The 56,684-nt window shown below is 68.2% G+C and carries 50 protein-coding genes and 1 riboswitch (2 of these 51 running past the window's edge); of the genes, 24 read left to right on the forward strand and 26 right to left on the reverse strand.

Annotated elements, in window-relative coordinates:
- A protein-coding gene (locus tag U742_RS0100515; protein ID WP_029348967.1) for an efflux RND transporter permease subunit crosses the window boundary here: on the forward strand, window positions 1-498 show its 3' end. The gene continues 2,670 nt to the left of window position 1, outside the view; the window shows 498 of its 3,168 coding nt (coding positions 2,671-3,168); the start codon falls outside the window, past its left edge; the stop codon is at window positions 496-498.
- An 18-nt stretch (window positions 499-516) separates the two neighbouring features.
- Here U742_RS0100515 and U742_RS0100520 read toward each other — a convergent pair whose 3' ends face one another.
- Entirely contained in the window at window positions 517-1,137 is a 621-nt protein-coding gene (locus U742_RS0100520; RefSeq protein WP_029348969.1) for a helix-turn-helix domain-containing protein, read from the reverse strand.
- A 351-nt stretch (window positions 1,138-1,488) separates the two neighbouring features.
- Here U742_RS0100520 and U742_RS0100525 point away from each other — a divergent pair, with 351 nt between their 5' ends.
- Window positions 1,489-2,481, forward strand: coding sequence for a threonine ammonia-lyase (locus tag U742_RS0100525; protein ID WP_029348971.1), 993 nt, complete (start codon window positions 1,489-1,491; stop codon window positions 2,479-2,481).
- 5 nt (window positions 2,482-2,486) lie between these two features.
- Here the strand turns inward: U742_RS0100525 and U742_RS0100530 are convergent, their stop codons facing one another.
- The 3 genes from U742_RS0100530 to U742_RS0100540 all read right to left on the reverse strand — a co-directional run bounded on the left by U742_RS0100530 (window position 2,487) and on the right by U742_RS0100540 (window position 5,084).
- Entirely contained in the window at window positions 2,487-3,542 is a 1,056-nt protein-coding gene (locus tag U742_RS0100530) for a glycosyltransferase family 4 protein (protein WP_029348974.1), read from the reverse strand.
- On the reverse strand, window positions 3,542-4,351 hold the full coding sequence (locus U742_RS0100535; protein ID WP_197028133.1) for a UDP-2,3-diacylglucosamine diphosphatase: 810 nt from the start codon (window positions 4,349-4,351) through the stop codon (window positions 3,542-3,544). The genes U742_RS0100530 and U742_RS0100535 overlap by 1 nt, the downstream gene beginning before the upstream one ends.
- 142 nt (window positions 4,352-4,493) lie before the next feature.
- Window positions 4,494-5,084 carry a LysE family translocator gene (locus U742_RS0100540; protein ID WP_029348976.1) on the reverse strand — a complete coding sequence of 197 codons (591 nt, stop codon included), beginning with the start codon at window positions 5,082-5,084 and terminating at the stop codon, window positions 4,494-4,496.
- Between the two features lie 160 nt (window positions 5,085-5,244).
- Here U742_RS0100540 and U742_RS0100545 point away from each other — a divergent pair, with 160 nt between their 5' ends.
- Entirely contained in the window at window positions 5,245-6,093 is an 849-nt protein-coding gene (locus U742_RS0100545; RefSeq protein WP_029348977.1) for a fumarylacetoacetate hydrolase family protein, read from the forward strand.
- 9 nt (window positions 6,094-6,102) lie between these two features.
- Here U742_RS0100545 and U742_RS0100550 read toward each other — a convergent pair whose 3' ends face one another.
- Entirely contained in the window at window positions 6,103-6,915 is an 813-nt protein-coding gene (locus tag U742_RS0100550) for a universal stress protein (RefSeq protein ID WP_029348978.1), read from the reverse strand.
- Between the two features lie 249 nt (window positions 6,916-7,164).
- Between U742_RS0100550 and U742_RS0100555 the strand changes: the two genes are divergently transcribed.
- The 3 genes from U742_RS0100555 to U742_RS0100565 all read left to right on the forward strand — a co-directional run bounded on the left by U742_RS0100555 (window position 7,165) and on the right by U742_RS0100565 (window position 9,335).
- Window positions 7,165-7,611 (forward strand): c-type cytochrome, encoded by a 447-nt coding sequence (locus U742_RS0100555; RefSeq protein ID WP_029348980.1) that lies wholly within the window; start codon window positions 7,165-7,167, stop codon window positions 7,609-7,611.
- Window positions 7,586-8,344: a cytochrome b/b6 domain-containing protein gene (locus U742_RS0100560; RefSeq protein WP_081852744.1), complete on the forward strand. Its 759-nt coding sequence runs from the start codon at window positions 7,586-7,588 to the stop codon at window positions 8,342-8,344. Before U742_RS0100555 ends, U742_RS0100560 begins: the two co-directional genes overlap by 26 nt.
- Before the next feature lie 64 nt (window positions 8,345-8,408).
- Entirely contained in the window at window positions 8,409-9,335 is a 927-nt protein-coding gene (locus U742_RS0100565; RefSeq protein WP_029348984.1) for a DMT family transporter, read from the forward strand.
- 2 nt (window positions 9,336-9,337) lie between these two features.
- On the opposite strand, the gene U742_RS0100570 is transcribed toward U742_RS0100565, so the two are convergent.
- The 3 genes from U742_RS0100570 to U742_RS0100580 all read right to left on the reverse strand — a co-directional run bounded on the left by U742_RS0100570 (window position 9,338) and on the right by U742_RS0100580 (window position 12,212).
- Window positions 9,338-10,489, reverse strand: coding sequence for an MFS transporter (locus U742_RS0100570; protein WP_038360101.1), 1,152 nt, complete (start codon window positions 10,487-10,489; stop codon window positions 9,338-9,340).
- Window positions 10,490-10,534: 45 nt separating this feature from the next.
- Window positions 10,535-11,815, reverse strand: coding sequence for an HdeD family acid-resistance protein (locus tag U742_RS0100575; protein ID WP_029348988.1), 1,281 nt, complete (start codon window positions 11,813-11,815; stop codon window positions 10,535-10,537).
- A 160-nt stretch (window positions 11,816-11,975) separates the two neighbouring features.
- A complete protein-coding gene (locus tag U742_RS0100580; RefSeq protein ID WP_029348990.1) occupies window positions 11,976-12,212 on the reverse strand; it encodes an Lrp/AsnC ligand binding domain-containing protein in 237 nt (78 codons plus the stop codon).
- A 146-nt stretch (window positions 12,213-12,358) separates the two neighbouring features.
- A riboswitch (TPP riboswitch) is annotated at window positions 12,359-12,475 on the forward strand.
- Window positions 12,476-12,532: 57 nt separating this feature from the next.
- On the opposite strand from U742_RS0100580, the gene thiD reads away from it, so the two are divergent.
- Window positions 12,533-13,348, forward strand: coding sequence for a bifunctional hydroxymethylpyrimidine kinase/phosphomethylpyrimidine kinase (thiD, locus tag U742_RS0100585; protein WP_029348992.1), 816 nt, complete (start codon window positions 12,533-12,535; stop codon window positions 13,346-13,348).
- On the opposite strand, the gene dgcA is transcribed toward thiD, so the two are convergent.
- Window positions 13,345-14,322: an N-acetyl-D-Glu racemase DgcA gene (gene dgcA / locus U742_RS0100590; RefSeq protein ID WP_029348993.1), complete on the reverse strand. Its 978-nt coding sequence runs from the start codon at window positions 14,320-14,322 to the stop codon at window positions 13,345-13,347. The two genes, thiD and dgcA, sit on opposite strands and share 4 nt — an antisense overlap.
- Before the next feature lie 284 nt (window positions 14,323-14,606).
- Here dgcA and U742_RS0100595 point away from each other — a divergent pair, with 284 nt between their 5' ends.
- The 4 genes from U742_RS0100595 (at window position 14,607) to U742_RS0100610 (ending at window position 18,540) form a co-directional block, all read left to right on the forward strand.
- A complete protein-coding gene (locus U742_RS0100595) occupies window positions 14,607-15,755 on the forward strand; it encodes an MlaE family ABC transporter permease (RefSeq protein WP_029348995.1) in 1,149 nt (382 codons plus the stop codon).
- 7 nt (window positions 15,756-15,762) lie between these two features.
- Complete coding sequence (locus U742_RS0100600; protein WP_029348997.1) at window positions 15,763-16,581, forward strand: ABC transporter ATP-binding protein; 819 nt, start codon at window positions 15,763-15,765, stop codon at window positions 16,579-16,581.
- Window positions 16,582-16,584: 3 nt separating this feature from the next.
- Window positions 16,585-17,877: an MlaD family protein gene (locus U742_RS0100605; protein WP_029348998.1), complete on the forward strand. Its 1,293-nt coding sequence runs from the start codon at window positions 16,585-16,587 to the stop codon at window positions 17,875-17,877.
- 93 nt (window positions 17,878-17,970) lie between these two features.
- Window positions 17,971-18,540 (forward strand): ABC-type transport auxiliary lipoprotein family protein, encoded by a 570-nt coding sequence (locus U742_RS0100610; RefSeq protein WP_248310221.1) that lies wholly within the window; start codon window positions 17,971-17,973, stop codon window positions 18,538-18,540.
- A gap of 109 nt (window positions 18,541-18,649) precedes the next feature.
- On the opposite strand, the gene U742_RS0100615 is transcribed toward U742_RS0100610, so the two are convergent.
- On the reverse strand, window positions 18,650-23,491 hold the full coding sequence (locus tag U742_RS0100615; RefSeq protein ID WP_029349002.1) for an apolipoprotein A-IV repeat region-like domain-containing protein: 4,842 nt from the start codon (window positions 23,489-23,491) through the stop codon (window positions 18,650-18,652).
- 266 nt (window positions 23,492-23,757) lie between these two features.
- Here U742_RS0100615 and U742_RS0100620 point away from each other — a divergent pair, with 266 nt between their 5' ends.
- The 4 genes from U742_RS0100620 (at window position 23,758) to U742_RS0100635 (ending at window position 26,000) form a co-directional block, all read left to right on the forward strand.
- Window positions 23,758-24,003, forward strand: coding sequence for a hypothetical protein (locus tag U742_RS0100620; RefSeq protein ID WP_029349003.1), 246 nt, complete (start codon window positions 23,758-23,760; stop codon window positions 24,001-24,003).
- Window positions 24,000-24,368 carry an Hpt domain-containing protein gene (locus U742_RS21800; protein ID WP_038360106.1) on the forward strand — a complete coding sequence of 123 codons (369 nt, stop codon included), beginning with the start codon at window positions 24,000-24,002 and terminating at the stop codon, window positions 24,366-24,368. Before U742_RS0100620 ends, U742_RS21800 begins: the two co-directional genes overlap by 4 nt.
- Window positions 24,369-24,449: 81 nt before the next feature.
- On the forward strand, window positions 24,450-24,770 hold the full coding sequence (locus U742_RS0100630; protein WP_029349009.1) for a 2Fe-2S iron-sulfur cluster-binding protein: 321 nt from the start codon (window positions 24,450-24,452) through the stop codon (window positions 24,768-24,770).
- A gap of 48 nt (window positions 24,771-24,818) precedes the next feature.
- Window positions 24,819-26,000: a vWA domain-containing protein gene (locus U742_RS0100635; RefSeq protein WP_029349010.1), complete on the forward strand. Its 1,182-nt coding sequence runs from the start codon at window positions 24,819-24,821 to the stop codon at window positions 25,998-26,000.
- 109 nt (window positions 26,001-26,109) lie between these two features.
- On the opposite strand, the gene U742_RS0100640 is transcribed toward U742_RS0100635, so the two are convergent.
- From U742_RS0100640 to U742_RS0100650, 3 genes are read right to left on the reverse strand one after another with little or no spacing between them, the layout of a single operon-like run.
- Window positions 26,110-27,138, reverse strand: a complete 1,029-nt coding sequence (locus U742_RS0100640; protein WP_029349011.1) for a YcjF family protein — start codon at window positions 27,136-27,138, stop codon at window positions 26,110-26,112.
- Window positions 27,139-27,140: 2 nt separating this feature from the next.
- Window positions 27,141-28,613 carry a YcjX family GTP-binding protein gene (locus U742_RS0100645; protein ID WP_029349012.1) on the reverse strand — a complete coding sequence of 491 codons (1,473 nt, stop codon included), beginning with the start codon at window positions 28,611-28,613 and terminating at the stop codon, window positions 27,141-27,143.
- A 6-nt stretch (window positions 28,614-28,619) separates the two neighbouring features.
- Window positions 28,620-29,135 carry a SixA phosphatase family protein gene (locus U742_RS0100650; protein WP_029349013.1) on the reverse strand — a complete coding sequence of 172 codons (516 nt, stop codon included), beginning with the start codon at window positions 29,133-29,135 and terminating at the stop codon, window positions 28,620-28,622.
- 164 nt (window positions 29,136-29,299) lie between these two features.
- On the opposite strand from U742_RS0100650, the gene U742_RS0100655 reads away from it, so the two are divergent.
- A complete protein-coding gene (locus U742_RS0100655) occupies window positions 29,300-30,658 on the forward strand; it encodes an NAD(P)/FAD-dependent oxidoreductase (RefSeq protein WP_197028134.1) in 1,359 nt (452 codons plus the stop codon).
- A 149-nt stretch (window positions 30,659-30,807) separates the two neighbouring features.
- A complete protein-coding gene (locus tag U742_RS0100660) occupies window positions 30,808-31,587 on the forward strand; it encodes a MipA/OmpV family protein (RefSeq protein WP_248310222.1) in 780 nt (259 codons plus the stop codon).
- Window positions 31,588-31,736: 149 nt separating this feature from the next.
- On the opposite strand, the gene U742_RS0100665 is transcribed toward U742_RS0100660, so the two are convergent.
- The gene (locus U742_RS0100665; RefSeq protein ID WP_029349018.1) at window positions 31,737-32,582 is read right to left on the reverse strand and encodes an AAA family ATPase; all 846 of its coding nucleotides are present in this window, start codon (window positions 32,580-32,582) and stop codon (window positions 31,737-31,739) included.
- 236 nt (window positions 32,583-32,818) lie between these two features.
- Here U742_RS0100665 and dksA point away from each other — a divergent pair, with 236 nt between their 5' ends.
- On the forward strand, window positions 32,819-33,235 hold the full coding sequence (dksA, locus tag U742_RS0100670; protein ID WP_029349020.1) for an RNA polymerase-binding protein DksA: 417 nt from the start codon (window positions 32,819-32,821) through the stop codon (window positions 33,233-33,235).
- A 72-nt stretch (window positions 33,236-33,307) separates the two neighbouring features.
- Here the strand turns inward: dksA and U742_RS0100675 are convergent, their stop codons facing one another.
- On the reverse strand, window positions 33,308-34,255 hold the full coding sequence (locus U742_RS0100675) for a flagellar biosynthetic protein FliO (RefSeq protein WP_029349022.1): 948 nt from the start codon (window positions 34,253-34,255) through the stop codon (window positions 33,308-33,310).
- Window positions 34,256-34,519: 264 nt separating this feature from the next.
- On the opposite strand from U742_RS0100675, the gene U742_RS0100680 reads away from it, so the two are divergent.
- The 3 genes from U742_RS0100680 to U742_RS0100690 all read left to right on the forward strand — a co-directional run bounded on the left by U742_RS0100680 (window position 34,520) and on the right by U742_RS0100690 (window position 40,640).
- Window positions 34,520-37,033: a cell cycle histidine kinase CckA gene (locus tag U742_RS0100680; protein WP_029349024.1), complete on the forward strand. Its 2,514-nt coding sequence runs from the start codon at window positions 34,520-34,522 to the stop codon at window positions 37,031-37,033.
- Between the two features lie 311 nt (window positions 37,034-37,344).
- Window positions 37,345-38,985: a glucose-6-phosphate isomerase gene (gene pgi, locus U742_RS0100685; RefSeq protein ID WP_038360111.1), complete on the forward strand. Its 1,641-nt coding sequence runs from the start codon at window positions 37,345-37,347 to the stop codon at window positions 38,983-38,985.
- A 26-nt stretch (window positions 38,986-39,011) separates the two neighbouring features.
- Window positions 39,012-40,640 (forward strand): alpha-D-glucose phosphate-specific phosphoglucomutase, encoded by a 1,629-nt coding sequence (locus U742_RS0100690; RefSeq protein ID WP_029349028.1) that lies wholly within the window; start codon window positions 39,012-39,014, stop codon window positions 40,638-40,640.
- Between the two features lie 73 nt (window positions 40,641-40,713).
- On the opposite strand, the gene U742_RS0100695 is transcribed toward U742_RS0100690, so the two are convergent.
- The 7 genes from U742_RS0100695 to U742_RS0100725 form a co-directional block, all read right to left on the reverse strand.
- Window positions 40,714-41,199, reverse strand: a complete 486-nt coding sequence (locus U742_RS0100695; RefSeq protein ID WP_038360114.1) for a MarR family winged helix-turn-helix transcriptional regulator — start codon at window positions 41,197-41,199, stop codon at window positions 40,714-40,716.
- Window positions 41,200-41,691: 492 nt separating this feature from the next.
- Window positions 41,692-42,195, reverse strand: a complete 504-nt coding sequence (gene dps, locus U742_RS0100700) for a DNA starvation/stationary phase protection protein Dps (RefSeq protein WP_029349032.1) — start codon at window positions 42,193-42,195, stop codon at window positions 41,692-41,694.
- 100 nt (window positions 42,196-42,295) lie between these two features.
- Window positions 42,296-43,546 (reverse strand): RNA polymerase sigma factor, encoded by a 1,251-nt coding sequence (locus tag U742_RS0100705; RefSeq protein ID WP_029349034.1) that lies wholly within the window; start codon window positions 43,544-43,546, stop codon window positions 42,296-42,298.
- Window positions 43,543-43,923, reverse strand: coding sequence for a YciI family protein (locus tag U742_RS0100710; RefSeq protein WP_029349036.1), 381 nt, complete (start codon window positions 43,921-43,923; stop codon window positions 43,543-43,545). The genes U742_RS0100705 and U742_RS0100710 overlap by 4 nt, the downstream gene beginning before the upstream one ends.
- 22 nt (window positions 43,924-43,945) lie before the next feature.
- Window positions 43,946-44,257, reverse strand: a complete 312-nt coding sequence (locus tag U742_RS0100715) for a ubiquitin family protein (RefSeq protein WP_038360121.1) — start codon at window positions 44,255-44,257, stop codon at window positions 43,946-43,948.
- Between the two features lie 12 nt (window positions 44,258-44,269).
- Window positions 44,270-45,352, reverse strand: a complete 1,083-nt coding sequence (locus U742_RS0100720) for a WD40/YVTN/BNR-like repeat-containing protein (RefSeq protein WP_029349040.1) — start codon at window positions 45,350-45,352, stop codon at window positions 44,270-44,272.
- Window positions 45,353-45,374: 22 nt separating this feature from the next.
- On the reverse strand, window positions 45,375-45,791 hold the full coding sequence (locus U742_RS0100725; protein ID WP_029349042.1) for a VOC family protein: 417 nt from the start codon (window positions 45,789-45,791) through the stop codon (window positions 45,375-45,377).
- Window positions 45,792-46,009: 218 nt separating this feature from the next.
- Between U742_RS0100725 and U742_RS0100735 the strand changes: the two genes are divergently transcribed.
- Together U742_RS0100735 and U742_RS21805 are read left to right on the forward strand one after the other, a co-directional pair.
- Complete coding sequence (locus U742_RS0100735; RefSeq protein ID WP_029349045.1) at window positions 46,010-46,672, forward strand: acetyltransferase; 663 nt, start codon at window positions 46,010-46,012, stop codon at window positions 46,670-46,672.
- A gap of 135 nt (window positions 46,673-46,807) precedes the next feature.
- A complete protein-coding gene (locus U742_RS21805; RefSeq protein ID WP_051660744.1) occupies window positions 46,808-47,857 on the forward strand; it encodes a class I SAM-dependent methyltransferase in 1,050 nt (349 codons plus the stop codon).
- Here the strand turns inward: U742_RS21805 and U742_RS0100745 are convergent.
- From U742_RS0100745 to U742_RS0100760, 4 genes are read right to left on the reverse strand one after another with little or no spacing between them, the layout of a single operon-like run.
- Entirely contained in the window at window positions 47,832-49,439 is a 1,608-nt protein-coding gene (locus U742_RS0100745; protein ID WP_029349049.1) for a glycosyltransferase family 39 protein, read from the reverse strand. The two genes, U742_RS21805 and U742_RS0100745, sit on opposite strands and share 26 nt — an antisense overlap.
- A gap of 29 nt (window positions 49,440-49,468) precedes the next feature.
- Window positions 49,469-51,043, reverse strand: coding sequence for a glycosyltransferase family 39 protein (locus U742_RS21810; RefSeq protein ID WP_038360124.1), 1,575 nt, complete (start codon window positions 51,041-51,043; stop codon window positions 49,469-49,471).
- Window positions 51,044-51,058: 15 nt separating this feature from the next.
- Window positions 51,059-52,450, reverse strand: coding sequence for a hypothetical protein (locus tag U742_RS0100755; protein ID WP_156034090.1), 1,392 nt, complete (start codon window positions 52,448-52,450; stop codon window positions 51,059-51,061).
- A 33-nt stretch (window positions 52,451-52,483) separates the two neighbouring features.
- Window positions 52,484-56,221 (reverse strand): glycoside hydrolase family 99-like domain-containing protein, encoded by a 3,738-nt coding sequence (locus tag U742_RS0100760; protein WP_051660745.1) that lies wholly within the window; start codon window positions 56,219-56,221, stop codon window positions 52,484-52,486.
- 286 nt (window positions 56,222-56,507) lie between these two features.
- Here U742_RS0100760 and U742_RS0100765 point away from each other — a divergent pair, with 286 nt between their 5' ends.
- On the forward strand, window positions 56,508-56,684 hold the start of the coding sequence (locus U742_RS0100765; protein WP_029349055.1) for a DegT/DnrJ/EryC1/StrS family aminotransferase. The gene runs 948 nt beyond the window's last position; the window shows 177 of its 1,125 coding nt (coding positions 1-177); it begins with the start codon at window positions 56,508-56,510; the stop codon falls past the right edge of the window.

Here is a 56,684-nt window from a genome sequence, read left to right on the forward strand (position 1 = left end):
TTCCTGGTGCTGGCGGCACAGTATGAAAGCCTGACGCTGCCTCTTGCGGTCATCCTCATCGTGCCGATGTGTCTGATCGCGGCGATCGCGGGCATCCTGCTGCGCGGGATGGACAACAACATCCTGAGCCAAGTGGGCTTCATCGTGCTGATCGGCCTCGCGGCGAAGAACGCGATCCTGATCGTGGAGTTCGCCAAGCAGTTGGAGGATCGGGGCGAGGACCGCTTCACCGCGGCCACCCATGCGGCGCAGCTTCGCCTTCGGCCGATCATCATGACGTCGCTCGCCTTCATCCTCGGCGTGGTGCCGCTGGTACGGGCGACGGGCGCGGGCGCCGAGCTGCGTCAGGCCCTCGGCACGGCGGTGTTCTCGGGCATGATCGGCGTGACCTTCTTCGGCCTCCTGTTCACGCCGACCTTCTACGTGGTCTGCCGCTGGCTGGCTTCGCTGGGCGGCCGGCGCAAGGCGAAGATGGCGGATGCGCACCCCGCCGCGTGACGCGCGGCGGGAGAGTGTTCAGTCGAGCACCGCGGCCTTGAGCAGGCACACCATCGTGGCGTGGGCGGGTTCGGTGCCGATGTTGCGGATGACGTGCCGGCGGTCGCAGCGATAGCGCAGCGTCTCGCCGGCGCGGGCCACCTCGATCACGTCGGCGCATTCGACCTGAAGCTCGCCGGAGAGCACCGACAGGCATTCGATCGAGCCGCGCTGGTGGCCGTCGGAAACCAGCTCGCCGCCGGGCTCGGCGACGAAGTCGAACCATTGCAGCCATTCGACCGTCTTGATCCAGCCGGTGATGGTGAGGCGGCACTTGCCGTCCTCGGAGACGAGGATGGGCGTGTCGGCGCGGGTCAGGTGCTCGACGAAGGGCTCTTCGTCGGTGGCCGCGAGAAAGCGCTCGATCGACACATCCAGCGCCTGGGAAAGCCGCCAGACCGTCGCCAGGGTTGGGTTGGTCTCGTTGCGCTCGATCTGGCTGATGATCGACTTCGCCACGCCCGACTGCTCGGCGAGCTCGGAGAGGGACAGGTTGTAGGTCTTGCGCAGCCGCTGGATGGTGCGGCCGAGCTGGCCGGTGATGGCCTGCGCGCCGGCTTCCATGCCGCCACGATCAAGGCTGCGCGTGCGGCCGGACATGCCTGCTCCCCCGTTCAATGCTCCGGTTCATTTAGAGCATGTTCCGCGAGAATTGGAGACTTTTGCATGGAGAGCATGCTCCAACATATTGAAAGAGGGCACTTTCTGTTCGCTCGGGCGGTTGCGTTCGAACGGAGGAGCTCACCGCCGTCCGGCCTCGCCGGGGCGAGCGGCGGATCGAAGCGAATGCATGGCTCCCCCGATCCTGAGCGTGCTTGACGATGTGGCGGGGAGCATGGTGCCTTGGGTGCGAAGCGCTTCCGTCGGATCGATGTCTCGCCCGACCGGGAAAAGCTCTGGATCGACGCACGCGGCGGGCGGACCGGCGGTGCGGATGAAGGGAATTCACGCATGCAGAACGACCTGCCGACCTTCGCCGATGTCGCTTCCGCCGCCGAGCGCCTGCGCCCCGTCGCGGTGCGCACGCCGCTGATCGCCTGCCCGAAGCTCGACGAGCTGACCGGCGGGCGCATCTTCGTGAAGCCCGAGCCGCTGCAGCGCACCGGCTCCTTCAAGTTCCGCGGGGCCTATAACCGCATCTCGCGGCTCGGTTCGGAGCAGCGCGCGGGCGGCGTGGTGGCCTGCTCATCCGGCAACCACGCGCAGGGCGTGGCGGCGGCCGCGACGCTGCTCGGCATGCCCTCGGTCATCGTGATGCCGAAGGATGCTCCGGCGCTGAAGAAGAAGCGCACCATGGCGTTCGGCGGCGAGGTGGTCGAATATGACCGCGAGACCGAGGACCGCGACGCCATCGCCAATGCGATCGCGCGCGAGCGCGGAGCGGTGTTCGTGCCGCCCTATGACGATTTCTACATCATCGCCGGGCAGGGCACGGTCGGCCTCGAGATCGCCGAGGACCTCGCCGCGCTCGGGATCGCGCCGGATGTGGTTGTCGCCAATGCCTCGGGCGGCGGGCTCATCTCAGGCATCGCGCTCGCCATCAAGGAGCACTTCCCGCGCACCCGCGTCCTGACCGCAGAGCCGGCCGGCTTCGACGACCATGCGCGCTCCTTCCGCGCCGGTCACCGCGAGCGCAATGCGCAGCTCTCCGGTTCGATCTGCGACGCGCTTCTCGCCGCGACGCCGGGCCGGCTCACCTTCGAGATCTCCTCGCGCCTTGTCGGGGAGGGAGTGTCGGCGAGCGACGAGGAGGTGGCGCGCGCCATCGCCTTCGCCTTCGAGGAGCTGAAGATCGTGGTGGAGCCGGGCGGCGCGGTGGCGCTGGCGGCGGTGCTGGCCGGGCGGCTCGACCTTGCGGGCAAGACCGCGGCGATCGTGCTCTCGGGCGGCAATGTCGACCCGGCGACCTTCACCGCCTGCCTGGAGGTAGCGGGGCGGGCGTAATCCCTCTAGGCTGAAAGCCGCAGCGGGCGGCCCTGCGCCTTCTCGATATTGCCGAGGAACTGTTCGGTGCAGGCGCGCCACGAGTGGCGCAGTGCGAAGCGGCGGGCGGCGTCACGGTCGATGTCGAGCGCGGCCAGCGCGGCGGCGCGCAGGTCGTTGTCGAGCACGCCGACCCGGTCCGGCCCGATCAGCGCGTGGCCGATAACATCGCGCGGCCCGGCGACCGGAAAGGCGGCAACCGGCAGGCCGCTGGCGAGCGCCTCCAGCATCACGATTCCGAAGGTGTCGGTGAGGCTCGGGAAGACGAAGACGTCGGCGGCGGCATAGGTGCGGGCGAGCCGCTCGCCCTCCTGCTTGCCGAGGAAGCGGGTAGCGGGATGGCGCGCTTTGAGCTCCGCGCGGGCCGGACCGTCGCCGATCACCAGCTTGGTACCGGGCAGGTCGAGGTCGAGGAAGGCCGCGATGTTCTTCTCCACGGCCACGCGGCCGACGAAGAGGAACAGCGGACGGGGCAGGGCGGCGAGCGCTGCGTCGTCGATCTCCTCCGTCGTGCGTGGTCGGAACAGCTCGGCGTCGACCCCGCGCGACCAGCGCATCATGTTGCGGAAGCCGCGCGCGCGGAGCTCGCCCTCCAGCGTCTCGGTCGAGACCATCATGCCGGCGCCGGCATTGTGGAATCGGCGCAGCCAGGCATAGGAGAGGCGCTGCGGCACCGGCGCGCGGGCCGCGAGATATTCCGGGAAACGCGTGTGATAGCTGGTGGTGAAGCTGCGGCCCATGGCGAGGCAGGCGCGGCGCGTGGTCAGGCCGACCGGCCCCTCGGTCGCGATGTGGACGTAGTCGGGAGCGATCGCCTTCAGCCGGCGCGTCACCATGGAGGGCGTCGCCAGGGCAAGCCGGATTTCCGGATAGGTCGGCATCGGCACGGTGCGGAAGGCGGCGGGAGTGAGGAACTCGATATGCGCGCCGAGCGTCTCCGCTTCGCGCGCAGTATGTTCCAGCGAGCGCACCACGCCGTTGATCTGCGGGTGCCAGGCGTCGGTCGCGACGAGGATGCGCATCAGGCGGCCGCCCTCGGAGGCGCGAGCAGGGCCGGCGAGCTGTAGGCGGCGGCCCTTGTGGCGCGCGCCCAGTCGATCAGCTCGAAGCGGCCGTCCTGGTGCTCGACGATGGCGGTGCAGCTCTCCACCCAGTCCCCGCAATTGAGGTAGTCGACACCGAAGCGGTCATGCATCACGGCGTGGTGGATATGGCCGCAGATCACGCCGTCCACCTTGTGGCGGCGCGCCTCGTTGGCCACCGCCTCCTCGAAGCGGCCGATGAAGTTTACCGCGTTCTTCACCTTGAGCTTCGCCCACTGGCTGAGCGACCAGTAGGGGAAGCCGAGCTTGCGGCGGACCCAGTTCAGATAGGTGTTGATGCCGAGCGCGGCGGTGTAGGCGCCATCACCGAGGAAGGCGAGCCATTTGGCGTGGCGCACCACGACGTCGAAGATGTCGCCATGGATGACCAGGTAGCGCTTGCCGTCGGCCGCCTCGTGGATCGCCGTCTCGACCACCTCGATGCCGCCGAAATGGTTGCCGTAGTAGTCGCGCAGGAATTCGTCGTGATTGCCGGGCAGATAGACGATGCGGGTGCCCTTGCGGCCCTTGCGCAGCAGCTTCTGCACGACGTCGTTATGCGTCTGTGGCCAGTACCAGCCGGCGCGCAGGCGCCAGCCGTCGACGATGTCGCCGACGAGGTAGAGCGTTTCAGCGTCGTGGTGCTTCAGGAAGTTGAGCAGGAGGTCCGCCTGGCAGCCCTTGGTGCCAAGGTGGATGTCGGACAGGAAGAGGCTGCGGAAGCGCCGCGCGTCGGCTGCGTCGTTCATCTCGGATGATCCGCCGGGATGGCTGTCCACAGGATCCCCGTCGACCATTTCAGACTGCGCTAGGGAGATCACAGTTTGATTCATGACCCGGACATAAGCCTGAGTCGCATCACGCTTTTATGACGACGCTTCACACTTAAGTTCAGATGAAAAGCAGTCCCACGCTCGCCGCCACCAGCGCCGCCATGACGAGATTCACGATGCGCCGCTGGCGCGGGCGGGACAGCAGGCGGGCCATCGCCACGCCGAAGCCGGCCCAGAGCGACAGCGCTGGGAAGGTCGTCGCGCCCATCACCAGGGCGATCAGCATCACTTCGGCGAAGAGGTTGCCGCCGATGGTGGTGAAGGCCGGCACCACGCCGAGCGCCAGCGTCCAGGCCTTGGGGTTCACCCATTGGAAGAGCGCTGCCTCCAGCAGCGTCAGGGGACGGGCGATCGCGCTCGCTTCGGGGTCGGAGGCGGTGGCGATTTTCCAGGCAAGATAAAGGAGATAGGCCGATCCGACGAACTTCAGAATCAAATGGAGCTGGGGGAAGGTGGCGAACAGGCCGCCGAGCCCGAAGCCGATGGCGACGATCATCAGCGGAAAGCCCAGCGCCACGCCCCATATCTGCGGCAGCGTGCGGCGGAAGCCGAAGGCGGCACCCGACGCGGTCGAGATCAGGTTGTTGGGGCCGGGTGTGAAGGCGCCGGCGATCGCGAAAAGCACGAGCGACACGAGGGAGTGAGTCACGGCGTCCTCCCGCCTTATGTCAGTATTGCTGACATATTAATTGGGTGCAGATGTAGCGCCGATAGCCGAAGGCGGCAACCCGAATCCACGGGAAGCGGGTTGCGGGGCGCCGGTCGCCGACCGAATATCCCGCCGGCGATTCAGCCCAAGGGGAGTGGACATGAAGCTGGTGCGTTTCGGCGCGGCTGGCCGGGAGAAACCCGGCATTCTCGACGCCAATGGCGTGGTGCGGGACCTGACCGGGCTGGTGTCCGACATCGGCGGCGACGTGCTCTCGCCGGCCGGTCTCTCGCGTCTGCGGGAGATACAGCCGGCTTCGCTGCCGGCCGCGCCGGCCGGATCGCGGCTGGGCGCCTGCGTTGCGCGCGCCGGGCATTTCGTGGCGGTCGGGCTCAACTATGCCGATCACGCGGAAGAGACGGGCATGGCGATCCCGACCGAGCCCGTGCTGTTCTCCAAGGCGCCGAACTGCATCGTCGGGCCGAATGACGACATCATCCAGCCGAAGGGGTCGACCAAGCTCGACTGGGAGGTGGAACTCGGCATCGTGATCGGTACGCGCGCCCGCTATGTCGAGCTCGCTGACGCGCCGGCGCACATCGCCGGCTATTGCCTCGCCAATGACGTTTCGGAACGCGCCTTCCAGATCGAGCGCGGCGGCCAGTGGATCAAGGGCAAGAGCTGCGAGACCTTCGGTCCACTCGGACCGTGGCTGGTGACGCCAGACGAGATCGCCGACGTCGGCGATCTCTCCATGTGGTGCAATGTGAACGGCGAGCGACGCCAGCGCGGCTCGACCCGCACCATGATCTTCAAGCCGGACTTCCTCGTCTCCTACATCAGCCAGTTCATGGTGCTGGATGTGGGCGACGTGATCATCACCGGCACGCCGCCGGGCGTCGGGCTCGGCATGAAGCCGCCGGTCTTCCTCAAGCCTGGCGACGTGGTCTCGCTTGGCATAGACGGGCTCGGCGAACAGCGCCAGAAGGTGGTGCCGTTCGCCGGCTGACGCCCGTTTTCAGTGCGCGAAGAACAGCGGGGCGGGCGCGCTGTCGAGCATGGAGCGGGTGACGCCGCCGAGCACGAACTCGGCGAGACGCGGCCGGCTGTAGGCGCCGAGGACGAGCAGATCCGGCTTGAACTCGGCCGCCTCGGCGCGGATCGCCTTCTCGGCATAGCCAGCCTCGATGTGCTTGTGCTCGGCCTTCACTCCATGCGAGGCGAGGTGCGTCGCGAGGGCGCCGCCCCCGGCGCTGTCGACGCCCGGCTCGTCGACGGTCAGCACCTCCACCTTGTCGGCCAGCGCGAGCAGGGGCAGGGCGAAGCGCACGGCATGGCCGGCCTCGCGCGAGGGCTTCCAGGCGATCAGTACGCGGCCGATCGAGGCGGGAACCGGCTTGCCGGTCGGCACGACGATGACCGGGCCGTCCGAAAGGAGCGGCAGATGCTCCGGCATGGTCGAGGCGAGGTCGTCGTCCATGGTGCCGCCGACAGTCTCGCTCACGACGGCGACATCGGCGAAATAGGCCGCTTCCTTGAGCGCCTCGGTGACCTCGCCTTCGACGGTGCGCCACTCGGCGCTGATCCTGGCCTCGGCGACTGCCGTCTCGAAGCTGCGGCGTAGCTCGGCCTCCTTGGCGCGGGCCTCCTGCTTCAGCTCGTTAATATAGATGGACAGCGCCCGGCCGACCCGCGGCACGCCCGTCGGATAGAGGGTGTAGAGGCCGACAAGCGTCGCGCCGGTCTGGCGGGCGAGCCGCACGGCGAAGGCGAGGCGATCAGCGAAGCCGCTGTCGGGGGCGGCGTGCAGGAGGATGGTCCGGACGGCCATGTCGTCTCTCGTGTTTTGAAAAGGGCGTTTCCTACCCCGGGGACGGGATGACGCTACGGTATTCGTACCCCGTGCAAATCTGCAATATCCCCGATCTTCGAGCTTGCGTTGCGTCAGGGCAACGGTGCCGTGGTGACTGTCAGGCCCCCATCACGAGCGCGAGAGGCGTAATTGCTCCGCTTGTTGGAAGCTTACTAATGTTGCGGCGCATCAGGGGTTCGCAACGGGCCCCGTCATCTGGAGAGCTCCATGGCGCGCCGTCTTGCCCTCGCCGTCCTCGCCGCTTCGATCCTGACCACGGCCGTGACCGGCACCGTGGTGGTCGCGCAGTCCGACGTGATCAAGACCCGCCAGGGCCTGCTCAAGGAGTTCGGCCGCGTGACGAAGCCGATCGGCGGGATGCTGAAGGGCGAGCCCTTCGATCTCGCCACGGTGCAGACTGCGCTCGACACCTATGTGAAGAACGCCAAGGAGCTGCCGAACCTGTTCCCCGAAGGCTCCGGCACGGGCGACACCGGCGCCCTGCCGGCTATCTGGGCAGCGGGCAGCGACTTCAAGGCGCGCTTTGCCAAGTTCGAGACCGACGCCGTGGCCGCGCGCGCCGCGATCACCGACGAGGCGAGCTTCAAGGCGACCATGCCCGGCCTGATCCGCCAGTGCGGCGGCTGCCATGACAGCTACCGCAAGAAGAGCTGAGGCGGCGCAGGACGCTCTTCCCGGCGCGGCTGGAGGGGGCGTCGGCCGCGAGGGCGGCAGCGTGCTCGCCTGGGACCTGCCGACCCGGCTCGCCAAATGGGCGCTGGCGGTCCTGGTCGGGCTTGCCTTCGCCAGTAAATATTACGGCGACCTCGAGCTGGTCTGGCACATGTGGAACGGGTTGGCCATTCTCGTGGTCGTCGTGTTCCGCGTGCTGTGGGGTTTCGTCGGCGGCTCGACCGCACGCTTCACGCGTTTCCTCGCCGATCCCCTCCGGGCGATCGGCTATCTGGTCGCGCTGCTGCGCGGGCGGGCGCCGCGCTTCCTCGGGCACAATCCGCTCGGCGGCTGGATGGTGGTGGCGCTGCTGGCGGCGGTGGCGGCGCAGGCCGTCACCGGGCTGTTCACCACCGACGACATCATCGTCGACGGTCCGCTGGTCCGGGTGGCGAGCGAGGAGACGGTGGCGAGCGCCTCGGGCCTGCACCAGCGCATCTATTGGGTGATGCTGGCGCTGGTCGCCGTGCATATCGTCGTGAATATCGGCTACTCGCTGGTCGGCAAGGACAATCTCATCCGTGCCATGCTCACCGGGCGCAAGCCGCGCGCGGTCTATGCGGATCAGCCGGCAGCCACCGCCGGCTCCATAGTCAAGGCGCTCGCCTGCCTCGCCGTCTCCCTTCTCGTGGTGTTCGGCGGCATCGCGCTGGCCGGCGGCGATCCGTTCCCCTGAATGCCGGTCTGCCCCGCCCAAACTCATCTTGCGAGGGGCCGGGACTCATGCTCCATGCGCGGCCATGAACGCGCTCAAGGGGATCGCGCTGCAGATCGGCGCGACCTTCCTCTTCACCATCATGTCCGCGCTGGTGCGCATCGTCTCGGAACGGGTTCCGACCGGCGAGGTGGTGTTCGCGCGCTCCTTCTTCGCGCTGTTCCCGCTGCTCGCGCTGCTCGCCGTCCGTAACGAGATCAGCTCGGCGGTGCGCACCGCCCATCCGTTCGGGCACATAGCGCGCGGCACCATCGGTGTCGGCGCCATGGCCCTCGGCTTTTTCGCGCTGGCCCGCATTCCGCTGGCCGATGCCACCGCCATCGGCTTCGCCGCCCCACTCATCACCGTGGTGCTCGCGGCGCTGTTCCTGAAGGAGAATGTCCAGCTCTATCGCTGGAGCGCGGTGCTGGCCGGGCTCGGCGGCGTCGTGGTGATGCTGTCGCCGCATCTCGGTGCCGGTTTCGACACGCTGGACAGCGCGCTCGGCGCGGGTGCGGCGCTGGCGGCGGCCTTCTGCGTCGCCGGAGCGATGATCCAGGTGCGGCGGCTGACCGCCACCGAGACCACGGCCGCCATCGTCTTCTATTTCCAGGCGCTCGCCGCCGTCGCCGGCCTCGCCACCGCGGCGTGGGGCTGGACGCTGCCGAGCCTTGCCGATGCGGGACTCCTCGTCTCGATCGGCTTCATCGGCGGCGTCGGGCAGATCCTGCTCACCGAAAGCTATCGCTACGCGCCGGTCTCAGTGGTGGCGCCCTTCGCCTATTCGGCGATGCTGTGGTCGCTGCTGCTCGGCTTCGTGCTGTTCGACGAAATGCCGCCGCCTGCCGTCCTGATCGGCGCGGCGATCGTCATCGGCGCCGGCCTGTTCGTGATCTGGCGCGAGCGGCGCCTCGGCCTCGACCGCGCGGCGGCGGACTCCGCTTCGACGCCGCCGGCGGGACCAACGGCCTGACGTCAGGCGACGTCGCTCGCGGGCTTGAGGAGGATGGCCGCCAGCGCGAAGGCGGCGCAGGCGAGCGCGACGAAGACGACGAGGCCATGCGTCGTCGCCTGCATGCCGACCCCCGCCAGGACCGGGCCGAGCAGCGCGCCGATGCCCCAGAACACTCCCATCCCGGCATAGATGCCGATGATCTCGCTGCCGGCGAAGCGGCTGCCGATGATGGTCAGCATGATCGTGTAGATGCCGACGAACAGGCCGCCCCAGACGAACAGCAGGGGATAGATCGTCCAGCGCACGTCCAGCGCCCACGGCCAGACCAACGCGCCGAACGCGGAGAGCACGGCGAGAAGGATGATGAGCTTGCGGCGGTCCATGGTGTCGCCCAGCCAACCGATCGGGAGCTGCAGGACGATGGCGCCGAACATCATACAGGTCATGAGCTGGGTCGCCTGCGCCTCCTCCCACCCGACCGACATGGCGTAGAGGGTGAGGAAGGTGAGGCCGGCGGTCTCGACCGCGGCATTGAGCGCGGTCGCCGCCATGGCTATCGGGGCCAGGCGCATGTAGCGCAGCGGGTTGCCGTGATCCGGGCGCTCGATCGCCGGCACCGCGATGGACGGCGACAGCACGAGGACCGCCGCGCCCGCGGCGAGGCCTGCGCCGATCGCGTAGGGCAGGAAGCCGTCCGAGCCGGCGAAGGAGAGGATCAGCGGCCCGAGCGCGAAGCCGACCGACAGCGCGGCGGTGTAGGCGCCCATGGTGCGGGCGCGGCTCGCTTCCGAGCTCAGCGCGTTGAGCCAGGTCTCGGAGAGCACGAACAGCACCTCGGAGGCGGCGCCGAGCAGGATGCGCAGCGGGAACCACAGCCAGACGAAGGGCAGAGCGGGGAACAGGCAGAGGAGGAACGCCGCGCTCAGCAGCGAGCCGATGATGGTGCGCCGCAGGCCCAGCCACGCGGTCAACGGCGGCAGCAGCACCGCCATGCACAGGACGCCGATGGCATGCATGGCCGCATTCGCGCCGATGAGTCCTTCGCTCAGCCCGCGTTCCGCGAGATCGAGCGCGATCAGCGCGGCGCTGAGGCTGTAGGTCAGCCCGAAGATCGCCGCGGTGGCGATGACCGCGATGCGCGCGGGCAGGCTGTTCTGCGAGAGGGGCTGCATCGGGAGTTCGGCCTCTTCAATGGTCGCGAAAGCGCCAGTGGCGCCTCAGAGCGGATGCGGCTGGGCTTTCGCGCCGGCCATGCCGAGGCGGTGCGGGAGCTCGACGATGGCGGAAAGGGCGCGCGCATAGTCGAGCACCAGCCCCGGCGTCCAGGCCATGGCGGCCGCGCGCCGGCGCATGACGCCGGCCGCCCAGAGCTCGGGAAGGAAGAGCAGCCGGACCACGAACCACGGCGAGCGCCCCTGCTCGGCGAACACGCCCTCGACCGCGGCGTCGAGCGCCTTCGCCACCGCGCTCGAGCAGTTCCGGTTGGTCAGGTTGTAGGTGGTGTCCCGGCCGTAGACCGACCAGAACTCCCGCAGCGCGCCGACGTCGAGATCGTCGAGCCGGACCTGCCGGGTCGAGGGGCACCATTCCTCGCTTTCCACCGCATAGCTCGGCTGGAAGCGGCCGGGAACGTTGTTCTCGTCCGTGGCCCGCAGGGTGCGCGTGAACTGCGACTGATCGCGGTCGATCTCGACGGCGGGATAGTGGCTTATGTAGATGTCCGGCACGACTTCGAGGGCGGCGTGCCCGGTCGAGACGACGCCTTTCTCGTCGAGCGCGGCCACATAGCGCGCGATGCCCCGGCTGAGCGGAACGAGCGCGCCGGTCGGCGTCCACACATGCACGGTGAGGGCTCCCGCCACGCGCGGAGACGTCATGGGCAGGGCCGCCGCGCGCCTCCTTTCGATCGTCCAGCCGTCGCTGAGTGCGCGCGCGATGCGCGTGCCCGGCGGCAATCGCCGGATGCGGAAGGCCAGCAGCAGGAGGCTTGCCCCCGTCACGAACATCAGCGTCCCGACATCAATGCCGACCTGTCCGCGCCATTGGGTCGGCCACGGAACGAGCGACCAGACGCCGAACAGGAATTCGAAGCCGGCAAGGACGAGAGTGCGGCGCCATTTCGAGAAGCGGACGACCCAGGCGCTGGCGGCGCGCCAGCAGGCATCGACGATGATGACGGCGCCGACCAGCAGGCCGATGAGGATCTCGGTCCGCCAGGGGGCGAGGATCAGCAGCGATATGACGATGAGCACCAGGGCCTTGCCGAGCCGCAGCGTCCGGGCGGTGCCGGAGCCGGCGATTCCCGCGAACAGCGAGACGGCGGCATCGAGCATCAGGGGCAGCGCGAAATAGGCCGGCCAGATCCGGAACTCGTCAAACAGCGCGTTGACGAAGAAGAACACGCCAGCCGCCAGCCAAGTCAGACCGATTCCGCCGAGGAACCACCATTTGCGCCGGAGAAGAGGCGCGCCCAGCAAAAGCAAAAGAAGCTCGATCATGAATCCTGCCGACCGGTCTTGCTCAACAACAGGTAGAAAAACAGAAGGCTCGCCCCTCGGTCGGTGACGGCCGACAGGAAATGCCACGCGAAGAATGACGTAATCGTATCGAGCTGCGCCGGTGGCGGGCAAGGTGTGCCCGGGTGGAGCGGCGGGCGGGTCAGAACGCCTTGAAGGTGATGATGGTGCGGGTGTCCTGGATGCCCGGCACGGTCTGCACCTTCTCGTTCACGAAATGGCCGATGTCCGTGCCCTCGTTCACGTAGAACTTGACGAGAAGGTCGAACTCGCCGGCCGTCGAATAGATCTCGGACGCGATCTCCGCGTCGGCGATGGCGTTGGCGACCTCATAGGAGCGGCCGAGCTGGCATTTGATCTGCACGAAGAAGGGAATCATAGGAAGGGTTGTCCGGTTGGGCGCGGCGCTGGCGCCCGCCAAAGGGAGCAGATGGCTGTTCGGCTGGCAACCCCGCCTCATCAGGGGCCGGCCTTCGCGATGATGACGTTCTTGCAACACCCCGTCCGTTCGCCTATTTCCGCATCACGATCACGTTGGGGTGCCCCAGAGACCATGTTGGTTCGACGGGGCTGAGAGGCGCGATGCCAACCCACGAACCTGATCCGGGTCATGCCGGCGGAGGGAACGGATCGCGCGTGCCGATCAGGCGAGAGGCCCGGCACAAGCGCGGCGGTCTTCACCGGCAGGGGAGAGCGCCGATGACGAAGACGCCCATAGCGGTGACCATAGCAGGCTCGGATTCCGGCGGCGGGGCCGGCATCCAGGCCGATCTCAAGACGTTCTCCGCGCTTGGCGTCTATGGCGCCAGCGTCGTCACCGCTCTCACCGCACAGAACACGCGCGGCGTCACCGGCATCCACGACGTGCCGCCCGACTTCATCGCGGCGCAGATGGATGCGGTGTTCTCCGACCTCGAGGTCGACGCGGTGAAGATCGGCATGCTGTCGCGCCCGGAGGTGATCGAGACGGTCGCGTTCGGTCTGGACCGGCACCGGATTTCGACCGTGGTGCTCGATCCGGTCATGGTCGCCGCCTCCGGCGACCGCCTGCTGGTACCCGAGGCGGTGGAGACGCTGCGCGCCATGCTGCTGCGCCGCGCCCTCCTCATCACGCCGAACATTCCCGAGGCGGCGGCGCTGCTCGACGTGGCGCCGGCTTCCTCGCCCGCCGAGATGCGCGCGCAGGCGGAGCGGCTGATGGCGTTCGGGCCACAGGCGGTGCTGATCAAGGGCGGGCATGGCGAGGGACCGGACAGCGTCGACGTGCTGCTCGACGCGGAGGGCGTGGTCGAACTCGCCGCCCCGCGCGTCGCCACCCGCAACACGCACGGAACCGGCTGTACGCTCTCCTCCGCCATCGCGGCGGGCCTTGCGCGGGGCATGGAACTGCGCGCTGCGGTGCGTGCCGCCAAGGACTATCTGACAGCGGCGATCGGCGCCTCGGACGAGCTGACAATCGGGCAGGGGCACGGCCCGGTGCACCATTTCCACGCGCTCTGGCCGCGCAGCATCTAACCCCAGAGTGTGGGCTCTGGCGGAAACACGGTGCTGCCCTCATATCGCAGGGCAGGCTCGCGGTCGCGCGCCAGCAGCAGCGGGCCATCGAGGTCGACGATGCGCGCCAACGGCGTGAGCAGCAGCGCCGGCGCCATGGCGAGCGAGGTCGCGACCATACAGCCGACCATGATGCTCAGGCCCGCCGCCTCTGCCGCCCGCGCCAGCGCGATGGCCTCGGTCAGCCCGCCGGTCTTGTCGAGCTTGATGTTGATGGCATCGTAGCGTCCCGCGAGATGGGCAAGGCTGTCGAGCCCGTGCACGCTCTCGTCGGCGCAGATCGGCACCGGGCGGGCAAGGTCGGCGAGCGCGTCGTCGGCGCCGGCCGGCAGCGGCTGCTCGATGAGTGTGACGCCGGCCTCTGCGCACGCGGCGAAGTTGGCGGCGAGGTCGGCGGCGCTCCAGCCCTCATTGGCGTCGACGATGAGCTCGGCGTCCGGCGCGGCCGAGCGGATCGCCGCGAGCCTTTCCGGATCGCCGGCGGCGCCGAGCTTGAGCTTGAGAAGCGGACGGTGCGCTGCCCGCGCGGCTTCCGCCATCGTCTCCGGGGGGCCGAGGCTGATCGTGTAGGCGGTGGTGACGGGGCGGGGCTCCGGCAGCCCGGCGCGCGCGAAGGCGGGCCGGCCGTCGCGCTTCGCCTCGAAATCCCAGAAGGCGCAGTCGAGCGCGTTGCGCGCGGCGCCGGGCGGCAGCCGCGCCTGCAGGCCGGCGCGGTCGAGCCCGTTCGCAATGTCGGGAGCAAGAGCCTCGATCGCCGCCGCCACGCCCTCGACGCTCTCGCCATAGCGCGCATAGGGAACGCATTCCCCGCGCCCCGCCACGGAGCCCTCGGCGATGCGTGCCGTCACCACCACCGCCTCGGTCTTGGAGCCGCGCGCAATGGTGAAGGCCCCGGCTATGGGAAAGCGCTCGATGGCGACGGTGAGTGAAGGCATGAAGCGACCGCTTGGTGGCGCGCCGTGAATCGGCGCATAGCTGTGAGCATAGTCGATGGCGCGGACTTTCCCGCCCCCGGTCACCGGGAAGCCACAGCTACGCAGCTATCGTCGGATTTGGCTACCCCAATACCTGTAGATGCGTCGATCGCCTCGACAGCACGGAAAGCGTGCGGCTATGAACCATAAGGATTATTTGCTCGTATTTCGTCGCGTGAGTCGCTGGATAGGCCAATACCGCCTCTGCCGATTTCGATGCTTTGAAACCACAATGGGAGCCGCGTTTGGGCGCCGCTGAAGCACCGCTGCTCGCCACCGCTCGCCATGGCCGCGAGCTGGTGTTCGTCGGCAACGGCCTTTGGACGGCACCGCAGAGCCGTGCGCTCGAAGGTGCCGTGGAGGCGAGCCTTACGGAAGCCGGTGCGGCGCCCTCGGAAGCCGCCCGCATCGATCTGTCCGGCGTGCGCAGCCTCGACACGGTCGGCGCGGTGCTGCTCGACCGGCTGGTCCGCTCGTTGCACGAGAAGGGACTGCGCCCCGGCATCATAGGGCTCGAGCGGCGCTTTCAGCCGCTGATCGAGGAGGTCGAGCGCGGCTGCCACGAGGTGCCGCCAGCCAAGCCGAATCGCAACCCGATCAGCGCCGGCCTCTATGTGATCGGCCGGGCGGTCGCGACTTCCGGCGACGACGGGATGCAGCTCCTGCAGTTCATCGGCGTCGTCGTGTCCGCGGCGCTTCGCGTGCTGCTGCGCCCGCTGAACTTCCGCTGGACGTCGATGGTCTACCACCTCGAGCGTGTCGGGCTCAGGGCGGTGCCGATCATCGCGCTGATCACCTTCCTGATCGGCTGCATCATCGCCCAGCAGGGCATCTTCCATTTCCGCAAGTTCGGCGCGACCACCTATGTCATCGACATGGTCGGCATCCTCACGCTGCGCGAGCTCGGCGTGCTGATCGTCTCGATCATGGTCGCCGGCCGCTCGGGCAGCGCGTTCACCGCCGAGCTCGGCGCGATGAAGATGCGCGAGGAGGTCGACGCGCTGCGCGTCATGGGCGTCGACCCGACCGAGATCCTCGTGCTGCCGCGCCTCGTCGCGCTGATCATCGCGGTGCCGCTGCTCACCTTCATCGGCAACATGTGCGCGCTGTTCGGCGGCGGCCTCGTCGCCTGGCTCTATGGCAGCATCTCGCCGGACATCTTCCTCAGCCGGCTGCGCGATGCCATCGCGCTGAACACCTTCGAGGTCGGCATGATCAAGGCGCCGTTCATGGCAGCGCTGATCGGCTTGGTCGCCTGCATGGAGGGCATGCGGGTCGGCGGCAGCGCCGAATCGCTCGGCGCGCAGACCACCGCCTCGGTGGTGAAGGCCATCTTCCTGGTGATCGTGGCCGACGGCCTGTTCGCCATGTTCTTCGCCGCGATCGACATGTGAGGGCGGCGTGAATCCGGGAGCCAACGGAGCGAGCCGAAAGGGCGAGGCGGGTGAGCCGATCATCCGCGTGCGCGACCTCGTGGTCGGCTTCGGCGACCGCATCATCCTCAAGGGGCTCTCGCTCGACGTGATGGCCGGCGAGATTCTCGGCTTCGTCGGCACTTCGGGCGGCGGCAAGTCGGTGCTCACCCGCACGATCCTCGGGCTCGTCCCGAAGCGGTCCGGCTCGGTCGAGGTTTTCGGCCAGAATCTCGACGAGCTCGACTATGCCGGCCGGCGCGCCCTCGAGCGGCGCTGGGGCGTGCTGTTCCAACAGGGCGCGCTGTTCTCCTCGCTCTCGGTGAAGCAGAACATCCAGTTCCCGATGCGGGAATATCTCGACATGTCGCCGCGGCTGATGGACGAACTCGCCATCGCCAAGATCGAGATGGTCGGCCTTCAGCCCGACGTCGCCGAGAAGCTGCCTTCCGAGCTTTCCGGCGGCATGATCAAGCGCGCGGCGCTTGCCCGCTCGCTGGCGCTCGACCCGGAAATCCTCTTCCTGGACGAACCGACCTCCGGTCTCGATCCCATCGGCGCCGGCGATTTCGATGAGCTGATCTCGACGCTGCAGCATACTTTGGGGCTCACCGTATTCATGGTAACCCACGATCTCGACAGCCTACACACGGTCTGTGACCGCGTGGCGGCGCTCTATGACGGCAAGATCGCGGCGGTCGGAACCATCGAGGCCATGGTGGCGTCCGACCATCCGTGGATTTCGGCCTATTTCCGCGGCAAGCGGGCACGGGCCGCCGGCATCGCGGCAAACCAGGGACAGCGTTGAGGCATGGAAACGCGCGCCAACTACGCCATCATCGGCCTGTTCACCCTGCTGGTCATCGCCGCGGGTTTCGTGTTCGTGTGGTGGTTCACCGGCTCGGCCAATCGCGGGCCGCGCGTCGCCTATGACGTCGTCTTCGACGGTGCGGTGAGCGGGCTGCAGCGCGGCTCTCAGGTGACCTTCAACGGCATCCCGGTCGGCGAGGTCTCGGACCTGAAGCTCGACACCACCGACCCGCGCAAGGTGGTGGCGACCATCGGCGTGCCGCCGGGCACGCCTGTGAAGTCCGACACGCGCGCCGCGCTGAACGTGCAGATTCTCACCGGCCTCGCTTCGGTCGGCCTCGTCGGCGGCTCGCTCGACGCCGCGCCGCTGCCACCGGCACCGCCCGGTCAGAACCCGCGCATCCGCGCCGACGTCTCCGGCGTGCAGGACCTGATGCAGACGGCGAGCCAGGTGATGGGGCGGGTCGACGACATCGCCCGGCGCGTCGACGAGTTGCTGCGCGCCAACGAGACCAAGATCTCCTCGGTGATCGACAACGTCGACAAGTTCTCGCAGGCGCTCGGCAACAATGCCGACAACATCAACAGCTTCCTGGCCGATGTCGGCGGCGCCGCCAAGCGCATCGACCAGCTCGCGCAGTCGCTGGACAAGATCGCGACCTCGATCGATCCGGCGAAGGTCGGCAACACGGTCGACAACATCCAGAAATTCACCGGCGAGCTCGCCAATTCGAGCGACAAGATCAAGTCGTTCATCGACGACGCCAGCGCCATCGCCTCGACGTTCCGCGGCTTCTCCGCCCAGCTCGAGACCACCTTCAACCGTCTCGACCAGATCACCCAGGCGGTCGACCCCAACAAGGTCGGCAATGCGGTGAACAACATCGAGACCTTCTCGCAGACGCTGGCCAATCGCTCGGGCGACACTGATTCGCTGCTGAAGAACGCCTCCCAACTCTCCGCCAAGCTGAACGGCATGGCGGGAAAGCTCGACAAGATCCTCGACAATGTGGAGTCCATGACCACCAGCGAGGAGGGCAAGGGTATGTTCGCGCAGGTGTCGGCAGCCGCCGAGGAAGTGCGCAAGCTGGCCGCCAACCTCGATGTGCGGACGGCCGAATTGTCGCGCAATCTCAACCAGTTCGCCGGTCCGGGGCTGCGCCAGTACGAGGCGCTGGCGGCGGATGGTCGGCGCACTCTGGGGGAAATCGAGCGCGTGTTCCGCAATCTCGAGCGCAACCCGCGGCAGTTCATCTTTGGCGGGTCTTCGGTTCCTAGCTACAGTGGACGGTGAGATGGGGCAGGGCTGGCAAGCAGACAAAAGCAGGGGACCTGACGCGTGAACGGGTATGAGCGTTTGCTCCGGCCGGCGAGGAACGCTGCCGCCGTGGTTCTCGCCGTGTCGCTGGGGGGGTGCGCGGCGCTGCTCGGAGGCGGCAGCAAGGCCGTCCCGACCTTCGATCTTTCGGCGCCGAGCGGCTTCACCGCCTCGCGCGCCGGGCGCGGCCAACTGGTGGTCGGCGGGCCGACGGCGCTCGCGGTGTTCGACACGGAGCGGATCGTCGTCGAGCCGGCGCCGGGACAGGTCGCCTATCTCTCCGACGCGCAATGGAGTGACCGTCTGCCGGCGTTGTTCCAGGCGCGGCTGCTCGAATCCTTCGAGAACGGAAACCGGGCGCGCTCGGTTGCCCGTGCCGGCGCGGGCGTCACCGCCGACTATTCGCTGATGACCGACATCCGTACCTTCGGCCTGCAGACCTATCAGGGCACCGAGGCGGTGGTCGAGGTGTCGGCCAAGGTCGTCGACGACCGCTCGGGGCGCATCCTCGCCGCCGAGGTCTTCCGCGCACGCGCCCCGGCTTCCGGGACCTCTGGCGCGGAGGCGACGCGGGCGCTGGACGAGGCCTCCGATCAGGTCTTCATCGCCATCGTGAAATGGGCCTCGGCGCGGTTCTGACGCGCCGAGCGTGAGGGCAGCGGGAGCTTCCCGGCCGCCTTTTCCGCAGACGGAAACGAAAAGGGGCCCCGCGAGGGGCCCTTCGTCGTTCTGGCGAGCCTTCTTCCGGTCAGTCGAACCGGCCGGCGGCGTGGGCGAGCAGCGTATAGACCTTGCCAGTGTCGGAGGTGACATAGGTCTTGGCCAGCGCCTGTCCGCGCTCGTCGCGGGAGACCTGCTCCAGAAGCCGCTCGAACTCGTTGATGTAACGGTCGACCGTCTCGCGGAACTCGGGATCGCGCCGGTATTTGCGCCGGATTTCCTCGAAGGTCTGCTGGCCCTGCATCGTGTAGAGCCGGCGCGTGAACACGTTGCGCTCGCCGCGCTTGTAGCGCTCCCACAGCTCGACCGCGGTCTCGTGGTCGATCATCCGCGCGATGTCCACCGAGAGCGAGTCGAGCGACTCGATGGTGTGCTGCACCGGACGCTCCTGCCCGCCGCCATTGCCACCGCGCTGGGCAGGGCGGGCGGGCGGCGCCTCGCCATTGTCGGAGGCACGGGCGAGCAGGTCGGAGAGCCAACCGCCGCCGCGCGCTTCGCCTTCCTGGCCGCCGCGCGGGGCAGGGCCCTGGAAGTCGCGCTCCGGCAGGCTGTCGCGGGGCGGCCGCGCGGGCGGCATGTCGGCCGAGGCCGGACGGTAGGACGGCTCGGGACGGCCATAGCCGCCGCCGGAGCGCGAGGTTTCCGCCTGCGAGGACGCGGCGCGGCCGCGCGGGGCGGATTCGACGAGGTCGTAGGTGCGGCCGTGGCGCGCCACGATCTCGTTGAGCTCCGCGAGGGCCTTGATCTGCTCCGCCACCGCGCGGCGCATGGTTGCGGCGCTCGCCTCTGTCTCGGAGGGCAGCTCCAGCACGCCGCGCTTGAGCTCCTGGCGCGTGGTGGAGAGCACCTGCTGAATCTCGGCGGCCGACGCCTTCATGTCGCGGGTGACTTCGGTGAAGCCCTTGCTGGCCTGTTCCATCAGCGCACCGACATCGCCGATCGCCTTCTGGTAGGTCGCATGCAGGGCGGCCGCAGTGCGCTCGCGCTCGGCCTCCGCGGTCGAGCGGATGCGCTCCTGCTGCTCGGCGAGAGCCTGCGTGGAGTGCTCCGTCGATTCGGCGACGAGGTGGGCGATGTCCTGCGCGCGCTGCTCGGCGTTCTGCAGCGTGTCCTGCAGCAGCGTCGTGAAGCTGCCGAGCCGGGTGTCCAGCTCGCCGGCCTTCTCGCTCAGCGCATTCGACAAGCTCATGACGTTGTCGCGGCGCTCGCTGAGCGTCGAGTCGATGCGCTCGTGCGTCGCGCTGAGCGCATCCGCCACGCCGGCGATGACCGAGGCCTGCTCGGTGAAGCGCTGGGTGAGCGAGGCGACGTCCTGCAGCACATTGGTCGAGACGCCTTGCAGCTCCGCGATCTGGCTCTCCATCCGCTCGGTCGACAGATGCGTCGCGTCCTCGACATTGGCGATGGTGCTGCGGAAGCGGTCCAGCCGCTCCGACATGGCGCCTTCGATGGTGGCGAGGTTGGCGGTGGCGTCGGTGAGCACCGATTGCAGCCGCTCGTTCATCTCGCCGAGATGCGCCAGCACGCCGGCGATCTCGCTCTTCAGCGCCTCGTTGGTGGTGGACAGCTCGGCGATGGTGGCGCGGCCGCTGGTCGACAGCGCGGCGACGACGCTGGCGCTCGAGCCTTCGAGCGCGCCGAGCAGTTCCTCGCCGACGCGGCCGATCTCGCCGGTCGCCTGCGCCGCCGTGTGGTTGATGGCGGAGACGAGGCCCCCGGTGCGGCGCTCCAGGTTGAAGAGCAGGTCGTCGCTGGCGCGGGCGAGCTCGCTCGCGGCATCGGTCGCGGTCTTCTGGAACACGTCGGCGACGCCGCTGGTGCGTTCCTGGATGGCGTTGAGCAGATTGTCGCTCATCTGCACGAAATGCTCGGCGCGTCCGCTGGTGGCGATCTCGAAGGACTCGATGACGCCGTTCGAGCGGGTCTCAAGCGTGTGCAGCAGCTCGTCGCTGGCGCGCATGATGTCGTCGAGCGTCGCCGAACGCGTCTGGTCGAGCGCCTGCAACAGGCTGGCGCGGTGCGTGTCGATGGCGGAGAGCATGTCGCCGCCGGCGCGGGTGATCTCCGAGGCGATCCCGACGCTGCGGTCGTTGAGCGCGGCGAGGAAGCCGTTGCTGCCCTGATCGACGAGTTTGGCCAGATCGGCCGTGCGTGCGTCGAAGGTGGCGGCGACTTCGCCGGCGGTCGTGGTCAGCGAGCGGTTCACGTTCTCGGTAAGCGCCGTCAGGCTGCGCTCGATCGCGCCGACCTCGCTCTTGAGCTGGCCGCTGAGCGAGCCGATGCGCTGTGTGAGGGCGTCGGCGACGCCGGCGCCGCGGACCTCGATGGAGGTCGCAACGCCTTCGAGGCGGCCGATCACCATCTCCTCGAAGCGGCCGACGCGCGCGTCGAGCGTGCCGGCAATCTCGAGGGCGCGGTTGCCGAGGGTGCGGTCGGCGTGTTCGATGCGCTCGCTCATCGCCTCGGTGACCGCCTTGGCGCGCTCGGAGAAGAAGCCGTCGAGCTGGCTCAGCGAGCGATCCATGGTGTCGGTCGCCTGCTTGGTGCCGTCGGTCAGGGCGCGGGCGAGTTCCAGCGTGCGATTGGCAAGCGTCTCGTTGAGGCTCTGCACGCGGCGATCGAGCGCCCCCTCGACATTGCCGAGGCGGGTGTCGAGCGTGGCGGTGATGTCATTGTGCTTGTTCGAGACACGCTCGTCGAAATTGCCGAGGCTGAGCTCGATGCTCGTCGTCACCGCCTCGACCCGATCGGAGATCTGCTTGGCGAGATCGGCGCCGTGCGTCTTCACCGTGGTGTCGAAGCTGCGCAGGCTCTCGGTGATCTGCTGGCCGAGCGCGACGGCGTCGACACTGAGGCGCTCGGCGAGCTCGAAGCCGCGCACCGAGATGGTCTCCTCGAACGCCTTCAGGCGGGCGCCGAGCATTTCCTTCACGGCTTCGCCCTTGGCGCCGATGGTGGTGGCGAGGGTCTCGGCGGTCTCGCGGAACTGATCGGTGACGCGGGTGCCGCGGGTGCCGATCATCTGGGCCACCTCGGCGCCGACCTGGGTGATCTGGTCGCTCATGTGGTCGCCCTTGGCGGCGAGATCGAGCGCCCAGCGGTCGGCGGCCTCGGCCAGGGCGTCGTTGATGCCCTCGCCGGCGCCGGCGAGCTGCTCGGTGACGCGCTGGCCGGTCTCCGCCAGGAGGCGCTCCAGCTCGACGCCTCGCACGGCGACGGTGTCGTAGATGCGGTTGCCGGTGTCGGCGATGCGGTCGGCGAGGTCGCCGCCGCGCACCGAGATGGTCTCGGCGACCCGGTTGCCGGTCTCCTCGAGCTTGCGCACCACGTCGCCGCCGCGCATCGAGAGGTCTAGCGCCAGCGCGTCGCCGGTCCCCTTCAGGGTCTGGTTCATCTCCGTCGCGCGGATCGCGATCTCGTCCGACAGGCGTGTGCCGGTCTCGACCAGCGCCTGGGTGATCTCGTCGGAGCGGGCGGTCAGCGTCTCGGTCAGGGTCAGGGTGGTGGCAGTGAGCTTGGCACCCATCTCGTCGGTGCGGCTGGTCACCACCTCGGAGAGCTCGTCAGCCGTGCGCAGGAGGCGCGTGCTGATCTCGTTGGTGCGGCTCGACAGCGTCTCGGCGAGCTGCTCGGTGACGCCGGAGAGCTGGCTGCTGATGCCCTCGGTCTGGCGGGTCAGGGTCGAGATCAGGTGCTCGCTGGCGCCGGTCAGGTTGCTGTTCACCTCGGTGCCGGTCATCTGCAGGCGATCGATGAGATCACCGCCCTTGTCGGTCAGCGCATCGATGATGGTGTCGCCGACGCGGCCGAGCGCGAGGGTGATGTGCTCGCCCTTCTCGGACAGCGTGTGGGTGACGCGCTCGGTGGCGTCCATGACCGTCGAGCTGATGCGCTCGCTGGCCCCTTCGACTTCCTGCGAGAAGTTGGCATGCGCGCCGACCAGCGCCTCGCGGATGCTGTCCGCATGGGTCAGGATGACGCCACGCTCGGACTGCAGGGCCTCGATGAGCGAGCGCATGCGGATCTCGTTCTCCTCATAGGCCCGCTCGAGCACGGAAACCTCGCTGCGCACGATGGCCTCGAGCTCGCTGGCGCGGGCAAAGGTGCGCTCGACGCCCTCGCCCATGGCAGCGACCTCGCGGCGAACCGCCTGGCCGATCGAGACCACAGCCTCGGTGGAGACGGTTTCCGGCTCGGCGAGGCGGATCGCGACCTGCGCCATGGAACGGGCGACGATCCGCATCTCCTGCGTGCGGGTCACCATGGCGGCGAGGACGAAGAAGAAGATCGGCGGCACGATGAGGCCGGCGGCGACGATCAGCAGGGCCGGGGACGCGATCAGCTCGTTCATCGGCAGGCCGCGCATCTGGAACTGGGTGGCGGCGATGAAGCCGCCGACCAGCAGCCAGGCGAGCGTGCCACCTGCGGCGATCAGATAGGGGGTGCGGGACGGACGGCGCTGCAGGGCGGCGAGCAATTGGCCGATTGTCTGGCGGTCGTCATTGGCGGCGCGGCGGCTCGGCGCGGCGGATGCGTTCGGGCGCTGGGGGGCGTGCGGCTGCGGGCCCTGCTCGGGGGCACGGGCGATCGGACCGAGCTGCGGGCCGACGCTGACCGGTTCCTCGCCGTGCAAGGGGGCGTTGCGGTCGGCCGACGGCACCGGGGCGGCGAAATCGCCCTCGTCGTCGCCGGCGGGCGAGCGGACCTCGATCCGTGGTGCCCGCGGTTCCTGGGCCGGAGGGAGATCGAAGCTGTCGCCCTGCGCGTCGTCCTTGGGCGCTGCGCCCAGGTCGAGCTTGAGCGCCTCCTGGATCGCCGACAGTGCGGCCTCGGTGGGATCCTGCTGAACTTTCTTCGGATTCGTCGCCATTCGCCGTAGCCTCCGGTCCGTACGCTACTCCGACCGGCTCACGCCGTCGGGCCGGGGTTGCCGCAGTTCATGTTAACCAAGAAACCGCCCAACTCATGTCGAAACGCCACCTGTTGGGATGGCGTCCACAACGGAAGACGCTATTCTCCGCGCGCACTTGTGAAGAATATCGGGTCCGCCGCATTTCTTATCCTAAGCCCATGCGGTTTCAAAATGGAACCGGCGTTTCGTAAACGTCTGCCGATATCGTTAACGAGCTGTTCACCATGTCTCGAAAGGGCACAGTTTCGCCGACGCCGGCCCAGAAGCGGTGGCTCGCGCGGGGCCTGACGCAGGCCGGCGGCAAGCTGCCGCTGTTCGACGAGGAGGGGCGCGAGGTTCCGAAGCGCACCATTGAGGCCTGTCTTGCGGCCGGCTGGGCCGAGCCATGGGCCCGTAATCCGATCAAGCCGGACTGGCTGGTGTGCCGCCTGACGCAGAGCGGGCGGGAGGCGATCGGGGGCCGCGAATGACCGACGGCATAGACGAACCAGCGATCGACGCGGGTCATCTCGACGAGGCGACCGACGGCGACGTCGCGCTGCAGCGTGAGGTGCTGGAGCTGTTCGCGAAACGGGCCGAGCGGCTGGAGATCGCCCTGGGCACTGCCACGGAGCGGGGCGCACGGCGCGTGGCGGCGCACGAATTGCGGGGAGCCTCGCTCGCCATCGGCGCCCGGCAGGTCGCCACCGCGGCGCAGAAGCTGGAAGAGGCTTGCCTCGCCGGTTCCGATCCGACGACCACGGCGATGTTCGTCGAGGCCCTGCTCGACGCCAGCCGGACGGCGCGCGCCGAGGCTGTCCGGATGATCGCCGCACGGCAAGGCGAGGCAACGTAGCCTCCTCGCTGGCATTCGCCGTCGAGCGCCGCTATCTAGGCTCCACCTTCAAACCTTTCTCAAAACCGGATTCGGAGCGCCATGCCTCGCATCACCTATATCGACTTCGCTGGCACCTCGCGGACGGTGGAGGCGCAGATCGGCTCAACGGTGATGGAGACGGCGATCCGCAACAATGTGCCCGGCATCGACGCCGAATGCGGCGGCGCCTGCGCCTGTGCCACCTGCCACGTCTATGTCGACGAGGCATGGCGGGCGAAGACCGGCGAACCCTCCTCCATGGAGGAGGACATGCTCGATTTCGCGTCCGACCTGAAGCCGAATTCGCGTCTATCCTGCCAGATCAAGGTGACCGCCGAGCTCGACGGGCTCGTCGTGCGCACGCCCGAGCATCAGGGCTGATCCCCGGCCATCGTGCTATCCTGCCTCGCGAGCGATGCGCGAGGCGCCATGTTCATCCAGTTCTTCGAGTCGCTGAAGGCCGCCGGGGTGCCCGTCACCCCGCGCGAATACCTCGTGCTAATGGAGGCGCTGGACCGTGACCTCGCCGGGCGTGACGTCGAGCAGTTCTATTTCCTCGCCCGCACCACTCTGGTGAAGGACGAGCGCCATCTCGACCGCTTCGACCGGGTGTTCGGTCAGGTCTTCCAAGGGCTCGATCCCGGCGGCGGCGCGGCGGCATCCGATACGGTCGCGATCCCGGGAGAATGGCTGCGCCGGATGACCGAGCGCTTCCTCACCGAAGAGGAACGACGGCAGATCGAGGCGCTGGGCTGGGACGCGCTGATGGAGACGCTGCAAAAGCGGCTCGCCGAACAGGAGGGTCGGCATGAGGGTGGCTCGAAATGGATCGGCACCGGCGGCACCTCGCCCTTCGGCGCCTATGGCTACAACCCGGAAGGCGTGCGCATCGGGCAGGAGAGCAACCGCAACAACCGCGCCGTGAAGGTCTGGGACAAGCGCGAGTTCCGCGATCTCGACGACCGCATCGAGCTCGGCACGCGCAACATCAAGGTGGCCCTCCGGCGGTTGCGCCAGTTCGCCCGCATCGGTGCCGCCGAGGAACTCGATCTCGACGGGACGGTACGTGCCACCGCCACCAGCGGCTTCCTTAACGTGAAGCTGCGCCCCGAGCGGCGCAACGCGGTGAAGGTGCTGCTGTTCCTCGATGTCGGGGGCTCGATGGACTGGCATATCCGGCAATGCGAGGAGTTATTCTCCGCCGCCCGCACCGAGTTCAAGCACCTCGAGCATTTCTATTTCCACAACTGCCTCTATGAGCGGGTGTGGAACGACAACCGGCGGCGCTGGCAGGAATGGACGCCGACCTGGGACGTGCTGCACAAATTCCCGCACGACTGGAAGGTGATCTTCGTCGGCGACGCGGCGATGAGCCCCTATGAGATCGCCATACCCGGCGGTTCGGTCGAGCACATGAACGAGGAGCCGGGACAGGTTTGGCTGCAGCGCGTCACCACGGTCTATCCGCACGCCGTGTGGCTGAACCCGCTGCCGCGTGGCGAATGGGGTGAAACCCCGTCCGTCGAGATGGTGCGGAGGCTGTTCGGCGGGCGCATGTTCCCGCTGACGCTGGAGGGGCTCGACGCGGCGATGCGCGAGCTGCTGCGTTAGAGCATGTTCCGCGAAAGTTGAGGGACTTTCGCGATGAGAACATGCTCCAACTTATTGAAAGAGAGCACTTTCCTGTCGATCAGGTGATTCCACCTGATCGGAAAGGGCTCTACCCCTCGGCCTCTTTCTTGTCGCCGCGCGTGACGAGGCCGGAGGCGACGTCGCCGATCGCCGGAGCCGGCAGCGCCGCGAAGGGCAGGGGGCGCGTCACTTCGATGGCGGCAAGGCCGAGCCGGGCCGTGAGCAGGCCGTTCACCACGCCCTCGCCGAGCTTGGCGGAGAGCTTCGCCGCAATGCCCTGCCCGACGAGCTGCTGAATGATGGTGTCGCCCGCCGCCATGCCGCCGGTGACCGCCAGATGCGCGACCACCTGCCGGAACAGGCGGAACATGCCGAGCGCGCCGGGCCGTCCGCCATAGAGAAGCGCGAGACGCCGCACGAGGCCGACGGCGGTGACCAGCACGAAGATCAGGTCGACCGCCGCCCGGGGGCTTACCGCCGTCACCACCGAGACGCGTTTCGCCGCCGTGGAGACGAGCCGTGTCGCCTCGGCGTCCAGCGGCGCCATGAGGTGCCGCTCGGCGAGACGTACGAGATCGGCGCCGTCGATGATGGCGTCGAGATGCGAGGAAAGGTCGGCGCGGGCGCGCGCAAGGCGCGGCATGGTGCCGGAGATGGTCAGGAGTTCACGCACCACTCGCTCGGCGCCGGCACGGTCGTCCTTGGCGATGGCGAGAGCGGCGTCCTCGCGCAGCTTGTTCAGCGTGTTGAGGCGCATGAGGCCGAACAGCTCGCGGCCGAGGATGGCCAGCGCCGCGACGGCGAAGGCGGCGGCGAAGCCGAGCGCGGTCCAGCCGAGCCAGTCGGCGCGCGCGAACAGGTCCTCGACCAGCTTCGATACCGAGAGACCGATGCCGAGGCTGACGAGACCACCGAGCCCGGTCCAGAACAGCGCCCCCCAGCGCGAGGTTTTGGGAGGCGGGGCGGGCAGGACGATCGCGTCCGGCCCCTCGGCCGCCTGCGGCGTCGGGATGACGACCACGGCGCCGCGCGGCGCGCTCACACCCTCCTCGGCCAGAACGACGTCCGGGTCATCGAGCCGGAAAGCCTGCGGGCGGCGCTGGTTTCGTTCGCTCATGGTCACCTCAGCCGGTCGCCGAGCAGGAACTGCAAGGCGCGGTCCAGCCGGATATGGGGCATGGCGAGCGGAATGCCATCGGCGTTGCGCTCCACCACCGGCGGGCGGAATCGCAGGAAGCGGAAGTCGCCGCCGTCGGCATTGGAGAGGCCCTTGAAGCCCTGTGCAGGGTCGAACAGCGCGGCCGGGTCCTCGGGCAAGTCGCCGGGGAAGACGGCGGCCTCGGCGAGGCCGTCGAAGTCGTCGGCGCCGTGCTGTCCGGCCTCCGGCACCCCGACGATGGCGGGGAGCACGGTGCGCCCGCGCTTGACGTTCGCCTCGCGGGTCGCGCGTACCGCCGCGAGCGCCACCACGTCGATCTCCGCACCGCTCGAGGAGACGCGGCCAAGCGCCCGTTCGACCAGGCGCCTCAGGATGACCTCCAGCCGGTCATGGCTGCTGTGGTGCAGGTGGTCGGCCTTGGTCGCGGCGAAAAGCACGCGGTCGATGCGATGGCGGAAAAGCGAGCCGAGCCACGTGTTTCGCCCGGTGCGGAAGGCGGCGAGGATGGCGTCCAGCGCGGCCTCGAGGTCCGCGAGCGCTTCCGGGCCGGCGTTCAGTGCGGTGAGAAGGTCGATCAGGACGATCTGTCTATCCAGACGCGCGAAATGATCGCGGAAGAAGGGCCGCACGACGCGCTCGCGATAGGCGTCGTAGCGCCGCTCCATCATGGCGTGCAGCGAGCCGGGCGAGGCTTCCTCGCCCTCCGAGAGATCGAGCGGGGCGAAGGTGAGGGCGGGTGAGCCCTCAAGGTCGCCCGGCATCAGGAAGCGGCCGGGCGGCAGCAGGCTCATCGACACCTGCTCGGCGCGGCAGGCGGCGAGATAGTCGGTGAACAACGCGGCCAGCCGGCGCGCCTCGGCCTCGTCGGCCGGGGCGGCGGCGTCGATCCCGGCGAGCGCGGCGAGGAAGGGCTCGGCCAGCGCCCGGCGGGCGGGGGCGCGGGCGAGGCGCAGGCTGTTGGCGGAGAACTCCGCGTAACTCTGCTCCAGCAGCGGCAGGTCGAGCAGCCACTCGCCGGGATAGTCGACGATGTCGAGCGTCAATGTGCGCTTGCCGCCGCGCGCCGGCGCATAGTCGATGACGAGGCGCAGCTCGCTGATGCGCCGCGTCGATTCCGGCCAGCGACGCTCCTCGATCAGCGTCTTCAGATGGCCCTCGTAGTCGAAGCGCGGCACCGCGTCGTCCGGCTGCGGCTCCAGCGCGGCGCGGGCGATGCGGCCTTCGTGCATCGCCTCGAAGACGGGCAGGCGCCCGCCGCGCATCAGCGCATGGACGAGAGCGGTGGTGAACACCGTCTTGCCGGAGCGCGACAGGCCGGTGATGCCGAGCCGCAATGTCGGGCCGGCGAGGTCCTCGGCCCGGTCGAGCAAGGTGAGGGCGGCAAGGCGCGCCTCCTCGACGAGGCTCTCATACCGTTCGTACCAGGAGGCCATGAACGCTCAGTCCTCCTCGCCGCCGAGCTGCTTCGGCGTGACGAAGCGTTCCAGCGTCCCGCTCTCGGGGGCGACGTCGGCCCATCGGGCCGCGGGCAGATCGATGACGGCGAGGCCGGCGGTCGGATATTTCACCGGCAGCCGCACGGCTTCTTCGGGTAGCAGGAGCTCCCTCGCGAACTCCTCCATGCCCGGATTGTGGCCGACCAGCATGAGCGAGCCGCCGTCCTCGCCGCGATGGCGGACGACGTCCAGCAACTCGCCTGGGGTGGCCTCGTAGATGCCTTCCTCGAAGCCGTGCCAGGGCTGACGGCGCCAGTCGTGGCTGGCGAGTTCCCAGGTCTCCGCCGTACGCCGGGCCGGCGAGACCAGGACGCGATCGGGAATCAGCCCCTCGTCGGCGATGTAGCCGCCCATCAGCGGCGCCGCCTTTAGGCCGCGTCTCGCGAGCGGGCGCTCGCGATCCGCCACGCCGGCGGGCCAGGCGGACTTGGCATGGCGGAGAAGGAGAAGGCGGAGCATTCCGGGACGACCTGCGGCGAACGATGGCACGTTAACATGGGAAGGCACGGTGCGAAGACAATCGCGTGTCTGCTCGCCGCTCACCTTGGGGCTTGGAGTTGCTGCGCTTTTCGCCGATGCTCGCGACGGGCGCAATGCCCGAGCCGATAGCGGACCCGCCGCCGATGACCGACCCGACCCGGACCTTCTATGCCGCGCAGCTCCCCGCCCGCGAGCCGCGCCGCAAACTGGCGCACGATATCGACTGCGACGTCTGCGTGATCGGCGGCGGTCTCGCCGGATTGTGGGTGGCGCGGGCGCTGGCGCGGCGCGGGCGCGAGGTGATCGTGCTGGAGCGTGGGCGGGTCGGCGGCGGCGCCTCCGGCCGCAATGCCGGCTTTGTCGGGCCGGGCTATGCTGAGCCGCTAGAAGGGCTGATCCGCCGGGTCGGCATCGGCCATGCCCGCGAATTGTGGGCGCTCTCCCGCGAGGGCGTCGAGATCGTGCATCGTGCCGTGCACGGGGGAGCGCTGCCGCACGTCAATCCGGTCGCCGGCCGGCTCCTCGTCCATCGCGTCGACGAGGAGCGGCTCGCCCAGCGGCAGGTCGAGCTGCTGCGCCGCCAGTTCGCTACGCCGGTCGAGCTGTGGGACACACGGCGGGTGCGCGACGTGCTGCATTCGCCGGAGTTCCATCAGGCGCTCTATTTTCCCGATGCCTTCCACCTCGATCCGCTGGCGCTGGTCCATGGCCTCGCCGACGAGCTGGAACGGCACGGCGTGCGTATCTTCGAGGATACCGAGGCGCTGAGCGCCGACCTCGCCGGCCTGCGCAAGAGCATGGCGGCCAGCGGCGGACGGGTGCGCGCGCACCACGTCGTTCTGGCCTCCGGCGTGCCGAGCGGGCGGGTATGGCCAGCGGTGGGGCGCGCGGTGATCCCGGTTTCGACCTTCGTCGGCGTGACCGAGCCGCTCGGCGAGAAGCTGGGGGCGGCGGTGCAGTTTCCCGGCTCGATCGCCGATTTCCGGCGCGCCGGGCACTATTTCCGCCGGATCGGCGACCGGCTCATGTGGGGCAGCGGCATCTCGACCCGCGTGGGCACGCCGGCGGGGCTGGAGCGGCGCCTCGCTCGCGAGATCGGCGCGACCTTCCCGGATCTCGCCGGCGCCAGGATCGAATATGCCTGGTCCGGCACCATGGCCTATGCCGCGCACCGCATGCCGCAGATCGGCCTGCTCCGTCCCGGCGTGTGGATCGCGGCGGCGTTCGGCGGGCATGGGCTGAACACCACCGCGCTCGCCGGCGAATTGGTGGCGAGCGGCCTCGTCGAGGGCGACCGGCGCTGGGAGCTGTTCGCCCCGTTCGGTCTCGTCAGCTTCGGCGGGCCGATCGGCCGGATCGGCGTCCAGGCGAGCTATTGGCATATGCAGATGAAGGATCGCATCCGCGAGACGCGTGCCCGCGAGGCCGGCCGCCGCGCGCCGCCGGCCGGCGGTGATCATCCGCACGACCCTCACCCGTCGCATACGACTGTCGCATCGTGACTTTTCGGCAACCAATGCCGCGTCAAACTGCTGTTATATGGATATCGGGCTGAGTGCTTGGGGAAGTTGGGATGATGCGGTCGGCGGTTGTGGGGGTTGCTCTGGCGGCAGGTGCGTTTTTCCTGCCGGGCGTTGCCGGGGCGGCCGATATGGGGAATACCGCAACCCCGCCGCAGACTCCCCCGCCGAGCCGCGAGTGGACGGTAACGCTCGGCGGCTATGTCATGGCGCAGCCCGAATTCGCGGGCTCCGAGGATTATGAGGCCGCCTTCCGGCCGATCATCAGCATCTCGCGCGCCGACCGGCTGAGCCGGTTCCGCAGCTTCAACGACAATGCCAGCATCGCGCTCTATGACACCGGCGTGTTCGAGGTGGGCATCGTCGGCAAGATCGACTGGAAGCGCGACGCGAGCGATTCCGACGCGCTGCGCGGCCTTAACGATGTCGACTACGCCTTCGAGGCGGGCGGCTATGCGCAGTGGTTCGTGATGGACTGGCTGCGGCTGCGCGGCGAACTGCGCTACGGTTTCGGCGGCTTCGACGGCGTGGTGGCGGACCTGACCGCCGACGCCGTCTATTTCAGCGATTTCTGGGGCGGCATGACTTTCTCCGCCGGCCCGCGCATGACGCTGGCGAGCTCCGGCTATGTCGATGCCTATTTCGGCATCACGCCGGAAGAATCGGCGAACGCGATCGCGCTCGGCAACTACCTGACGCCCTATGATGCGGATGGCGGCATCTATTCGGTCGGCGTCGGCGGCCAGATCACCAAGAATTTCGGCAACGGCTTCAACGCCTCGGTGTTCGCCGAATACAAATATCTGACGGGCGATGCGGCGGACAGCCCGCTGGTCGTGCAGAACGGCGACCGCAACCAATTCCAGGCCGGCGTCTCGCTCTCCTACACCTTCTTCCTCGGCTTCGAATAGGCCGCCCCGTTCCGCGCCTATAGGCGGCGGACTGACAGGTGCGTGCGTTCGTTTGCTGGAACGCATGTTCAGGTACGGGTTGAAGAAATCGCTCCAACCCCTTGAGCAACTTCAACGTCGCTCCGCGTTCGTTTTTCCGAACGCCGCCTTCAGCGTGCCTCGCGCCGTGCCATGAAGGCCAGCCGCTCGAGCAGATGCGCATCCTGCTCGTTCTTCACCAGCGCGCCGGCGAGCGGCGGGATCACCCGGCGCGGGTCGCGCTCGCGGAGCGTCTCGGGGGTGATGTCCTCATTGAGCAGCAGCTTCAGCCAGTCCAGCAGCTCCGAGGTCGAAGGCTTCTTCTTGAGCCCGGGGACCTCGCGTAGCTCGTAGAAGAGCCGCAGCGCTTCGGTCACCAGACGCTGTTTGATGCCGGGAAAATGAACCTCGACGATCGCCTGCATCGTCTGCGCGTCGGGGAAGCGGATGTAGTGGAAGAAGCAGCGGCGCAGGAAGGCGTCCGGCAGCTCCTTCTCGTTATTCGAGGTGACGAGGATCACCGGGCGCCGCGAAGCCCGCACCGTCTCGCCGGTCTCGTAGACGTGGAACTCCATGCGGTCGAGCTCCTGCAGCAGATCGTTGGGGAACTCGATGTCGGCCTTGTCGATCTCGTCGATCAGCAGCACCGGTCGGGCCGGCGCGGTGAAGGCTTCCCACAGCTTGCCGCGCTTGATGTAGTTGGCGATGTCGCTGACGCGCGGATCGCCGAGCTGGCCGTCGCGCAGGCGCGAGACGGCGTCATATTCGTAGAGGCCCTGCGCCGCGCGGGTGGTCGACTTCACGTGCCATTCGATCAGCGGAGCGCCGAGCGCCTTCGCCACTTCCGCGGCCAGCACGGTCTTGCCGGTCCCAGGCTCGCCCTTGATCAGCAGCGGGCGCTCCAACACGATCGCGGCATTGACGGCGGTCTTCAGGTCGTCGGTGGCGACGTAGCCGGCGGTTCCCTCGAAGCGCATGTCGGGTCCTTATCTGTACCAAAGCGAAGAGTAAGGCGGATCCCGCGGCGGCACCAAGCGGGAATGCAGCGGAGCCCATGCCCGATTCGGGCGCGCAACCTGCTGAAAAATCCGGCATTTCATGGCGTCCCGATGACATGATGCGGTGTTGTGCAGCCGATTTCGGGAGGCTATAAGCGTGCGCCCAAAGAGAGACGCCCCAAAAAGGGATTCTCCCAGGACGAGGACGTGAGGCGATGTCGGTTGAGATTGACGAGGAGTATCGCCCGCGCGAGGACGAACCCTTCATGAACGAGCGGCAGCGGGAGTATTTCCGTCAGAAGCTGCTCAACTGGAAGGACGACATCCTGCGCGAAGCGAAAGAGACGCTTCAGCATCTTCAGGACGAAAATCAGAACCATCCCGATCTGGCGGATCGGGCATCTTCCGAGACCGACCGGGCCATCGAGCTCCGGGCACGCGACCGCCAGCGCAAGCTGATCGCCAAGATCGACGCCGCGCTGGATCGGATCGAGGACGGGTCCTACGGCTATTGCGAGGAGACCGGCGAGCCGATCTCGCTGAAGCGCCTCGAGGCGCGGCCGATCGCGACGCTGTCGATCGAGGCGCAGGAGCGCCACGAGCGGCGCGAGCGCGTCTATCGCGACGACTAGGTCGCCGTCCTTACTGGATTGGTTTCGCCATGCGGCCGGGCTTTGCCCGGCCGCTTTCGTTTGGAGCGCGCTTCAGCGTGTCGGGGCGCGGCCGAGCAGGCTCGCCATCTGGCTTTCGAGGTCGTCCTTCGAATTGGGATCGCCCGGGCGCGCCGTCGTGGGCGGCTGGACCTCGGGCGCCGGCCGGGCGGCGGGAGGCGGGGCGACCGCCGGGGGCGGGGCCACGACCGGCGGCGCCGCGACGTGCGGCTCCTCGGGATGCGCGGCGTCGCGCTCGAACGGCCGCCGCAGGATCTCCTCGAGACGACCGGACATCGCCGCGAACTGCGGGTCGACCTTCACCGCGACGCGCGGCTCGGCCGTCGTCGGCAGGTCCTGCGGCGCCGGAGGCGGCTCGAAGGTGTAGGACGGCGCGACTGGTTGTGGCACGCTCGACGGTTCCGCGAGCGGGGCGGCAGCCAGCGGTGGGGGCGCGACCGGCGGGAGGGTGGCCGGAGTGGGCGGGCCCACCGGCGGCTCGGGGCGCTCGGCGACAGGGGCGGGAACTGCGACGGGAGCGGGACGCGGCTCGGGGCGCGGTTGGGGCGGCGGTACGGGCGTTGCCATCGGAGCGGTCTGGCGCGGGGCGACCGGCGCTTGCGGCGGCGCCACCGGACGCGGCGTCGGAGCCGGCTCGCGCTCGGGCCGCGGCGTGATCGTCTGGCGGGTGGCCACCAGCTCGCCGGCGGCGGGACGACCCGCGCCGATGCCGGATTCGACCAGCAGCTCGTTGGCGCCACCGAGAATCACCAGATGCTGGACGTCGTCGCGGCGGATGAGCACCAGCCGCCGCTTCTCGTCGAGTGTGATCTGGTCGAGCACGGCGAGCCGCCGCTCGGTGCTCGCGCCGCGTCCGCCGCCATTCGCGGACCGGCGGCCGAGCCATTTCACCAGCGCGATGACGGCGAACAGGGCGGCGAGGCCGAGGAGGACAGGGCCGAGCCATTCCAGGCTGTCGGCGAAACGGGACATGTCGGGCATCGGGTTCTCCCGCGCGGTAGCTTACAGAATACAAAGGGCAAATATCATACAGGGCTTTGCCGCCGTCGCCACATTTAGACGGCGTGAAGCATGTCGGGAACGCGACGCGGCAGCGGGGGAAACGGTGCCGACGACGCGAAACGCCCTTGCCCCCCGCCTGCGGCTCGGGCACCAAGATAGCGCAGAGGCCCGCTGCGAGAATCGAGCCGGCGGGCGGTGCTTCGAGGAGTGCAGGCTTCGCGCATGGGCGCTTCAGGCATAGAGATGGCGGAAACGAGACCCGACGAGCAGTCGCTCGACCGTGCCGAGAACAGCGGCAGCATCCGTCTCGTGCTGGTGGTGGCGCTCGCCCTCGTCGGCGCGGTGGTCTCGCTGCTGCTGCTCGGGCGCGACAATGCCGATCCTTGGATCATCGGCCTGCTCACCGTGTTGGCGGTGGTCGGCGTCTTCGCCCTGTTCGCCTTCGCCGCCGGGCTGCTGCGATTCGGGATTCCCGATGCGCGCGACGAGCTTGCGCGGCGCATCGTCGATACCGCGACCGAGGGGATGAGCATCGTCGATCCGCTCGGCCGGGTGCTCTACGCCAATCCGCGCTACCGCGAGATCACCGGCACCGATGCGCAGGAGGATGCCCGTCCGGTCGAGCGGCTCTTCACCAGCGATCCCGACGCCTCCGAGGCGGTCTACCGGCTGGCGCAGGGCGTGCGCGACGGCAAGGCGATGGTCGAGGAGGTGCGCGTCGCCGGCGCCCCCGGCGAGCCGGTGCGCTGGCTGCGCCTCGGGGCGCGCCCGTCGGGCTCTGGCGGACGGGCCAACCGCAGCGTGATCTGGACGGTGAGCGACCTGACGCGCGAGCGCGAGCGGCAGGAGAACGCCTTCCTCGAACTGCAGCACGCCATCGACTATCTCGACCATGCTCCGGCCGGCTTCTTCTCGGTCGGAACCGGCGGGGCGATCCACTACATCAACGCGACCCTGGTGGACTGGCTCGGCTATGACCTCGCCGAGTTCGGTCCCGGTGGGCTGACCGTCGCGGATCTGGTGCCTGGTCCGGCGGCGGCGCTGCTCACCAGCCTGGCGCCGACGCCCGGCAGCGTGCGCACCGAGGTGCTCGACCTCGACCTCAGGCGCAAGAACGGGCAGACGCTGCCGGTGCGCATCTGGCACCGCGTCGCCTTCGCCTCCGACGGCACTCCCGGTGCCTCCCGTACCCTCGTCGTCAACCGCTCGCGCGACGACAATGCCGCCGATCCGCTGCGCGCGGCCGAGGTGCGCTTCGCGCGCTTCTTCCACAATTCGCCGATCGCCATCGCCACCATCGACCGCACCGGCCGGGTGGCGCAGGCCAACGCCATGTTCGCCCGCCTGTTCGGCGGCGGGGAGGCCGAGGAAGGTCGCCGCATGGCCGAGCTGGTGGCCGAGGCCTCGCGCACGGCGCTCGGCGCGGCACTCGCGCAGGCTCTCGAGGGTAAGGCGCCGGGCAGTCCGGTTGATGTCGTGCTCGCCGGGGAGGGCGCGCGCTCGGCTCGGCTCTTCGCGGCGCCGGTCGAGGACGGCGAGGGCGGCGATGCGGTGATCGTCTATGCCATCGAGACCACTGAGCAGCGCGCGCTGGAGGCGCAGTTCGCGCAGTCGCAGAAGATGCAGGCAGTTGGGCAGCTCGCCGGCGGCGTGGCGCACGACTTCAACAACGTGCTGACCGCGATCATCGGCTATTCCGACCTCCTGCTCGCCAATGCGCGACCGACCGATCCGTCCTTCCAGGACGTGATGCAGATCAAGCAGAACGCCAACCGGGCGGCTGGACTGGTGCGCCAGCTTCTCGCCTTCTCGCGCCGCCAGACCCTGCGCCCGCAGGTGCTGAAGCTCGGCGACGTGATGAGCGACCTCTCCATGCTGCTGCGTCGCCTCATCGGCGAGACGGTGAAGCTGGAGGTGAAGGAGGGGCGCGATCTCTGGCCGGTGAAGGCGGACCTCAACCAGCTCGAGCAGGTGGTGGTGAATCTGGCAGTGAACGCCCGCGACGCCATGCCGGACGGCGGCACGCTGACCATTCGCACCACCAATGTCACGAGCGCCGAGGCAGCGCGCTACGCCGATGCCGGCCTGCCTCCAGCCGACCACGTGCTGATCGAGGTGGAAGATACCGGCACCGGCATCCCGGCGGAGATCATCGACAAGATCTTCGAGCCGTTCTTCTCAACCAAGGAGGTCGGCAAGGGCACCGGCCTCGGGCTTTCCACGGTCTATGGCATAGTCAAGCAGACCGGCGGCACGCTGCAGGTGGCGAGCGAGCCGGGTTCGGGCGCCACCTTCCGCGTGTTCCTTCCGCGCTATGTGCCCGATGTGCAGGAAGCGCCGGCCAAGGCTGCCGAGGCGCCGGCCAAGACCACCGATCTCACCGGGCGCGGCACGCTGCTCCTCGTCGAGGACGAGGAGGCGGTGCGGGCCTTCGCCGCCCGCGCGCTCGCCTCACGCGGCTATCAGGTGCTGGAGGCGGGTTCCGGCATCGAGGCGCTGGAGGTGATGGTCGAGCACGGTTCCGAGGTCGAGCTCGTGCTCTCGGACGTCGTCATGCCGGAGATGGACGGTCCGACGCTGCTCAAGGAGCTGCGCGCCGCCAATCCGGACATCAAGGTCATCTTCATGTCCGGCTATGCCGAGGAAGCCTTCGCCAAGAACCTGCCGGAGGGTGCCGCCTTCGGCTTCCTGCCGAAGCCGTTCACGCTCAAGCAACTGGTCGAGACGGTAAAGAGGACGCTCGGGCGCGACGGCTAGAGCATTTTCCGCGAAAGTTATCGACTTTCGCGATCGGAAAATGCTCCAGCCTGTTGAATCGAGAGCACTTTCTAATCGATCAGGTGATTCCACCTGATCGGAAAGGGCTTGAGGCGACTTTCGTTCATTGCGGGGCTCATCCGGGCGACACAAAGGTGCTCTACTCGGCAGCTTCGGGCGGGGAGTTGCGCCATGTCCGCTTGACGGCGATACGGCGTCCGATAGCGGGCGCTGTCTTCTGCCGTTTTGGCGGATAGGGTGGTGTGGAACGTTGTATGCATCGCGTCGAACATGACAGTGCGGAGGGTGGCATGAGCAAGGCGGTCGACGCGGCTTTCGCGGCGCTTTCCATCGACCACCAGCTTCGCGCGGCGGATAGCCTCGTCAGTCTCTTCGCCGAAGAACCCAAACGCTTCGCGCAGTTTTCGGCGCGGCTGGACGACCTTCTGCTCGACTATTCGAAGACCGCGCTCACCCCCCGGACGCGCGAGCTCCTGATCGAACTGGCGCGCGCGGCGAAGCTCGAGGAGAAGCGCGACGCGATGTTCGCAGGCGCGCGGATCAACGTCACCGAGAACCGCGCCGTGCTGCACACGGCCCTGCGCCGCCGTTCCGGGCGGCCGCTCAAGGTCGACGGGCAGGACGTGACGGGCGACGTCGTCGGCGTGCTCAAGGCCATGGGCGCCTTCGCCCAGGGGCTGCGTTCCGGCGCGATCCAGACCGCCGGCGGCGGCACCTTCACCGATGTCGTGAATATCGGCATCGGCGGCTCGGATCTCGGTCCCGCCATGGCGACGCTGGCGCTCGCACCCTATCACGACGGCCCGCGCCTGCATTTCGTCTCCAATGTCGACGGCGCGCATCTCTACGACACGCTGAAGCCCCTCGATCCGGCGACGACGTTGTTCATCGTCGCCTCCAAGACCTTCACCACGCAGGAGACCATGGCGAACGCCGCCTCGGCGCGGCGCTGGCTGGTGGAGGCGATCGGCGAGGCGGCGGTGGGGACGCATTTCGCGGCGGTGTCCACCGCGCTCGACAAGGTCGCCGCCTTCGGCATCGCACCCGACCGCGTGTTCGGCTTCTGGGACTGGGTCGGCGGGCGCTATTCGATCTGGTCGGCAATTGGGCTGCCGCTGATGATCGCCATCGGCTCCGAACGCTTCGGGCAGTTCCTCGACGGCGCGCAGGCGATGGACACGCATTTCCGCACCGCGCCGCTCGCCGCCAACCTGCCGGTGCTGCTCGGCCTGATCGGCATCTGGCACCGCGATGTCTGCGGCTATGCGACCCGCGCCGTCATCCCCTACGACCAGCATCTCGCCCGGCTGCCGGCCTATCTCCAGCAGCTCGACATGGAGAGCAACGGCAAGCAGGTGACACGCGAAGGCCAGCCGGTCACGCGCGATACCGGGCCGGTGGTGTGGGGCGAGCCAGGTACCAACGGCCAGCACGCCTTTTTCCAACTGCTCCACCAGGGCACCAGCGTGGTGCCGGTCGAGTTCATAATCGCCGCGCGCGGCCACGAGCCCGGCGCCTATGATCGCCAGCACGCGATGCTGGTGGCGAACTGCCTCGCCCAGTCCGAGGCGCTGATGCGCGGGCGTACGCTGGCGGAGGCCCGCACCCAGCTCCTCGCCAAGGGTGTGGCGCCGGCCGAGGCCGACCGCATCGCCCCGCACCGCGTCTTCCCGGGCAACCGGCCGTCGGTCACCATCGCCTATGGCGTGCTCGACCCCTATGCGCTCGGCCGCCTCATCGCGCTGTACGAGCACCGGGTGTTCGTAGAGGGGGCAATCTGGGACATCAACAGCTTCGACCAGTGGGGTGTCGAGCTTGGCAAGGAGCTGGCCGACACGCTGCTGCCGGCGGTGGAGAGCGGCTCTGCGCCGGCCTCGCTGAGTGGCTCGTCCGCCGGTCTCCTCTCCCACCTCAAGGGGCTCTCCACGTGACGCGCATGTTCATCCCCGAGGACGCCATGATCCGTACCGTCGCCACCGCCCCGTTTGACGGCCAGAAGCCAGGCACCTCGGGGCTTCGCAAGAAAGTCCCGGTCTTCCAGCAGCCGAACTATGTCGAGAACTTCGTGCAGTCGGTGTTCGACAGCCTCTCCGATTTCGAGGGCGAGACGCTGGTGGTCGGCGGCGACGGGCGCTTCTACAACCGCGAGGCGATCCAGAAGGTCATCAAGATGGCCGCAGCCGCCGGATTCGGCCGGGTGATGGTCGGTAAGGGCGGCATCCTCTCGACGCCGGCCGCCTCCTGCGTGATTCGGAAGCATGGCGCGTTCGGCGGCATCATCCTCTCGGCCAGTCACAATCCCGGCGGCCCGCACGGCGATTTCGGCATCAAATACAACATCGGCAATGGCGGTCCGGCGCCGGAGAAGATCACCGACGCGATCTTCGCGCGGACCAAGACGATCTCCGAGTACCGGATCGCCGATGTGCCGGATGTCGATCTCGATCGGCTCGGCATCACCCGTGTCGCCAACATGGTGGTCGACGTCATCGATCCGGTCGAGGACTATGCCGAGCTGATGGCCTCGCTGTTCGACTTCGAGGCGATCCGCGCCCTGTTCGCGGGCGGCTTCACGATGCGCTTCGACGCCATGAGCGCGGTGACGGGCCCCTACGCCAAGGCGATCATTGAGGGCACGCTCGGCGCGCCGGCAGGCACGGTGATCAATGCCGAACCGCTGCCCGATTTCGGCGGGCACCATCCTGACCCCAACCTGGTCCACGCCAAGGACCTGTTCAACCTGATGATGGGGTCGGAGGCGCCCGACCTCGGCGCCGCCTCGGACGGCGACGGCGACCGCAACCTCATCATCGGCCGCGGGCGCTTCGTGACGCCATCGGATTCGCTGGCGCTGATCGCGGCGAATGCGCATCTCGCGCCGGGCTACAAGGGTGGGATCGCCGGCATCGCCCGCTCCATGCCCACCAGCGGCGCCGCCGACCGTGTGGCCGACAAGCTCGGCATCAAGTGCTACGAGACGCCGACCGGCTGGAAGTTCTTCGGCAACCTGCTCGACGTCGGTCTCGCCACTATCTGCGGCGAGGAGAGCGCAGGCACCGGCTCGAACCACGTGCGCGAGAAGGACGGCCTTTGGGCGGTGCTGATGTGGCTCAATATCCTCGCCGCGCGGGGAGAGAGCGTCGACGCGATCGTTGTCGATTACTGGCGCGGCTATGGCCGAAATTACTACACGCGGCACGACTATGAGGAGATCGACGCGTCGGCAGCCGAGGGGCTGATCGCCGATCTACGCGCCCGGCTCGCGTCGCTGCCGGGCCAGAGCTTCGGCGGCCTTGCCGTCGAGCGCGCCGATGATTTCGCCTATGACGACCCGGTCGACGGCTCCATGACCACGAAGCAGGGGCTGCGCATCTTCTTCGAGGGTGGCTCGCGCATCGTCTACCGTCTCTCCGGCACCGGGACGGCGGGGGCGACCCTGCGCGTCTATATCGAGCGCTTCGAGGGCGATCCGGCGCGGCAGGACCAGGATCCGCAGGTGGCGCTTGCCGACCTCATCGCGATCTCGCGCAGCCTGCCGGATATCGCCGGTCGCACCGGGCGTACCGAACCCGACGTCATCACCTGACGCCGGCCTGTTCCACACCCATGAAAAAAGCCCCGGCGTCGAACGCCGGGGCGGCGGGAGGAAAGCTGCGTGATCAGCCGGCGTCGCCGCCGTAGCGCAGCGAGCCGGTCCACAGAAGCTCGAGCCGGCGCAGCACGTTGTAGGCGATGCTCAGATCGCGCGTCTCGCTCTCGTCGCGCACCGTCTGGCGGTGGAAATTGTCGTGCACGGTGCGGATCGCGTCGCACAGCTTCACGGCCTTCTCGGTAAGCCGCAGGCGCGCGGAACGGCGGTCGCGCAGCGAGGCCGAACGGTCGACATAACCCGAATCGACGAGCTGCTTGAGGTTGTAGGAGGCGTTGGAGCCGAGATAGTGCCCGCGCTCGAGAAGGTCACGGACCGAGAGCTCGTCATTGCCGATGGTGAAGAGCAGCATGACCTGCGACGGGCTGATGTCGTCGATGCCGAGGCGGGTCAGCTCCATGCGCAGAAGGTCGAGGAAGCGGCGGTGCGCACGTTCGATCACCCGGGCGATTTCCAGATGGGTGACGGTGCCGATATCGTTTTCAACGGAACTCATGTGAATTGGAAACGCTGTGCGCGAAGCCCATTCGGGTTCGGTCGAGCGACCGTCCCGTTCGTCGACTTCCGCGAGTTTCCTTGCCATGCTCTGTCGTCCTTCAGTCCGCATTGGTTCAATTTTTGAATTATTTTTGACTTGGACATTTTCCATGCCTGATACGTTATCAGTGGATTTTCTTATTGTTCTAGCTGAGGAACCAGCGGGATATTTCAGTAACTCACCCGCGAAGGCAATACCCAAATGTGAATCCCGGTTTATTCATGGGAAATCTATGGCAAATTGTAGACGTTGGAGTGGCGGGATCCGTTCAATCTAACGTTGGGGAAGTAAAGAAACCACCTGCGGCATGCCGCGCCGAACGTGCGACAATGCTCGCATCTTGCCCACTGAAATCATGCGATAGCAATGGCTGGCGAAGATTCGGGCCGGAGCCGGCCGGGTGGGGCCGGCGTGCAGCCCCACCCCCGAAACGGCGATGCCGAGGCGGCGTCACCCTGCTTCCTGAAGATGCGCTTCCAGAAACCACAGCGCCTTGTCCAGCGAGCGCGACGCGGCGGTGAAAATGTCCGCCGTGGTCGCGTCGCCGGCATCGTCTGATTCGTCGATCGACTTGCGGACCTTGTTGGCGACGATGCCGTAGCGCTCGATCAGCGCCTTTAAATGATCCGGTACCTTGTAGATGTCGACCGGATAGGGCGGCAGGACGCTCGCGTCGGCGACCGTCTGCGTGGTGCCGAGCGCGGTTCCGCCGAGCTGGGCGACGCGCTCGGCAATGGTGTCGACATGCTCGTCGAGGTCGGTGCGCAGTCCGTCCAGCATCTCGTGCACGGCGATGAACTGCGGACCCTTGAGGTTCCAGTGCGCCTGCTTGGTTGCCAGAGCCAGATCGATGGTGGCGGCGAGGTTGGCGTTGAGGAGCTCGATCGCGACCTTCTTCGCGTTCGAGGGAAGGTCGTTCATGGTGGAATGCTGGCGCATCGTTTCTCTCTCCAAATCCCGGCGGCGCAGTATGGCACCGCGATCCGTCCCCGGCGATGACAGGCTGACGGGGGAGGTAAATGCGGATGGCGCGGCCGGTGTTCCGCGCGGTCCGCTATTTCCGGGTTCCGCCTAGGCGGTCCAGATGTTCGCGGATATGGGCGGCCTCGGCGGCGGTGTTGGCCAGCGCCACCGCGCGGTTGAAGGCGGTGCGGGCCTCCTCGGTGCGGCCGAGCTGCATCAGCAGCGCGCCGCGCAGGCCGAAGAAGTGGAAATAGCCGGAGAGGCGCTGCTCCAGCGGCTCGATCATGGCGAGCGCGGTTTCCGGGCCGCGGACCTTGGACACCGCGACGGCGCGGTTGAGGGTGACGACGGGCGAGGGCTGGAGATGCTCCAGCGCGGCGTAGAGCAGGTCGATCTGCCGCCAGTCGGTCGCCTCCGGCGTCCCGGCGCGGGCATGCAGCGCGGCGATGGCGGCCTGTATCTGATAGGGGCCGGTGCGGGCATGGCGGATCGCCTTGTCGAGCAGGGCAAGCCCTTCGTTAATGGCGCCGCGCTTCCACAGGCTCCGGTCCTGGTTCTCGAGAAGGATGACGGCGCCGCCGGCGTCGAAGCGTGCGGGCGCGCGGGCGTCCTGAAGCAGCAGGAGCGCGGTCAGGCCCATGATCTCGGGCTCTGCCGGAAACAGGCGCAGCAGCAGACGGGCGAGCCGGATCGCCTCCTCGCACAGCGGCGCCCGTGTCGCGGTCGTCGCGCTGGTGGCGGAATAGCCCTCGTTGAACAGCAGGTAGATCATCGCCGCGACGACGCCGAGCCGCTCGGCGCGCTCCACCGCGCCCGGCGCCTCGAACGGGACGTCGGCCTGCGCGACGCGGGCCTTGGCGCGGGTGATGCGCTGCTCCATCGCCGCCTCGCCAACCAAGAAGGCGCGCGCGATCTGCTTGACCGAAAGGCCGGAAACGACACGCAGGGCGAGGGCGATCTGCTGGGTCGACGGCAGGTCGGGGTGGCAGCAGATGAACAGCAGCCGCAGCACGTCGTCGCGGTAGTCCGCATCGTCGAGCTTTGCCACGAGGTCGCTTTCGGCATCGTCGACGTCGGAGAGCTGCTCCTCCGGCGGCAGGGCGGTCTGGCGGCTGTTCCGGCGCACCGCGTCGATCGCTACATTGCGGCCGACGAAGACCAGCCAGGCGGGTGGATCGCGCGGCGGGCCGTTGCGCGGCCATGTCCTCAGCGCCCGCAGGCAGGCCTCCTGGAAAGCCTCTTCGGCAAGGTCGAGATCGCGGAAATAGCGCAACAGGGCGGCGACCGCCTGCGGACGGGCGGAGGTGAGCGCGGCATCGATCCAGCGCGGATCCTCGCTCACCGTGCGCCGCTCCCGAAGCTGCCCTCGAAGAAGATGCCGACCGGGCGGATCTCATAGGAGCCGCCGGGATTGGCGCGTCCTAGCTCGGTGGCGATCTCCAGCGCCTCGTCGAGCCCCGTGCAGTCGAGCACGTAGAAGCCGAGCAACTGCTCCTTGGTCTCGGCGAAGGGGCCGTCGAGGATGACCGGCGGGTCCTTCTCCTTGCGCAGGGTGGTCGCCGTGGTGGTTGGCATCAGCCGCAGGGTCGGGCCGAGCTTGCCGGCCTTGGCGAGCTTCTCCTGCACCACCGCGAGGCGGGCCATGACGGCGTCGTCCTCCTCCTTGCTCCACGAGCAGACGACGTCCTCGGAATGGTAGCAGAGCAGCGCGTAGAGCATGGTCTCTCCCTTGCGGCGGTTCTCAGCCGCCGCTGATGGCGGTTATGACAAAGACGTCGGTGCCCGGCGCCAGCCTTGTTTCCAAGGTCGCGCGCCGGCCGCCGACAAAGACATTGATGTGGCGGCGGATCGCCGGCGTCGAATCGCAGAGGCGGTCGCGCATGCCCGGCCAGCGTGCCTCCAGCGCGTCGACCATTCCGGCGACGCTGGCGGCATCGAGCGCGACGAGCCGCTCGGCGCCGGGGAACAGCGCCGTCAGATGCGGCGGCAGTCGTACCAGCACCGGCCGCTCCGCAGCCGGTGCGGTTTCGATGAGGCTGGCCCGCTGGTCCATGCGGTCCTCCCGTCAGCTCGCCACCACCACGGTCTCGACCGAGGTGATGGTCGGCAGGTATTGGGCGATGCAGGCCCACTCCTCGCCCTCATCCGCGCTGGCGAACAGGGCGCCGGAATTGGTGCCGAAATAGACGCCGGCCGGTTCCAGCCGGTCGGTGGCCATCGCCTGGCGCAGCACGTTGAAATAGGCGCCCTCCTGCGGCAAGCCCCGGCGCAGCGCTTCCCATGTCGAGCCCCCGTCGCGGGTGCGCCACACCGCGGCGCGCGCGTTCGGCATGAAGCGGCCGGAGATGTCGCCGTTCAGCGGGATCAGATAGCTCGTCTCCGGGTCGCGCGGATGGGCGGCGGCGGGGAAGCCGAAGGAGGAGGGCAGGCCCTTCTCGATGCTCTGCCAGGTGACGCCGCCGTCGTCCGAGCGGTACATACCGCAATGGTTCTGCTGGTAGAGCCGGTTTGGCCTGCCCGGCGCCATGACGACGCAATGCACGCACTGCCCGAACTCGGGGTAGTTCTGGCCTTCCGGCATATAGTCGGCGCGGGTGCCCCGGTTGCGCGCCTCCCATGTCGCTCCGCCGTCGGCGCTGTGGAACACGCCGGCAGCCGAGATGCCGACCCAGATGCTGTCCGGGTCGGCCGGGTCGAGTACCAGCGAATGCAGGATCAGCCCGGCGCCGCCCGGATTCCACTCGGGGCGGGAAGGGTGCTTCTGCAGTCCCTCGACATGGGTCCAGGTCTCGCCGCCGTCTTCGCTGCGGAACAGTCCGGCCGGATCGACGCCGGCATAGAGCGCCTCGCGTCCCGTCGCGAGGCTCCAGACCGCCTTGATCGGCGTCTCGCCCGCCTCATAGGCGAGGCCGTTGCTGGAGTGCGTCCAGCTCCGGCCGAAATCCTCCGACTTCCACACGGCCGGGCCGAACCATTCATTGCCGCCGCCGGCATAGATGACGCCCGTCATCGGGTCGGCGACGACATGGTTCATCGGCCATGTTTCGCAGAACGGACCGCGCAGCTCCCACGAGCGGCGCCCGGCGTCGCTCTCCGCGATGAAGGCGCCCTTCCGGGTGCCGATCAGCAGCAGGACCTTCTTCGTCATGGCTGTTTCCTCCCGCCGTCTCTCACTGGCCGTCCATGACGATCATCCAGCCGACGCCGAAGCGGTCGGTGAGCATGCCGAAGCGCGGGGAGAAGAAGGTGCGCCCGAGCGGCATGTCGACCGAACCGCCCTCGGCCAGCGCGGCGAACATGCGGTCGGCATCAGCCTCGGTGTCAGCGGTGATGGACAGGCGGAAGCCCTTGAACTCCGATGCCTGGCTGCAGCCGCCGTCGGAGGCCATGACGATGGTCTGCCCGACGCGGAACGAGGCGTGCATGATCTTGTCGTCCGTCAGCCCCGGCATGGCGCCTTCCGGCGGCCGCTCAGGCGCATCCTTCACGCGCAGCATCATGGTGATCTCGGCGCCGAGGGCCTTGGCGTAGAAGTTGACGGCCTCCTCGCAGCATCCTTCGAAGAATAGATAAGGCTGGACGATCATGGCGGTTCTCCCGTTTGAGCCGGTCCGGCGCGGCGGCCGGACGGGGTTCGCCTTCAAGGAACGTTCGGGCCTGCCTCGCCCCGACAGACCGCGTAGAAAAATTCTCCGCCGTCAGCCCGTGTTGGCGGCATGGAGTATATCCGGCTGTTGGCGATTGAACGGCGCGCCCCGCTGGGCTACCTCGTGGGCAGCCGGACGGCGCAGCGGGGGGCGGCCAAGTGAGCGATGTCATAATCTTCGGGGCGAGCTATGCCGCCCGCATGATGCGTGTCTATCTGGAACGGGATACCGACCACCGCGTGCTCGGCTACACCACCGACAAGGCCTTCATCGGCGAGGGCGAATTCGACGGCCGGCCGATCTTCGCCTGGGAGGACCTCGAGATCACGCATCCGCCGGGCAGCGTCGAGATCCTCGGCCCGGTCAGCCATCGCGAGATGAACCAGCTCCGGCTGCGCAAGCACGCCGAGGCGAAGGCGCGCGGCTACACGCTGGCGTCCTTCATCCATCCCACCGCGCAGATCTACGCCGAGCACATCGGCGAGGCGCCGATCATCCTCGAATACTGCATCATCCAGCCCGGCACGGTCATCGGCGACGGCCTGATCTGCTGGTCGGGCAGCCTGATCGGCCATGATTGCGTTCTCGGCGACTATTGCTTCCTGTCCGCCGTCTGCCAGCTCGGAGGGCGCTCCATCATCGGCGACCGCTGCTATCTCGCCGGCGGTGCGCGGCTGACGCCCGGCGTGACGCTCGGCGAGGAAACGGCCGTCCTCAACGGCGGCGTCGTGGCGACCAACGTGCCGCCGAGGAGCGTGCTGAAGGGGCCCCACGAGAGGCCGCTGCGGGTGACCAGCGACCGCATCCACAAGCTGCTGTGAGCCGCCCGCCGCGCAGCGGCGCGCTCTAGGCGGCACCACCGAAACACGGTATGCCCTTCGGGCCGATCAGGCCTGCCAACACACCAGACGCCGCCGGTCGTTCCGTCCTGCGGAGCGCCGCGAGAGACCGGACCTATGGGAGAGATCTTCAAGCGCGAAGTGCCGAGGCACGCGCTGGAATTCACCGGCGAGCGCATGACCTCGGAGGTCGGCGGCCAGATCGAATTCGAGCATCTGCATCGCTATTTCTACGCCCGCCAGCTAGCGCGCGGGCGGGTGGTGCTCGATGTCGCCTGCGGCGAGGGCTACGGCTCGGCCTATCTTGCGCAGGTGGCAGAGCGCGTGGTCGGGGTCGACATCGACGCGGAATCGATCGCCCATGCGCAGGCGAGCTATGGCCGCCCGAACCTCGAATATGTGGCCGGCAGCGCGCTCGACATCCCGCTGCCCGATGCCTCGGTCGATCTCGTCGTCTCGTTCGAGACCATCGAGCATTTCTACGAGCATGAGCGCTTCCTCGGCGAGGTGAAGCGCGTGCTGAAGCCGGACGGGCTGTTCATCGTCTCGACGCCGGACCGCGACATCTATTCGGCGCCGGACGACGATTCCAACCCCTATCATGTCCGCGAGCTGACGCGCGTCGAGTTCGCCGAGCTGCTCGGGGGCTACTTCCCGAAGGTCGGATACCTGCTGCAGCGGATCATGCACGGCTCGCTGCTGGCGCAGGACGGCCCCTCGGCGGCGCCGGCGCTCACCATCGAGCAGCGCGGCGAGGAGCTGTTCGAGCTGTCGCCCGGCTTGCCGCGCGCGCCCTATGTCATCGCCTTCGCCACTGCGGCGGAGCTGCCGGTGCTCGGCCCGAGCTTCTATATCGGCGCCGGCTTCATCTCGATGCAGGAGCACGTCGCCACCCGCGACCACCTGACGAAGTCGCTCGACTTCGCCCAGTCGGTGGTGGAGGAGCGCGGCGCCCGCATCGAGGAGCTGGAACTGGCGCTGATCAGCTCCTCGGCGCGGATAGACGAGCTCGAGGAAGCGCTGGCGCAGACCTCGGTCAAGGTCGGCGAGCTCGAGACGCTCGCCGCGCGCGGCGCCAAGCAGGCGGAGAAGCTGCGTCGCAAGCCGTTCTCTTCGGCGGCCAAGCTGATCTGGGCCGGCATCAGCCGCCTGTGGGGGCGGCGCTAGGCTCGCGTGCCTGCCGGTCGGGCGAGAGGAACTCGCATCCGCCGGCGGAGCCGAGAACCGCGCGGTCCTTCACGAAAGCCTCGATGGCCGGGATGTGCTCCTTGTAGAGCGGCAGCTCGCTCCTGCAATGCACGATGCCGCCGAGCGGCCGCTCGCCGAGGAAGGCCTGCGGATTGGCGAAGACCTGTTCGAACAGCGGCAGCGGGAACCAGGGCGCGAGCGCCAGCGCCTTGCGCTCGGCATGGAAGGGCACGGTCGAGGCCCAGTCGTCGCCGATGACGATGAGGCTCTGCCGCGGGGTAGTCGCCTCCTTCGCCAGCGTCGCGATGCGCAGCAGGTGATTGTCGCTGTAATCGCGCGTCACGACAGGCGCGAAGCGCTGGTAGAAGGTCGTGAACTGGCCGGCGACCAGCGCCGCCAGAACGATGGCGGCGGCGGTGCGCCAGCCGGCGTCGTTGAGCCGGCCGATGCCGATGCCGACCGCCGCCAGCAGGAAGATGCCGTTCGCGACCTGATAGTAGTTGTGCACCGAGTGCAGCCCGGTGAACACGACAAAGGGGAACAGGAAGCCGACCAGCGCCAGCGTGGCGGCCAGCGCCGTGCGGCGCGCCGTGAAGGCCAGCGCGACGAGGGCGAGGCCGAGCAGGGAGAGCGTGCCCAGCGCTTCCGGCAGCACGCGGCGCCACACCACGTCGTCCCACAGCGCGGTGCTGAGCTTCTGCTGCATGTCGCCGAAGTTCCATAGCGACAGCGAGGCCGAGGTCAGCATCCGGCCGAACGGATTGGCCGACTTCACCGCATCGGAATAATCGAGCCACGCCATGCCGACGACAACTGGGAGGACGCCGGCCAGCGCGCACATAAAAGCGCGCCGCAGGATCGTCCCGGCCGGCCGGTGCGCGCGCATCTCGCGCAGCAGGAAGATGGCGACGGCCAACGCGCCCACGGCCCCGAAGGCCGGGAACGTCGTCGACTTCGCCAGCATGCCGAGGCTGCCGGCCAGCGTGGCGCCCAGCGCCGCCAGCAGGCTGTCGCGGGTGAGGTAGCGCATCAGCAAGGCGAGCCAGAGCGCCGAGAAGAACAGCGCGCAGGTCTCGATCAGGAAGGTCCGGCTCCAATAGGCATACATCGGAGCGGCAAGGAGCAGCGCCGCGCTGGCGAGCCACGCCGCCGGACCGAGGCGCAGCTCCTTGTACAGCATGTGCAGCGGCCAGAGCGTGCCGATAAGGAAGCCGAACGACACGAGGCGCCCAGCGATCACGATCGGCACGCCGAGGCTCGTGATACCGGTGACGACGAGCTGATAGACCGGAAATTCAAAGGGGATCGACCACGGCGCGCCGACGACCGGCGTCTCGTAAGCGAGCCAGGGGCCGCCCTGCGCCAGCCAGTAGACGCTGAGCGCGGTCTGAGTCTGCCGGAAGGAGTGGAGGTCGAGCAGCGGCTGTGTGATGCCGACCAGCAGCACGCCGACGGCATGGACGAGCACCACCAGGAGCAGGATCCGCAGGATTCGGCCGGCGCTGTCCTCGTCCTTGGGAATGAGCCGTGCGAGAGGGCTGTCGTCCGGAACGTCCAGCATGCCGCCCAGTGCCTTTCGGGGATGCGTTTCTAGCGCGTCGGTGCGAGGAACTGGCAGCCCTCATACTCGCCGAGCACCTGCCTGCCCCTGACGAATTCCTCGATCAAGGGCGCCGTCTTGGTATAGATCGCGAGACGATCCGCGCAATAGACGATCCCTCCCAGCGCAAGACCGCCCAGGAACTTTCCGGGGTCGTCGAACACGCGCCCCACCTGCTCGGCCGGGAAGGGCTCGGCGAGGCTGAAGGTCTTGCGCTCGGTATAATAGGGAAGCACCGAGGACCACGGATCGCCGATAATGATGATGCCCTGGTCCGGGGTGGTGTTGGCCTGTACGACCCTGCTGATGCGCCAGAGCCTGTTATTGCCGTAGTCCCACGTGATGATCGGCATGGCCGTCTTTTGGAAATAGACGATCTGACCCGCCGTGACCGCAACCAGCGCGAAGAGCGCCAATGGCGCGGCGCGACCGGCGAGCAGCGTGCCGAGCCCGATGCCGATGGCGATCAGCAGGAGCAGCCCGTTCGCGACCTGGTAATAGTTGTGGACGATGTGGAGGTTCGTGAAGGTCACGAAGGGCAGCAGGAAGGCGATGGTGAAGGCTGCCACGAGCGCGAAGTTGCAGCGATCAAACGCGGCAGCGACCAGCGCACCAATGGCGAGCGGCCACAGCCGGCCGAGCAGCTCGGGCATCACGCGCTCGATCAGCGTCTCGATCCATAATGTGCGGCTCAGCCGCTGGCTGAGATCGCCGAAATTCCACCAGGCCATGCGCTTGGAGGTCAGGTGGCTCGCGAATTCGTTCATCTCCTTCAGCCGGTCGGAATAATCGACCCAGACCAGCCCTATCGCGAGCGGTATGAGGGCGATGGCGGCGCAGGCTGCGGTCAGCCGGGCGAGGTCGGCCAGCGGCCGACCGGCCTGCCGCTCGCGCAGGATGGCCCAGACGAAGCCGGCGCCGCCAAGCACGGCAAAGGCCGGAAAAGTTGTCGATTTGGTCGTGGTCGCCAAAGCTCCCATCGCGATCGCGGCGACGGCGACACGCCAGTTCCGCTGGTTGAGATAACGCGCCAGCAGCGCCAGCCAGAACAGGGCGAAGAACAACGCACAGGACTCGATGAGGAAGGCACGCCCCCAGAACAGGTACATCGGGGAGGCGAGGAATAGCGCCGCCGTCGCGAGATAGCTCTCGGAACTCAGGCGCAGCTCGCGAAAGAGAATGCGCAGCGGCCAGAGCGCCGCGAGGAAGAAGACGAAGGACAGCGCGCGGCCGGCCATGTCCAGGGGCACGCCGAACCAGGCGATGATCGCCGCCAGCCACTGAAAGGTCGGAAACTCGAACGGAGCCGACCAGGGTGCCCCAAGCGTCGGCGTCTCATAGGCGATCCAGGAGCTGCCGTGCAGCATCCAGTAGCTCGCGACCGCCGTTTGGGTCTGCCGGAAACTGTGATGATCGAGCAGCGGCTGGCTGGTCCCGATCGCCATCACGAACAGCGCGTGCAGAAACGACACTACGAACAGCGTCCTGAGAAGGACCGAGCAGGCCCTGTCCATGCGGGGCGAGGCCGTCTCGGACAGCACGCTGTTGTCGATCGTCCCGCGCATCTCCGTCGGCCCGTCTCATCTGGTGCGGTGAGTGTAGAGCGGACTTCCCGTTGTTCGAAGGGCGTCTATGTCGGACGTCAGTTGGCGCCGTATGTCGGGGTTGTCGATGAAGAAGAGATCGAGCGGATAGCGGTCCACGATCTCCGCGCTCGGCGCCGTGGAGCGGAACGCCTCCATGATCTCGGCATGATGCGGGGCGGTCGAGCGGACGAAGCCGAGGCGCCATTCGGCCCCGGTCAGGAAGGCCGCGCCATAGGCGATGACGAGCCCGACACCGAGGGCCGCCACCGGCAGGGCGGGCAGGCGCGAGGAGACGATGATCCACGCGCTTATGACGAGCGGCACGGTGAGAAAGCCGTAATGCCCCTCATTGCCGCCACCCCATCCGCCCTGCGCGGCACGTCCCATGACGATGGCGCCCAGCATCACCAGATGGCCGAAGAAGATGCCGTGGAGCGCAGCATCGGCGAGGCGCATGTCGCGCGCCGCAATGTGCCGGATCGAGGAGCGCGCGGCGAGGATCGCGGCCAGCGCCACGAGGACCGCGACCAGTACGGCGCGCCACCAGCCGGCGGAAAGCACGGCGGCGACGGCGAAGCTCGAGGTCGCGATACCGTAGAGCCATTCGCCGATGCGCTCCGGCGATGTCGCGAGGGGTGAGATCGAGGCGCCGGACGGGCGCCATTGCCACAGCACGACGAGGCACAGCAGCAGCACCATCGCGCTTCCCCAACGGGTGGCGCGGGCGAGGGGAGCATTGGCGGTGCAGAAGCTCGCGACAAGAAGGAAAAGCGCCGTGATGCCGGCGACGATCAGGCCGTTCATGCCGCTCAGCGCGCACAGGCCGAGCGCGGTGAAGGCGATGACGAGCCAGCGGCGGCTGTGCAGGTTCGCTGAGGTGACGAAGGCCGCCAGAAAGATGGCGCTGAACGCGACGGAGAAAACGAACTGCGCCGCGAACCCCCAGCCGAAGGCGGCGAAGGCGGGATTGAGGAGCAGCAGGGGAATGACGAGGTCGCCGACGCGCGAGCCGCCCCGGTAGCGTGCCGCGGCGGCGAGAAAGCACAGGGCGCCGGCCAGCGCGAGGACGGCGTTGAGGGCGATGAGCACGCGGAAGTCGAAGCCGCCGGCCTGCAGCAGGCCGAATTGCACGACCTTCATCACCGGAATGAAATGATCGTTGTTCGGCGCGAGAAACCAGGCGAACAGCTCGCCGGCGGGCGCCGCCAGGAGGCGCGGATAGACCCAGTCGTCGCTGTAGGGGAAGGGGCGCGCCGGCGGCAGCAGGACCAGGAAGAAGAACAGCGCCGCAACGCCGCAGAGCACCAGTGCAGCGGGACGGGCCGCGCGGTCGGCGACCCGGCATATCCTTGCGGACGAGACGGCGGCAGAAGAGGGGTGCGCCATCAGCGCCGACCCCCTGGATGGGTGGGCGACCGCCTAGGCTTCGAGCGGCGCATCGGCCGGGTCGGCGGGAGCGGTGGCGTCACCCTTCTCCGGCGGCAGGCCGAACTGGTCGCGCAGTTCGCCGCGATAGGTGCGCTGACGCTCGCGCAGGGTCTCGCCGGCTCCGAACAGGCGGGCGAAGGCACGGTGCACGCGCACCACCTCGTCGATGTGACGCTCCGGCGCGGTGAGCTGAGTGGTGCTGTTGGTGTGCCGGCGATGCACGTTGAGCGGTTCGGCGCAGAAGAACACGTCGCCCGCGGCCTGGCACATGCCGAGATAGACCAGCCAGTCGCCGGCGAAGCGGAAATGCTGGAGCTCCGAGACTTCCCGCTCGAACACCTCGACGAGAGTCTCGCGGCGAAACAGCACCGAGCTGACGTTGATCAGCAGATTGGCAATGGAGAGATAGTTCGCCGCGAAGTCGCGCCCCTGCGCATGAAAGCTGTGGCTGAGGGCGCTGCCGACGAAGCGGGTGAAGTAATAGGCGTAGGATTCGGCGAGCAGCCCGCCGTCGCTGTCGACCTGGCGGGAATCGGTGCAGGCCATGACCGTGTCGGGACCGAACTCGGCCACGAGCTTGGCGAGGAAATCGGGCGAGGCGCCGTCATCCGCCTCGCAGATCCACAAAAGATCGCCGCTCGCCTCATTCGCCGCCTTGGCCCACTGCTTCATGATCGAGCCGGAATTGGCCGCATTGGCGACGATGCGGACCACGCGGTCGCGCTCGCGGGCGACGCGCTCGATCTCCTTCAGGCTGCCGTCGGTCGAGGCATCGTCCAGCACGATGATCTCGTAGACCGGCACGCTCTGGCGGAAGATGCTGTCGAGCCGTTCTTCCAGATAGTGGGCATAATTGTAGTTCGGCACCACGGCCGAGATCCGCTTCCAGGCGGGCCGGAGCTGCTGAAGCAGGCGGAAGGCATATTCCGACCAGCGGAAATCGCGAGCGACGACGGCCTTGCGCTCTTCGACCTTCGCCGGTGCGTCGGCATCGATCTCGGCGCGTAGCGCGCGCGCCGCGGCGGCGGTGTCGAAGGCAGGCACCAGCCGACCGAAGCGCTCGATCAATTCGCCGGTGCCGGTGCGACCGGCGAAGCCAACCACCGGCAGGCCGCAGGCGAGGGCCTCGATCACCGTCGAGGGGAAGGGGTCCTCGCGCGAGGTGAGATAGAAGGCGTCCGCTGCCTGCAGATAGCGGCCGATGTCGTTGGTGAAGGGGATGTGCCGGACGTTCGAGGGCAGCGCACCGTCCTCGTCCGCCGGCGCGAGCCAGGTCGCCACCGCGGGCTCCAGCGCGCCGACCCAGACGAAGACGAGGCCGGGGTCGGAGAGCGCCGCATGGCGCGCGGTCTCGAGGAACAGGTCGATGCCCTTGCGCAGGTCGGCATAGCCGACGCCGAGCACGATGCGCGCCTCTGGCGCCAGATCCAGCTCCTTGCGCACGGCGGCCGCCGCGCCGGGCTGCGGCACGATCTCGGCGTAGAGCCCCTGCGGCAGGATCAGGCTCTGTCCGGCCACCGGCGCCGCCGCGGTCTCGAAACCCTCGCGCACGAGGTCGGCGGCGAACACCACTACGTCGCTCTGGCGGGCGATCTGCTGGGCCGGCTGCTCGATGCCGAATTCGCGGATGAGGCGCGGCAGCTCGTGCACCAGCGAGACGACGCGCATGCCCAGCTTCTTGAGCTGCGGCACCACCGCCCCGGTGACGACGGTGTTGGTGAGCGCCAGCCCGATGCCGCGCTCTGCGAGCTCGGCCATGTTGCGGGCGAAGTCCGCGTCGCCGGGCTTGGTGACCACGACGTCGCCGATCTCCTCATAGCGCGGCAGCAGGCGCCCGCCTTCCAGAAGCAGGAAGCTGACGCGCACCCCGAACTGCCGCTTGAAGCAGCGCCCGAGGTTCAGCAGCGTCATTTGCGCGCCATGCGGGTGGGCATCGTGGCCGACCAGCAGAATGTGGGGCTCGCTGGCAGCGGCGATGGCGCCGGAGCCGACCACGGCGCGCGCCGTGGCGTTCAGATAGGCCGAGCCGAAATGCACGTCGGGCTCGAGATAGGCGCCTTCCGCCCATTCGTTCCAGGCGTTGATGAAGACGAAGGGCTCGCCGGCGAACGGCTTCTCGCGCGCACGCTCGACGAGTGCTTCCAGCCAGTCCTGATAGGCCTTGGGCGTCGCGTTGGCGAGCGTCGTGCCGGTGCCCTGGCGGCGGGCGTCGTTGTCCCACGAGGGCACCGCCGTCTTGATCAGCGGATAGGACGGCTCGGGATATTCGAGCGAGGCGCGCGCGACGTCGCCATAGTCGAACACCAGGCCCTCGAAATGCGGATCGAGGACGTTGAGCGTGTCGGTGATCGGGCTGGCGACCGTGGTGAGCTTGTGCGGCGGGAACTCGACGGCGCCGTCGAGGCCGTAATCCGTCGGATCATGGTCGTAGAAGGACTGCGCCATCAGCAGCCACGGGTCGTGGCCGCGCTCGCGGAACAGCTTGCGCCAGCGCTCGGTGCGGGCGCGCATGCCCGGGATGATGCCGGGCCGGTAGACGAAGAAGAGCGGCCGGCCCTCGGCGCGGATGTAGCGCGGATCGGACATGGCGGCGGCCATGCTCTCGATCAGATGGCGGTCGCTGTCCTCGTCGTAGTTCTGCGCGAGCAGGATCTCCGATTCCTGTCCGTCCCAGCGGCGGGTCCAGTTCTCGTTCGCCCACAGCAGGCAGAACGGCATTTCGAGGGTGGGATCGGCGAGCAACTGGTCAATTGGTTTTTCCAGCACCCGCTGCCGGCCAAATTGATAATAATAGAAGCAGAAGCCGTGGACTCCGGCCGCCTTGGCGAGCTCGATCTGCCGGCGCATCACCTGCGGATCGGTGAGGTCGTAGAAGCCGAGGTCGCGCGGCACGCGCGGCTGGTAATGGCCGACGAAGCGCGGCTGGCCGCGACAGATGTTGCGCCATTCCGTGAAGCCCGTGCCCCAGGCGGCATCGTTCTCCGGGATGGCGTGGAATTGCGGGAGATAGAAGGCGATCGCCTTGGCGCGGGCAGGGCCGGCGGTGATGATCGAGCGGTCGAGCGTCTCGAAGCCGGAGCCGGGCGCGCTGTAGCGGCGCACCTCGCTCGCCGGGGAGACAATGGCCTCGCGGTTGGGCGCGAAGCCGCGCGCCTGGCCGACCGTCACATAATGCTGGATCGGGTCGGCCTCGGTGCCGATCTGGTAGTGGGCGCGATACCACGGCGCGTTGAACTCGGCGCTGACGGCCCGGCGCTCCTTGTGCCCCCATTCGATGTAGTGGCTGGCGGCGATGGCGACGTTGCGCGGAAGGTCGACGTTCTTCTCGATATAATGGTGAGGATCGAACCACGCGTTCGGCCGCAGCCCCTGCGCGGCGCCATCGCGCACGAAATGGGCGAGGGCGGCGCCTCCGCCGAGCTCGACGCCGTAGGTCTTGGCATAGAAGGCCGGGTCGAAGACGCGGCAGGGCCAGCGGCCCTCGGCCTCGCCCTGCTCGATATAATGGGTCAGCGGATCGATGCCGGCGGCGGCGACGGCCGGGTTGCTCTCGCGGTACCAGTCCGGATCGAAATACCGGTTGGGCGCGCGGCCCTTGCGCCAGCCGGTGCTGAGGAAATGGCTGAGCGCGGAGGTCTTCGGCGGCAGAGCGTAGCGCTCGATGTACCAGGGCCCGTCGATCAGGCCGCTCGAAAGCGCACGCCGAATCGCTGATGAACTGATCGCCACGTGCTGCCCTTGGGTCCGTCCGGTTCCGCCTGCCGAGGGCGGGAAATCTTGTGTTCCTTGCCGCCCCAAGGGGTGCTGTAGGAGCCACCCAATACATTGTCAATGTTCCAAGCCTGCACCCAATGTGGGGTGCGGCGCGAATTGGAAGCGCTTTACCCGCGAAGCGCGACTGGATAAGGAGAAACGCGCTTCCGGCTCGTGCCCTTTCGCCTGTCCTTCGGATATCGTTGGACAATTCGACGATGACGCCCTTGCTGCGTTCGGCGCTTCGTCTGGTGGGGTGGCAATGAAGCCTGATGTTTTCTCGGTCGTCGCGCAGTACCGGTATCCGTTCATCCGGCCCCGGCTGCCCGACCTCGCCGAGGTGGCCGAGGAGTTTGCACGCTCGCGTGCGGCGAATTTCTATTCCAATTTCGGCCCGTGCTCGATCGCCCTCGAAGAGGACATCGAGGCCGCCTACCTG

The sequence above is a fragment of the Allobosea sp. 117 genome, from assembly GCF_000702305.1.
GTDB lineage: Bacteria > Pseudomonadota > Alphaproteobacteria > Rhizobiales > Xanthobacteraceae > Ancylobacter.

Coding starts and splice junctions, on each gene's coding strand:
- U742_RS0100660 (WP_248310222.1), top strand. CDS start 30,808: ATGGGGAATACCGCAACCCCGCCGCAGACTCCCCCGCCGAGCCGCGAG.
- U742_RS0100725 (WP_029349042.1), bottom strand. CDS start 45,791: ATGATCGTCCAGCCTTATCTATTCTTCGAAGGATGCTGCGAGGAGGCC.
- U742_RS0100565 (WP_029348984.1), top strand. CDS start 8,409: ATGAACGCGCTCAAGGGGATCGCGCTGCAGATCGGCGCGACCTTCCTC.
- U742_RS0100630 (WP_029349009.1), top strand. CDS start 24,450: ATGCCTCGCATCACCTATATCGACTTCGCTGGCACCTCGCGGACGGTG.
- U742_RS0100520 (WP_029348969.1), bottom strand. CDS start 1,137: ATGTCCGGCCGCACGCGCAGCCTTGATCGTGGCGGCATGGAAGCCGGC.
- U742_RS0100525 (WP_029348971.1), top strand. CDS start 1,489: ATGCAGAACGACCTGCCGACCTTCGCCGATGTCGCTTCCGCCGCCGAG.
- U742_RS21810 (WP_038360124.1), bottom strand. CDS start 51,043: ATGCGCGGGACGATCGACAACAGCGTGCTGTCCGAGACGGCCTCGCCC.
- U742_RS0100720 (WP_029349040.1), bottom strand. CDS start 45,352: ATGACGAAGAAGGTCCTGCTGCTGATCGGCACCCGGAAGGGCGCCTTC.
- pgi (WP_038360111.1), top strand. CDS start 37,345: ATGAGCAAGGCGGTCGACGCGGCTTTCGCGGCGCTTTCCATCGACCAC.
- U742_RS0100555 (WP_029348980.1), top strand. CDS start 7,165: ATGGCGCGCCGTCTTGCCCTCGCCGTCCTCGCCGCTTCGATCCTGACC.
- U742_RS0100535 (WP_197028133.1), bottom strand. CDS start 4,351: ATGAACGACGCAGCCGACGCGCGGCGCTTCCGCAGCCTCTTCCTGTCC.
- U742_RS0100695 (WP_038360114.1), bottom strand. CDS start 41,199: ATGAGTTCCGTTGAAAACGATATCGGCACCGTCACCCATCTGGAAATC.
- U742_RS0100530 (WP_029348974.1), bottom strand. CDS start 3,542: ATGCGCATCCTCGTCGCGACCGACGCCTGGCACCCGCAGATCAACGGC.
- U742_RS0100690 (WP_029349028.1), top strand. CDS start 39,012: ATGATCCGTACCGTCGCCACCGCCCCGTTTGACGGCCAGAAGCCAGGC.
- dksA (WP_029349020.1), top strand. CDS start 32,819: ATGTCGGTTGAGATTGACGAGGAGTATCGCCCGCGCGAGGACGAACCC.
- U742_RS0100615 (WP_029349002.1), bottom strand. CDS start 23,491: ATGGCGACGAATCCGAAGAAAGTTCAGCAGGATCCCACCGAGGCCGCA.
- U742_RS0100755 (WP_156034090.1), bottom strand. CDS start 52,450: ATGGCGCACCCCTCTTCTGCCGCCGTCTCGTCCGCAAGGATATGCCGG.
- U742_RS0100655 (WP_197028134.1), top strand. CDS start 29,300: ATGACCGACCCGACCCGGACCTTCTATGCCGCGCAGCTCCCCGCCCGC.
- U742_RS0100620 (WP_029349003.1), top strand. CDS start 23,758: ATGTCTCGAAAGGGCACAGTTTCGCCGACGCCGGCCCAGAAGCGGTGG.
- U742_RS0100635 (WP_029349010.1), top strand. CDS start 24,819: ATGTTCATCCAGTTCTTCGAGTCGCTGAAGGCCGCCGGGGTGCCCGTC.
- U742_RS0100560 (WP_081852744.1), top strand. CDS start 7,586: ATGACAGCTACCGCAAGAAGAGCTGAGGCGGCGCAGGACGCTCTTCCC.
- U742_RS0100545 (WP_029348977.1), top strand. CDS start 5,245: ATGAAGCTGGTGCGTTTCGGCGCGGCTGGCCGGGAGAAACCCGGCATT.
- thiD (WP_029348992.1), top strand. CDS start 12,533: ATGACGAAGACGCCCATAGCGGTGACCATAGCAGGCTCGGATTCCGGC.
- U742_RS0100675 (WP_029349022.1), bottom strand. CDS start 34,255: ATGCCCGACATGTCCCGTTTCGCCGACAGCCTGGAATGGCTCGGCCCT.
- U742_RS0100710 (WP_029349036.1), bottom strand. CDS start 43,923: ATGCTCTACGCGCTGCTCTGCTACCATTCCGAGGACGTCGTCTGCTCG.
- U742_RS0100550 (WP_029348978.1), bottom strand. CDS start 6,915: ATGGCCGTCCGGACCATCCTCCTGCACGCCGCCCCCGACAGCGGCTTC.
- U742_RS0100605 (WP_029348998.1), top strand. CDS start 16,585: ATGGAAACGCGCGCCAACTACGCCATCATCGGCCTGTTCACCCTGCTG.
- U742_RS0100680 (WP_029349024.1), top strand. CDS start 34,520: ATGGCGGAAACGAGACCCGACGAGCAGTCGCTCGACCGTGCCGAGAAC.
- U742_RS0100650 (WP_029349013.1), bottom strand. CDS start 29,135: ATGCTCCGCCTTCTCCTTCTCCGCCATGCCAAGTCCGCCTGGCCCGCC.
- U742_RS0100645 (WP_029349012.1), bottom strand. CDS start 28,613: ATGGCCTCCTGGTACGAACGGTATGAGAGCCTCGTCGAGGAGGCGCGC.
- U742_RS0100575 (WP_029348988.1), bottom strand. CDS start 11,815: ATGATCGAGCTTCTTTTGCTTTTGCTGGGCGCGCCTCTTCTCCGGCGC.
- U742_RS0100715 (WP_038360121.1), bottom strand. CDS start 44,257: ATGGACCAGCGGGCCAGCCTCATCGAAACCGCACCGGCTGCGGAGCGG.
- U742_RS0100745 (WP_029349049.1), bottom strand. CDS start 49,439: ATGCTGGACGTTCCGGACGACAGCCCTCTCGCACGGCTCATTCCCAAG.
- U742_RS0100580 (WP_029348990.1), bottom strand. CDS start 12,212: ATGATTCCCTTCTTCGTGCAGATCAAATGCCAGCTCGGCCGCTCCTAT.
- U742_RS21800 (WP_038360106.1), top strand. CDS start 24,000: ATGACCGACGGCATAGACGAACCAGCGATCGACGCGGGTCATCTCGAC.
- U742_RS0100640 (WP_029349011.1), bottom strand. CDS start 27,138: ATGAGCGAACGAAACCAGCGCCGCCCGCAGGCTTTCCGGCTCGATGAC.
- U742_RS0100665 (WP_029349018.1), bottom strand. CDS start 32,582: ATGCGCTTCGAGGGAACCGCCGGCTACGTCGCCACCGACGACCTGAAG.
- U742_RS0100570 (WP_038360101.1), bottom strand. CDS start 10,489: ATGCAGCCCCTCTCGCAGAACAGCCTGCCCGCGCGCATCGCGGTCATC.
- dgcA (WP_029348993.1), bottom strand. CDS start 14,322: ATGCCTTCACTCACCGTCGCCATCGAGCGCTTTCCCATAGCCGGGGCC.
- U742_RS21805 (WP_051660744.1), top strand. CDS start 46,808: ATGGGAGAGATCTTCAAGCGCGAAGTGCCGAGGCACGCGCTGGAATTC.